At 58.3% G+C, this 51125-nt stretch carries 40 protein-coding genes and 4 tRNA genes; 6 read left to right on the top strand and 38 right to left on the bottom strand.

Annotated features, from left to right (window positions below; translation table 11 throughout):
• From JRJ26_08915 to JRJ26_08860, 12 genes are all read right to left on the bottom strand, one after another.
• A partial coding sequence (locus JRJ26_08915; GenBank protein MBW2057597.1) for a transposase occupies positions 1-183 on the bottom strand: 183 nt, incomplete at its 3' end.
• Between the two features lie 243 nt (positions 184-426).
• Positions 427-1413, bottom strand: a complete 987-nt coding sequence (locus tag JRJ26_08910) for a peptidylprolyl isomerase (protein MBW2057596.1) — start codon at positions 1411-1413, stop codon at positions 427-429.
• Positions 1414-1533: 120 nt separating this feature from the next.
• On the bottom strand, positions 1534-1959 hold the full coding sequence (locus tag JRJ26_08905) for a peptidylprolyl isomerase (protein MBW2057595.1): 426 nt from the start codon (positions 1957-1959) through the stop codon (positions 1534-1536).
• Between the two features lie 322 nt (positions 1960-2281).
• Entirely contained in the window at positions 2282-4732 is a 2451-nt protein-coding gene (lon, locus tag JRJ26_08900) for an endopeptidase La (GenBank protein MBW2057594.1), read from the bottom strand.
• A gap of 72 nt (positions 4733-4804) precedes the next feature.
• Positions 4805-6064, bottom strand: a complete 1260-nt coding sequence (gene clpX, locus JRJ26_08895) for an ATP-dependent Clp protease ATP-binding subunit ClpX (GenBank protein MBW2057593.1) — start codon at positions 6062-6064, stop codon at positions 4805-4807.
• An 18-nt stretch (positions 6065-6082) separates the two neighbouring features.
• Positions 6083-6685, bottom strand: a complete 603-nt coding sequence (gene clpP / locus JRJ26_08890; protein MBW2057592.1) for an ATP-dependent Clp endopeptidase proteolytic subunit ClpP — start codon at positions 6683-6685, stop codon at positions 6083-6085.
• On the bottom strand, positions 6685-7992 hold the full coding sequence (gene tig / locus JRJ26_08885; GenBank protein ID MBW2057591.1) for a trigger factor: 1308 nt from the start codon (positions 7990-7992) through the stop codon (positions 6685-6687). The genes clpP and tig overlap by 1 nt, the downstream gene beginning before the upstream one ends.
• A 54-nt stretch (positions 7993-8046) precedes the next feature.
• Positions 8047-8128: transfer RNA gene (locus JRJ26_08880), tRNA-Leu, on the bottom strand.
• A gap of 56 nt (positions 8129-8184) precedes the next feature.
• Positions 8185-8258 (bottom strand) — tRNA-Lys (locus JRJ26_08875).
• 136 nt (positions 8259-8394) lie between these two features.
• Positions 8395-8922 carry a hypothetical protein gene (locus tag JRJ26_08870; GenBank protein ID MBW2057590.1) on the bottom strand — a complete coding sequence of 176 codons (528 nt, stop codon included), beginning with the start codon at positions 8920-8922 and terminating at the stop codon, positions 8395-8397.
• A 421-nt stretch (positions 8923-9343) separates the two neighbouring features.
• A tRNA-Arg gene (locus JRJ26_08865) sits at positions 9344-9420 on the bottom strand.
• Positions 9421-9488: 68 nt separating this feature from the next.
• Positions 9489-9562, bottom strand: a tRNA-His gene (locus JRJ26_08860).
• 417 nt (positions 9563-9979) lie between these two features.
• Here JRJ26_08860 and JRJ26_08855 point away from each other — a divergent pair.
• From JRJ26_08855 to JRJ26_08845, 3 genes are all read left to right on the top strand, one after another.
• Positions 9980-10660 carry a hypothetical protein gene (locus JRJ26_08855; protein MBW2057589.1) on the top strand — a complete coding sequence of 227 codons (681 nt, stop codon included), beginning with the start codon at positions 9980-9982 and terminating at the stop codon, positions 10658-10660.
• Positions 10661-11033: 373 nt separating this feature from the next.
• Positions 11034-12134 (top strand): AI-2E family transporter, encoded by a 1101-nt coding sequence (locus tag JRJ26_08850; protein ID MBW2057588.1) that lies wholly within the window; start codon positions 11034-11036, stop codon positions 12132-12134.
• Entirely contained in the window at positions 12127-12561 is a 435-nt protein-coding gene (locus JRJ26_08845) for a hypothetical protein (protein ID MBW2057587.1), read from the top strand. The genes JRJ26_08850 and JRJ26_08845 overlap by 8 nt, the downstream gene beginning before the upstream one ends.
• A 117-nt stretch (positions 12562-12678) precedes the next feature.
• On the opposite strand, the gene gpmA is transcribed toward JRJ26_08845, so the two are convergent.
• From gpmA to JRJ26_08820, 5 genes are all read right to left on the bottom strand, one after another.
• Positions 12679-13428 (bottom strand): 2,3-diphosphoglycerate-dependent phosphoglycerate mutase, encoded by a 750-nt coding sequence (gene gpmA / locus JRJ26_08840; GenBank protein ID MBW2057586.1) that lies wholly within the window; start codon positions 13426-13428, stop codon positions 12679-12681.
• Positions 13429-13493: 65 nt separating this feature from the next.
• Complete coding sequence (eno, locus tag JRJ26_08835) at positions 13494-14801, bottom strand: phosphopyruvate hydratase (protein MBW2057585.1); 1308 nt, start codon at positions 14799-14801, stop codon at positions 13494-13496.
• Between the two features lie 18 nt (positions 14802-14819).
• A complete protein-coding gene (locus JRJ26_08830; protein MBW2057584.1) occupies positions 14820-15752 on the bottom strand; it encodes an L-lactate dehydrogenase in 933 nt (310 codons plus the stop codon).
• Between the two features lie 144 nt (positions 15753-15896).
• Entirely contained in the window at positions 15897-18278 is a 2382-nt protein-coding gene (locus JRJ26_08825; GenBank protein MBW2057583.1) for a glycoside hydrolase family 65 protein, read from the bottom strand.
• Positions 18279-18387: 109 nt separating this feature from the next.
• Complete coding sequence (locus tag JRJ26_08820; protein MBW2057582.1) at positions 18388-19149, bottom strand: beta-phosphoglucomutase family hydrolase; 762 nt, start codon at positions 19147-19149, stop codon at positions 18388-18390.
• Positions 19150-19599: 450 nt separating this feature from the next.
• Here JRJ26_08820 and JRJ26_08815 point away from each other — a divergent pair, with 450 nt between their 5' ends.
• On the top strand, positions 19600-21261 hold the full coding sequence (locus JRJ26_08815; GenBank protein ID MBW2057581.1) for an alpha-D-glucose phosphate-specific phosphoglucomutase: 1662 nt from the start codon (positions 19600-19602) through the stop codon (positions 21259-21261).
• Between the two features lie 125 nt (positions 21262-21386).
• Here the strand turns inward: JRJ26_08815 and JRJ26_08810 are convergent, their stop codons facing one another.
• From JRJ26_08810 to JRJ26_08720, 19 genes are all read right to left on the bottom strand, one after another.
• Positions 21387-23132, bottom strand: a complete 1746-nt coding sequence (locus JRJ26_08810) for an aldehyde ferredoxin oxidoreductase (GenBank protein ID MBW2057580.1) — start codon at positions 23130-23132, stop codon at positions 21387-21389.
• Between the two features lie 112 nt (positions 23133-23244).
• Positions 23245-23685, bottom strand: coding sequence for a 4Fe-4S binding protein (locus tag JRJ26_08805; GenBank protein ID MBW2057579.1), 441 nt, complete (start codon positions 23683-23685; stop codon positions 23245-23247).
• Between the two features lie 78 nt (positions 23686-23763).
• Complete coding sequence (gene pyk / locus JRJ26_08800; protein MBW2057578.1) at positions 23764-25194, bottom strand: pyruvate kinase; 1431 nt, start codon at positions 25192-25194, stop codon at positions 23764-23766.
• 32 nt (positions 25195-25226) lie between these two features.
• Complete coding sequence (locus JRJ26_08795) at positions 25227-26516, bottom strand: ATP-dependent 6-phosphofructokinase (protein ID MBW2057577.1); 1290 nt, start codon at positions 26514-26516, stop codon at positions 25227-25229.
• A 22-nt stretch (positions 26517-26538) separates the two neighbouring features.
• Complete coding sequence (locus JRJ26_08790; GenBank protein ID MBW2057576.1) at positions 26539-27516, bottom strand: class II fructose-1,6-bisphosphate aldolase; 978 nt, start codon at positions 27514-27516, stop codon at positions 26539-26541.
• Between the two features lie 81 nt (positions 27517-27597).
• Positions 27598-29430 carry a V-type ATP synthase subunit A gene (locus JRJ26_08785; GenBank protein MBW2057575.1) on the bottom strand — a complete coding sequence of 611 codons (1833 nt, stop codon included), beginning with the start codon at positions 29428-29430 and terminating at the stop codon, positions 27598-27600.
• Complete coding sequence (locus JRJ26_08780; protein ID MBW2057574.1) at positions 29405-30088, bottom strand: DUF2764 family protein; 684 nt, start codon at positions 30086-30088, stop codon at positions 29405-29407. Before JRJ26_08780 ends, JRJ26_08785 begins: the two co-directional genes overlap by 26 nt.
• Entirely contained in the window at positions 30085-30780 is a 696-nt protein-coding gene (locus JRJ26_08775) for a hypothetical protein (protein MBW2057573.1), read from the bottom strand. The genes JRJ26_08780 and JRJ26_08775 overlap by 4 nt, the downstream gene beginning before the upstream one ends.
• A 3-nt stretch (positions 30781-30783) precedes the next feature.
• Positions 30784-31242 carry an ATP synthase subunit C gene (locus JRJ26_08770; GenBank protein MBW2057572.1) on the bottom strand — a complete coding sequence of 153 codons (459 nt, stop codon included), beginning with the start codon at positions 31240-31242 and terminating at the stop codon, positions 30784-30786.
• On the bottom strand, positions 31224-32978 hold the full coding sequence (locus JRJ26_08765; GenBank protein ID MBW2057571.1) for a hypothetical protein: 1755 nt from the start codon (positions 32976-32978) through the stop codon (positions 31224-31226). The genes JRJ26_08770 and JRJ26_08765 overlap by 19 nt, the downstream gene beginning before the upstream one ends.
• 35 nt (positions 32979-33013) lie before the next feature.
• Positions 33014-33643 (bottom strand): V-type ATP synthase subunit D, encoded by a 630-nt coding sequence (locus JRJ26_08760; GenBank protein ID MBW2057570.1) that lies wholly within the window; start codon positions 33641-33643, stop codon positions 33014-33016.
• Positions 33644-33650: 7 nt separating this feature from the next.
• Positions 33651-35006 carry a V-type ATP synthase subunit B gene (locus JRJ26_08755; protein ID MBW2057569.1) on the bottom strand — a complete coding sequence of 452 codons (1356 nt, stop codon included), beginning with the start codon at positions 35004-35006 and terminating at the stop codon, positions 33651-33653.
• 567 nt (positions 35007-35573) lie between these two features.
• Entirely contained in the window at positions 35574-36344 is a 771-nt protein-coding gene (gene nadE, locus JRJ26_08750) for an NAD(+) synthase (protein MBW2057568.1), read from the bottom strand.
• 314 nt (positions 36345-36658) lie between these two features.
• Entirely contained in the window at positions 36659-37654 is a 996-nt protein-coding gene (gene glk, locus JRJ26_08745) for a glucokinase (GenBank protein MBW2057567.1), read from the bottom strand.
• 23 nt (positions 37655-37677) lie between these two features.
• On the bottom strand, positions 37678-39375 hold the full coding sequence (locus JRJ26_08740; GenBank protein MBW2057566.1) for an efflux transporter outer membrane subunit: 1698 nt from the start codon (positions 39373-39375) through the stop codon (positions 37678-37680).
• A gap of 44 nt (positions 39376-39419) precedes the next feature.
• Positions 39420-42578 carry an efflux RND transporter permease subunit gene (locus JRJ26_08735; GenBank protein MBW2057565.1) on the bottom strand — a complete coding sequence of 1053 codons (3159 nt, stop codon included), beginning with the start codon at positions 42576-42578 and terminating at the stop codon, positions 39420-39422.
• Positions 42579-42593: 15 nt separating this feature from the next.
• Positions 42594-43763, bottom strand: a complete 1170-nt coding sequence (locus JRJ26_08730) for an efflux RND transporter periplasmic adaptor subunit (protein ID MBW2057564.1) — start codon at positions 43761-43763, stop codon at positions 42594-42596.
• 514 nt (positions 43764-44277) lie between these two features.
• Positions 44278-45648 (bottom strand): sigma-54-dependent Fis family transcriptional regulator, encoded by a 1371-nt coding sequence (locus JRJ26_08725; protein MBW2057563.1) that lies wholly within the window; start codon positions 45646-45648, stop codon positions 44278-44280.
• Complete coding sequence (locus tag JRJ26_08720; protein ID MBW2057562.1) at positions 45645-47831, bottom strand: PAS domain S-box protein; 2187 nt, start codon at positions 47829-47831, stop codon at positions 45645-45647. The genes JRJ26_08725 and JRJ26_08720 overlap by 4 nt, the downstream gene beginning before the upstream one ends.
• A gap of 535 nt (positions 47832-48366) precedes the next feature.
• Here JRJ26_08720 and JRJ26_08715 point away from each other — a divergent pair.
• Both JRJ26_08715 and JRJ26_08710 read left to right on the top strand, forming a co-directional pair.
• Positions 48367-48789 (top strand): response regulator, encoded by a 423-nt coding sequence (locus JRJ26_08715; GenBank protein MBW2057561.1) that lies wholly within the window; start codon positions 48367-48369, stop codon positions 48787-48789.
• A gap of 119 nt (positions 48790-48908) precedes the next feature.
• A complete protein-coding gene (locus JRJ26_08710) occupies positions 48909-49487 on the top strand; it encodes an HdeD family acid-resistance protein (GenBank protein ID MBW2057560.1) in 579 nt (192 codons plus the stop codon).
• A 153-nt stretch (positions 49488-49640) separates the two neighbouring features.
• Here JRJ26_08710 and JRJ26_08705 read toward each other — a convergent pair whose 3' ends face one another.
• Positions 49641-50270 (bottom strand): membrane integrity-associated transporter subunit PqiC, encoded by a 630-nt coding sequence (locus JRJ26_08705; protein MBW2057559.1) that lies wholly within the window; start codon positions 50268-50270, stop codon positions 49641-49643.
• Between the two features lie 2 nt (positions 50271-50272).
• Positions 50273-51082, bottom strand: coding sequence for a hypothetical protein (locus JRJ26_08700; GenBank protein MBW2057558.1), 810 nt, complete (start codon positions 51080-51082; stop codon positions 50273-50275).
• Positions 51083-51125: the final 43 nt, after the last annotated feature.

Raw genomic sequence — 51125 nt, 5'->3', positions numbered from 1 at the left:
GGAGAACTTCGACAGACTCTCAATCAGCCCGTCCAGACGACCTCCTTCCAAAAGCCGGTCCATCCGGCCCAGGGTCGCAATGACACGCTGTTTGGGTTTTCCCTCTTCCCGGTAGCTTTCAACAATCTGAAGGTATTCGTGAACGGTCTTTTTGGTCTTGAGCTTCTTGAGTCTGGTAAACATGACATTTCATATCTACCAGAAAGAATCAATTATGTCAAGAAACAAATTACTATTATTGGCATTACACTTTTTTCATTCTCAAAAACCGCATCTAACGATTTCAATAGGTTATGGTAAAATATGCCCTATTTCGGGCTTCCAACTGTCGAAAAAAAGTCGAGCCGAAGACCAGCATCTACCCCACTTTCATGGCACAGGCACGCCAAGGTTCAATTTGCAGATCAGACCCCGCGTACGACGGCCTTAGTCGGAAAATCTTTCCACCTTTGCCTTCTGTCTGAGCTGCTCTATGTACCGCTTTGTCTCCTGCTGGGTCTTCTCGCTCCTGAGAAAGGCCTCGATCTTTTCCCTGACGTCATCATAGGCGATCGTCGTTTCGGGCTTCCTTCCCGTCACTTTTATGATGTGGTACCCGAACCTGGTCTCGACTATATCGCTCACTTCGCCCGGTTTTAGGGCGAAGGCCGCGTCTTCAAAAGGCTTTGCCATGTCTCCCCGCTTGAAGTAGTTGAGGTCTCCTCCTCTGGGAGCACTCGGGCCCTGGGAGAACTCCTTGGCAAGAGCCGCAAAGTCCCCGCCTTTGCGCAGCTTCTCTTGAATCGATTCTATCTTCCTCCGTGCCTCGGCCTTCTGCGCCTCGCCTGCCCGCGGATCGACCTTGACCAGGATATGGCTGGCCCGCACCTGCTCCGGCCGTCTGAAGAACCTGGGGTGGCTGTCGTAATACTCCCTGCATTCCTTCTCAGAGACAGTGATCTTGCCAGAAACCTGCCCGTCTATCAACTGCTGGATGGCCATCTCTCGCTCGATCTGAGACCGAAGGGTATCTTCGCCCAGATTCATCTGGCTCAGGGCACTCTTAAATTCGGCTTCGCTGGAAAACCCCTTTCTCAGATTGTCCATCTCCTTGTCGACCGCGGTTTGGTCGACCCTGATGGCTCTTCTCTGGCTCTCCCTGTAAAGTAACTCCCGATTTATCAGGCTTTCCAGGACCTGCTTCCTTATGGCCGAGAGCTGGGAATCGCTGAGAGGCCTCCCCCTGCTGGCGAACATCTGCCGTACACGGCTCATCTCCGTGTCAAGCTGCTCCTCGGTGATCGCGGAACCGTCCACCACGGCGACCTTCTTCTCTGATGGCAGTCTCTCATCTTCCGCTACAGAGAAACCGGCACCCACAAGGATCGAGACGACCGCAAGCCCACAAAAGAATCTCCTAACCTTTGGTTCCATTACATTGTCTCCCTTCGAATACGACGGATCTACAAAACCCCAGTCTCCAACGAACCCACCCCGGCCTCTGCGGGGCCCGCTCTGCTCCACATGAGTCCGGTGTCCGCCGCCAGGTCGGTCTTACTTCGATTCCAGCGCGACCAACTCTATGTCAAAAGTGAGGGTATGCCCTGCAAGGGGATGATTCAGGTCGAGAACTGCAAAATCCTCGCCGAGTTCCGTAATCCATACCACAAGGGTTTCGCCTTTGACCTCTGCATGGAGCGGGTCTCCAACCTGGGCGCCCTCGGGCACCATGTTGCGCGAAACACGCTGTTCGAGTTCGGGAAGGCGCTCTCCGTACCCGCTTTCAGGTTCCACGGTGACGGTTTTCGACTGACCGGGCCGCATGCCCAAGACGGCCTCGCTCACACCCAGGATCACCTCACTGCCCCCGGCACTGAACTTCAAGGGAGCCCGGCCGTGGGAGCTGTCAAAAATCGTGCCGTCCTCCAGTCGGCCGGTGTAATGGATCTGGACCTGATCTCCCGGTTTTGCAATCTCCATGAACTTCTCCTTTTCTTTTCCGAGTTTGATCTGCCGATAAACCCGGAAGGCTCGCAGACGGCCTTTCATGCGCGGCCGAACAACACGCCCCCGCCGGGAGTATCCCAGCCGATCATCACCGGAATTTCAAAAAGACAAAGAAAACCTCAGGATCCTAGAAAGTCCTGAGGTCTCTCGAACAAACAAACCTTTCGGGCTCCCCAAGAAGCCGATATTTTCATTATACCGTGAAGGTCCCTCAAGATCAAAGGGCTTTTCGAAAAGATTCCGGGGCTGCCACAACCCCGCCCTTCATGCGGATCGGCCCTGTCAACGGCCCGTCTCAATGCCTCACGAGGGAACTTTCCTCTGCCGTGGTCAGCGGCGGGGGAGCAAAGAGGGGTTCTGCCATGACCTCCCTCTCCTCCTTCAATACCCGCGGCTCATCGAGAGCAAGGGACCTTCTCAGGACCTCGTCCATGTGGGCCACAGGAACGAGCTCAACGGCCTTGCGGATCTTGGGTGAGATCTCCTCGGTGTTCTTCAGGTTCTCTCTGGGTATCAGAACAGTCTTGATTCCCATCCGATGGGCCGCCAGAATCTTCTCCTTGAGCCCACCCACGGGGATCACCCGGCCCCGCAGGGTGATCTCTCCGGTCATGGCCACACTGTTCCGAGCGGGAACCCGGGTAAGAGCAGAGACGATCGCCGTGGCAATGGTAATACCCGCCGACGGACCGTCCTTCGGGATCGACCCCTCGGGAATGTGCACGTGGAGGTCCACCTTCTGGTAGAAGTCCTTCTCCAGTCCCAGGTTCTTTGCCCGAGACCGGACATAGGTCATGGCAGCCTGGGCCGACTCCCTCATGACCTCACCCAACTTCCCGGTGATGATCAGGTTTCCCTTTCCGGGCACTACTGTCGCCTCGGTCACAAGCAGCTCGCCGCCCGCCTCGGTCCAGGCCAATCCGTTGACCATCCCGATCTGGTCCTCTTTCTCTCCCCTTGCGTCCCGGTAGATGGGGATGCCGAGGTATCTTTCGAGGCTTCGAGCTGTGATCCTGGCCCGGGCGCCCTGACCCTCCTTGATCACACGCTTGGCCACCTTGCGGCAGATAGAGGCGATCCGCCGTTCCAGATCTCTCACACCCGCTTCCCTTGTATAGAGTTGAACGATCCTCTGAATGGAACCCTCAGAAAACCGGAGATTTTCCGGTGAAAGTCCATGAGCCTCCCTCTGCTTGACGATCAGAAACCGTTTGGCGATGTTGAGCTTCTCCAGCTCGGTATACCCGGCGATCCTTATCACTTCCATCCTGTCCCTGAGGGCCGGAGGAACGGCCTGAAGAGTGTTGGCTGTCGTGATGAACATCACCCTCGACAGATCATAGTCCACACCGAGGTAATGGTCATTGAAGCTCTGGTTCTGCTCCGGGTCCAGAACCTCGAGCAGTGCCGCCGACGGGTCTCCCCGGAAGTCTGCGCTCATCTTGTCCACCTCATCCAGGAGAAAAACCGGGTTACTCGAACCGGCCTTCTTTATGGACTGGATGATCTTACCCGGCATCGACCCCACGTATGTCCGCCGGTGTCCCCTGATCTCCGCCTCGTCACGAACACCTCCCAAAGAGAGACGGACGAAATTCCTCCCCGTGGCCCGGGCGATCGACCTTGCAAGGGAAGTTTTGCCGACTCCGGGAGGTCCTACAAAGCAGAGAATGGGTCCCTTGATCCTGTCCACCAGCCTCTGAACGGCCAGGTATTCGAGTATCCTTTCTTTCACATCCTTAAGCCCGTAATGGTCCGCTTCCAGGATGCTCTCCGCCTCCTCGATGTCTGTCTTTTCCTCTGTGTAGCGGTTCCAAGGCAGGGAGAGGAGCCAGTCGATGTAGCTCCTTACAACCGCCGCCTCGGCAGAACTGGGAGACATCAACCTCAGCTTCTTGAATTCCTTTTCCACTTTTTGTGATGCCTCCTTGGACATCCGCCCTTTCCTGATTCTGTCTTCGAGCTCCTTCAATTCACGGCTGAACTCGTCCCTCTCCCCCAGTTCCTTTCTGATCGCTCTGATCCGCTCGTTGAGATAGTATTCCTTTTGGGTCTTCCCTATCTGTTTCTTGATCCTTGACTCTATCTTCTTTTCGACCCGAAGGATTTCGAGTTCCCCCTCAATCAAACCAAGCAGGCATTCCAACCGTCCTGCAGGGCTTGCTGTCTCGAGCAGCTTCTGTCGGTCCTCGATTTTCAAGTTGAAATAGGCTACCAGATAGTCGGCCAGTATGCCGGGGTCTCTGATCTGAGAGGCCGTTTCCAGAATCCCAGGCGGAACCTTCGGATTCAATCGTATGTAATTCCTGAAAGCCTCCTTGGCCGAGCGAAGAAGCGCTTCCACCTCGTGAGAAGATGGCTCGTCAGCCCTCAACGGACTGACCGCTGCCTGGAGAAAATCCCCGGCAGGAACAAACCTGTCGATCTCGACCCTCTCCTGCCCTTCCATCAGCACCTTTACGGTCCCGTCCGGGAGTTTGAGCAGCTGTACGATTGATCCAAGGACAGCCACCCTGTAGATGTCATCTGCTGCAGGATCGGACTGTCCGGCGTCCTTCTGTGTCGCGAGGATCACCCTCTTCTCGTTGTCCAGGGCGAACTGCAGGGCACGAATCGATTTCTCCCTTCCCACGAAGAGGGGAACGACCATTCGAGGGAAGACCACGATGTCCCGTAATGGAAGAAGGGGAAGGATCTGATGACGGCGGGAACTCGAAGATCGATCTTTAGCGCGAGGCTGACCCATAGCGTAATTGTCCTCCGGCCCGGTGATCTCACCTTACATATCGGATCTTGGGGCTGGAAGATTGAGGAGATTTTAGGCTACCTCAGCCTCGCTCTCGTAGAGAACAATCGGGCTTTCGTTCTTCTGGATTACCTCTTCGCTGATAATGCACTCCCTGATATTTTTCTCGGATGGGATGTCGTACATGATGTCGAGCATGACGTTCTCGAGAATGGCCCGGAGGCCCCGCGCCCCGGATTTTCTCCTCACAGCCTCCCTGGCCACGGCTTTCAGCGCGCCGTCGGTAAACTTCAGCGTGACGTTTTCGAGTTCGAAGAGCTTCTGATACTGCTTGACCAGCGCGTTACGAGGCCGAACGAGAATATCCACAAGGGCGTCGATACTCAGCTCTTCGAGAGTCGCAATGACCGGGAGGCGGCCGATGAACTCCGGAATGAGTCCGAATTTGAGCAGGTCCTCGGGTTGGACCTCCCTAAGGATGGATGAACCATCCTGCGCTCTCCTCTCGCTCACGTCGGCCCCGAATCCCATGGTCTTGCCGCCCACCCTCTGTTCCACGATCTTGTCCAGTCCGACAAAAGCACCCCCGCAGAGAAAGAGGATGTTGGTTGTATCGATTTGGAGAAACTCCTGCTGGGGATGTTTTCTACCGCCTTTGGGTGGAACGCTGGCCACGGTCCCCTCGATGATCTTCAAGAGGGCCTGCTGGACCCCTTCTCCGGAGACGTCCCTGGTGATCGAGGGGCTGTCGGATTTCTTGGATATCTTGTCGATTTCGTCGATGTAGATAATCCCGCGCTGGCAGCGCTCCACGTCGTAGTCCGCTGTCTGGAGAAGGCTCAGGATGATATTCTCTACGTCCTCTCCCACGTATCCCGCCTCGGTCAAAGAGGTGGCGTCGGCGATGGTAAAAGGAACGTCAAGAATCTTGGCCAGGGTCTGGGCCATCAGGGTCTTGCCCGACCCGGTGGGACCGATCAAGAGGATATTGCTCTTCTGGAGTTCCACGTCCCCCAGGCTCACCTTTGTATCGATCCGCCTGTAGTGGTTGTGGACGGCTACGGAGAGTATCTTCTTGGCCCTTTCCTGACCGATGACATACTCATCCAATCGTGCCTTGATCTCTGCAGGCTTCGGAACGGCCACCTTTGAAGAAATCAGCCTCTCTTCTTCGGTCTCTTCGGCGATGATCTCGTTGCACAGTTCGATGCACTCGTCACAGATGTACACGGTCGGACCCGCAATGAGCTTCCTTACCTCATCCTGGCTCTTCCCACAAAACGAGCAGTGGAGAATCGACCCCGGGTTACCGCTCTCTTTGTCCTTCGCCATCGTATCCCTCCAACGATGTCATGATTCTTTCGGGGAGACAGGCCTTCTCACGACGACCTCATCGATGATGCCGTAAGCTTTTGCCTGCTCGCCCGTCATGAAAAAATCCCTGTCCGTATCCTTCTCAATCTTCTCCAATGTCTGGTGGGTGTGCTTGGAAAGAATACGGTTTATCTCCTCCCTCATTCGGAGAATCTCCCTGGCCTGAATATCCACGTCCGAAGCCTGACCCTGGAACCCTCCCATGGGTTGGTGGATGAGGATACGCGCATGGGGAAGGGCATACCTTTTGCCCTCCTGGCCTGCCGACAGCAACAGTGCACCTATGCTGGCGGCCTGTCCCATACACAACGTCGAGACCTGTGGCTTGATATACTGCATCGTATCGTAAATGGCAAGTCCTGCCGTGACAACCCCTCCTGGGGAATTGATATAGAGATGAATGTCCTTATCCGGGTCCTCGGATTCCAGGAAGAGCATCTGGGCGATAACGAGATTCGCCACGTCATCGTCCACCGCCGTCCCGACAAAGATGATCCTTTCTTTCAGGAGCCTGGAATAGATATCGTAAGCCCTCTCTCCACGGCCGTCCCTCTCAACTACAATCGGTATGAGTGCCATCACTGCTCCCCGCCACGCACTTTTCCTTGAAGGTCGGTCACCCGAGCTTTCTCGCGGAGAAACCGGAGCGTCTTCTCCTCGAGAAGCCTGGCTCTAAGACCCTCTGCGCGGTTCTCTTTCGAATAGTACGCCTCCACCTGGCTCTTGGTCCGGTCCGCTCTCCCGGCAATCCCTTCAAACTCCCGGTCGAGCTCCCCCTGAGAGACCTCGATCCCCTCCATCTCGGCAATCCTGTTGAGAAGCAGGGTCGATTTGACCAGCCGGACCGCCCTTTCCCGGTAATCCTCCCTCAACCTCTCCTCATCCAGTGCGGCTGAGTTCAATTCAACCCCCTGGTATGCCAGCCCGAGCTTGAGTTCCCGAATCAAGGCGTCGATCTGCCTTTCCACCATGCTCTGGGGGACCTCGAACCGGTTTTTCTCGATCAGATGATCGAGAATCTGCTCGTTCATTTCCCTCTCGACCTCGAGTCGCTTCTCCTCTTCAATCTCCCCTCTGACTTTTTCCCGCAGTTCCTCCAGCGACTCGGAACCCAGATCCTTTGCAAACTCATCATCCAACGGGGGAATCACCTTCTCGCGGATCTCCCTGACTTTCACACGGAAAGAGGCTTTCTTGCCGGCCAACGCCCTGTCCCTATGGTCTTCCGGGAAAACTGCCTCTATCTCTCTCTCTTCATCACACCGGGCCCCGACCAGGCCGTTCTCTATCTCCCCTGCGAACCTGCCCGCTCCTATCTCGACGGAGACCCCCTGCCCTTGGCCGCCCTTGAAAGGCTTGCCGTCCATGGTTCCCCGAAAATCGATCAGGACGAAGTCTCCCTCCCGGACAGGCCTCTCCTCTTCGATTCTCCTCAACTGAGCGTGGAGTTGTTGCAGCCGGGCGAGTCTTTCGGCGACTTCCTTCTCTTCGACCCTTATCTCCCCTTTGGTCACAGGGATTCCGACATAGTCATCCACCTTGATCTCGGGTTCCACCTCCACGACAGCAGAATACCTGAAGGGTTTTCCCTCGGTCAAACCCTCGTTCTCCAGATTCGGGAGAGAAACGGGGAGAATCTTGCTTTCCGAGATAGCTCCCTTGTAGGTACTCTCGATGAGCCTTGAGATGACCTGTTCTGTCACGTAATCGTTATAGTAGCGCTTCAGGATCTCGCGGGGAATCTTGCCGGGTCTGAACCCCTTGACCTTTGCGGTCTTTCTCAACGCGACGTAGACGTCCTCGATCTCCTTCTTGACGGCTTCTTGAGGGACGACGACGTGGATTCTCTTCCGAGTAGGTCCAAGCTCCTCAACCCTGACATCCATGTCCGACTCTCTTTACCTCCCATCCCGGTCCATCTGAACATCCCGGCGAAACCATGCGAGAGGGGGGACTCGAACCCCCACGGCTTTCACCACTGGATCCTAAATCCAGCGCGTCTACCAGTTTCGCCACCCTCGCAAAAAGAGTTAAGAGAACGCTCTCCACGCCTCTTAACTCTTTTCCGAAAAACCCGATGACCCGTGGAGGAATCGAACCTCCAACCTACTGATTAAGAGTCAGTTGCTCTGCCTAATTGAGCTAACGGGTCCTAATCCCATTTATTATTGGGAAAGCATTGCAAAAGGACTTGCTCCGGGATCCCTCGAGGATTTCGAGATTCTGAGCGACCCAGCCACATGCGATCTCTCGTAGGCCAGGACTCGTAATATATTATCCACATTTGGCTAGTCCGTGTCAATACTCGAAAAATCGGAGCCCTCTTTGCCTCCGGCCAGGGTGAACCTCCATTTGCAAAACATGTCCTCAGGGTGAGGATCAGGTGGGGCAAAGACGCACTCAACCCGGATCCGCTCGTCGACCTCGCCGGCAAAACTCCTGAATTCACCCCAGTGCATCTCCTTGCACGAATACTCCCCCAACCCCCGTTTGAGCCTCGCCTCCTGGGCAGGACAGCGGGGCACGGAGACGATCACCTCCTCGTCTGTCTGGTCGATGTCGTAACCGGCCAACATCTGCCATGGAAAGTATTTCAGAGTTCTCACGAACCCGGCGAGCCCCTTTTCCTTGATCTCCAGCCGCCGTATCAAATCCCTCGCGGCCATTCCGGCCACTTTCTCCCAGACCCTGGCATTGATCTTTTCCGCCACCTGCCGGCCGAATTCCCTCTCCATGTAAATAAACCAGAAAGCATCCACCACCCGGTAATGCCACAGTAAGAACTCCACATACTCCCTTAGAGTGGAAGCATCCATTCTGTCCAAGGGTTCGAGATTCACCGTTCGGCCTCTTTACGAAACACAATCTCCCCATGTCCCGGGATTGTCGAGCGCCTGGTCAAATGGCCTGCAACACCCGTGGAAATCATGTGGATAAACAGAACCGTTGAATCCATAGACCACCGTGAGCAGAGAGCGACTGGAGGGCAGCCACGTTCCCCCTATGCAACAAAAAGACCTACTTTCGAGGAGTTAGACCTGATCCGAGAGGCACTCACAAGGGCCGAGAGAAAGCTGCCCGGTCTTGCCCGGCTCATACCTATAAATGTGGACAGGCGGTAGATCTCTTCACCCCCCAAGGCCTCTTTCACTGCACGGCCGACATGCTCTATGGTCAGATCCGGCCGCTGCCCCTGCCGTTCAACCCGAGGCTGGAAATCTTCCCAGAGAGCCCAAGTGGTACGCCCGGAGGGATTTGAACCCCCGACCTGCGGATTCGAAGTCCGACGCTCTATCCAGCTGAGCTACGGGCGCATATCCTCGCAGTGCAACACCATCAACCGCCCTATGGACAGTCAGACCACCAGCCCTTGCAAAACCAGGGTGAGTGATGGGACTCGAACCCACGACCTCTGGGGCCACAACCCAGTGCTCTAACCAACTGAGCTACACCCACCAAACAACCACCAAGGCAAATCCCCACGCGGCTTCTCTCACAGACTCCAGGAGGATAACCGTGCCGCAGACACCCCTTTCGCCATCTCCTCCGGTCGGCGCGGGTTGCAAAAAAAGCGAAACCTGTCGCAGACCCGCCGCCTCCTTTGTATGTGTCGATTCTACCAATCAAATCTCTGAAAGTCAATCTCTCCGGCCTCCCGAAGTTGCCCCGCGTCGGGGAAAGCCTTGTCCCGGAGCGGCACCGCCCAACGGGCCGAGCCCCCCTTCGACGAGGGCATAGCCCTTCTGCCGGGTACAACAGGCTTTGGCTCGTGGTACCGGGGATGCCGGGCCCGGCCCCGTACAAGCCGGTCCTCCAGGATTCCAGAGCATTGCCGCTCCATACCATGATTTCTTAGAGAAAGCAAAACAGGGTGTGACCGAGCCGATAACAGGTGCCAGGTCATACTGGGATGAGGGGCTCCGCATAGTCTCCCCCCGGAGGAATTTTGATCTCAAAATCGGCGTGAGAATCCTGTTCGATGCCGGGGATATCGACGCCGATCAAGAGTTGGAGACGGCCTTTCCAGGCCTGGACGGCCCTGAAACGGATCTCCGGCAAATGCGCGTCTATGTATTGGGAAGGGTATACGATGCCTTCGATTTCAAGCTCCACATCGATTTTGCCAATGTGGCCGAAATAAAGGACAACCTGTTTCGCATCACGAAGATTCCCTTTCTCAGGCCATTCGTATTCGGCAACCAGAAGGAGCCAATCTCACTGGAAAACATCGCCTCCCTGACAAACAGCACCTTCATGGAGAGGGCCTTGCCGACCAAGGCGTTTTCGCCGAGCCGGAACATAGGAATCACGTATAACAGGGCAGCCCTGGACGAGCGGATGACCTGGGCTGTGGGCGGGTTTTTGAACACGGATTCGGGCAGTGAGCTGGGAGAGGCCAGGGATCGAATAAGCGGGATCAACGGCCTTGACCTCACAGCCCGCATCACGGGGCTTCCATGGTACACAGACCAGGGCAGAAGCCTCCTCCACGTGGGCCTCTCATACGGCCACCAATTCACCGATGTCTTGGGCAGCGACGGTCATACGAGATAGAGGGCACGTCCCGAGTCATTCCTCACCGACGTCCGACTCATGGTCAACTATGTGCGGGCCCGCGCCAAGGACCGTGCCAATCCCCCCCTGGTTGACAAAGGGCGGGCAGATATCTTCCAGGGCCGTTTCCAGATCGATTTCTGAGCAACTTGCACCTGCGGCACCTCCGGCCTGGATATTGAGGACGGAAATGGGTTAAATTATCCCTGAACCGACAATTTGCGATTTTGAGAGGCGAAGCGGCGAAGAATCCCTCTGCTTGTAAATCTCAGATTCTTCGCTCGCCCGCTCAGGTGGAACCGCTCGGGCCTGTCCGTTCCCCCGGTTCAGGGCAGGCTCTTGAGCGAAGCGATGGCCTCGCAACCGGACACACATGCACCAAGACGATTCTAGGTCAAAGGGGTTCCGGATTCTCATCGCCGTGGCGGCGTTCGTGGTCGTTGTGGCGGGAATGCGGGCTGCCGAAACTCTGCTCGTACCCTTCCTCTTGTCCGCCTTTATTGCGATCATATGTGCCCCTCCCATGTTCTGGCTGCGGCGAAGGGGCCTTCCCACGGCCGTGGCTTTGCTGATCGTCATAGGTGCAATCATGGGAATCGGGCTTGTCATGGGCACCCTTATCGGAGCCTCGCTCAGCGACTTCTCCAGAAATCTGCCCCTTTATCAGACACGGCTGCAGGAGGAAGCAGCGGCTCTGATACCCTGGCTCAGGGATATGGGCGTCAAGGTTTCCGATCAGGTCCTCCTGAAGCATTTCAATCCTGGAGTGGTCATGCGGCTCGTGGCGAGCACTCTCGGCCGGTTGGGCGGGGTCCTCACCAACGCCTTCTTGATACTGCTGACAGTGATCTTCATTCTCCTTGAGGCCTCGAGCTTTCCAGCCAAACTCCGCGCCATCATGAACGACTCCGATCCATCGCTCGGCGCTTTCGACAGGGTCATAGATGATGTGAAACACTACATGGCAATGAAGACGTTGGTGAGCCTCGCAACGGGTATCTGCATCACTATCTGGCTTGCAGTCCTCGGTGTCGACTACCCTTTGTTGTGGGGCCTTTTGGCCTTTCTGCTCAACTTTGTGCCCAACATCGGCTCGATCATCGCCGCGGTTCCGGCAGTCCTTCTGGCCTTTGTCCAGCTTGGGGTAAGATCGGCTCTGCTGGCCGGGCTCGGATACTTGCTGGTAAACGTCGTGATAGGGAACGTGATCGAACCGCGCTTCATGGGGCGGGGACTGGGCCTGTCGACCCTGGTCGTTTTCGTTTCCCTGGTCTTTTGGGGTTGGGTTTTGGGCCCGGTGGGAATGCTGCTTTCTGTTCCCCTGACCATGACCGCGAAAATCGCTCTTCAGAGCAACGACGAGACCCGGTGGTTGGCCGTTCTCCTGGGATCAGGGGCACCGGCCGAATCCGTTTCGCCAAGGCCTCCGCAGGCTTCAAGGGTCGAGTCGTCCGGAGAGGAAGCCGATGAGTAGGAGGAGTATGTTGCCTGTTGCGATTGCGGCGGTCGGACTCGCTCTGGGAGGGTGCAGCAGCCACCTGACACGGACTCCCATCGATCCATCCGCGATTCCGGACCAGAAATACGACGTCACCGTGTACAGGAGGTTCATGTCCTCCTCTTACGCGGTCCTGTTTGATATCCCCGACGACGGTAGAAAGGTCTTCATGAAGAACCTCAAGTTCACCCAAAGGGTTGGAAGGGACTCTCCCAGTGTGTATGTGGAGGAATTCCAAGACCGCATCAAGTATTACAGAACCGTCGAAATCGGCGATAAAGACGGTCCGGTGAGAGGATACCTCATCCTGTCCAGCACCTTGAACTACTGGCTGAGTCCTGCGGGAGAAAGGATCATGGTCGGCATCGAGCCTGACCCAGCCTATTCCTATGGACTCCCATAGGGTCCTTTGCCTTTTGTGCAAGACAAATCCCGGGCTCCCTTTCCCACACCTGCCGTTCCGCAACGGGCCCCACCCGGGCTTGAGTTCTTCTCACGAGTTGCAAAACGGGGCGGCTCGCTACGGCTTCTGCTGCAGCTGGTTCGCAACGGCCTGGGTAGCCCGCCGGACCGCCTCGGGGTCCCCCAGGTAGTAGCTGCGTATCGGCGTCAGATCGTCCTCGAGTTCGTAGACCAGAGGAATCCCCGTAGGGATGTTGACACCGGCGATCTTGTCGTCAGGAATCCGGTCGATGTACTTGACGAGACCCCGCAGGCTGTTGCCGTGGGCGGCGATGAGTACGCGCTTGCCCGACTGCACCGCCGGAACTATCTCTTCCCTTGCATAGGGAAGAAGGCGGTCAATCGTATCTTTCAGGCACTCCGTGAGGGGAAGCTCCTCGACGGAGAGATCTGCATAGCGCGGGTCATTGCCCGGGTAGCGCGGATCGTCGCGGGTGAGGGCGGGTGGCCTGACATCGTAGCTGCGGCGCCACAGCTTGACCTGTTCCACCCCGTGCCGCTCAGCTGTCTCCGCCTTGTTCAATCCCTGGAGAGCTCCGTAGTGCCGTTCGTTGAGGCGCCAACTCCGGTAGACAGGGATCCACATGAGATCCATCTCTTCGAGCACAAGCCAGAGAGTCTTGATGGCCCTCTTGAGTACCGAGGTATAGGCGATGTCGAAGACGTACCCCTCCCTCTTCAGGATGCGGCCGGCCTCGACGGCTTCCTGGATTCCTTTCTCGTTCAGCGGGACGTCTGTCCAGCCGGTAAACCGGTTCTCCCTGTTCCACTCGCTCTCGCCGTGGCGGAGCAGTACAACCCTTTTCATAAGGAGTCACCTCTTTCAACCGGGATCGTTTTGATCCGTGCGGCCGACCATTCTCCCAATCTTTGTCAGAATCGTACCGGTCTCACAAAGGCTTCCTTGCCCGCATACCGTGCAGTGCTACCCAGATCCTCCTCGATACGGAGGAGCTGGTTGTACTTCTCAACACGCTCTCCCCGGGCAGGAGCGCCGGTTTTCAGATGCCCCGCATCCAGGGCCACGGTCATATCGGCGATGAAACTGTCCACCGTCTCGCCGCTGCGGTGGGAGACAAAGGCCCCCCATCCTGCCCGCTGGCACATCCTTACCGCTTCAATCGTCTCGGTCAGGGTACCGATCTGGTTGAGCTTGATAAGAGCGGCGTTGGCCGTCTTCTCGCGGATGCCCCTGGCGATATACTCCACGTTGGTGACAAAGAGGTCGTCCCCCACCAGTTCGATCACGCCGCCCAAACGCCCGTTGAGTATCTGCCAGCCTTCCCAGTCGTCCTCGGCCAGCCCGTCTTCCAGCAGGCAGATGGGATAGGTGCTGACGAGCTTCTCGTAGTAGTCCACCATCTCGCCAGCGGTACAGGTACGCTTCTCGGTGCGCAGCCTGTAAGTACCGTTCTCGAAAAACTCACTCGATGCAGGATCGAGGGCGATGCCCACGTCTTCACCGGGCCTGAGGCCGGCCTTCTCGATAGCCTTGACGATAAACTCCAAGGGCTCCTCGTTGGAAGATACCCTAGGGGCGAATCCTCCCTCATCACCTACCCCTACATGGTGGTCCGCTTCCATCAGCACCGACCGGAGGGCCTGATAGATCTCGCTGGCCCACCGCAGCGCCTCACGGAAGGTCCCTGCCCCATAAGGACCGATCATGAACTCCTGAAAGTCGGCACCCTGCCACCTGGCATGGACCCCACCGTTCATGACATTGAGCATGGGCACGGGAAGCCGGACAGCCCCCACCCCACCGAGGTACCGGTACAGGGGAAGACCGGCCGCCATCGCCGCAGCCCTGGCCACGGCCAGAGAGACGCCCAAAACGGCATTGGCTCCGAGTTTGGCCTTGTTGGCAGTTCCGTCCAGCTCGATAAGCGCCCTGTCGATTGCCGCCTGGTCCCTCACATCCCGGCCCTTCAAGGCGTCGTTGATGGGACGATTGACGTTGTCAACCGCTTTGAGCACCCCCTTGCCACCGAAGCGCTTGGGATCGCCGTCACGCAACTCCAATGCCTCACGGGAGCCGGTGGAGGCTCCAGAGGGTACGGCAGCCCTCGCGGTGATCTCGCAGGCCAGCCTCACCTCCACCTCCACGGTGGGATTGCCACGGCTGTCGAGAATTTCACGGGCCATGACATTCGTGATCTGTGTGCGATTTTGTCCAGACATCGGTCACCATCCTTTCTTTCAGTATCCGATCGCGCTTGCTGCCTCCTTGAGGATCTGCGCGCTCTTGCGAAGTTCCGAGTGCTCCTTTTCGGAAAGCGCGGGCGGAAGCGTTGCCACAACACCCATGGCGCTCACCACTCTCGGGATTGACACGGTCACCTCTTCGACCCCCTCGACCTCAGGGGTGAAGGCGGAGACCGTGAGAACCGCCCGCTCGTCATCACGAATGGCTCGGGCAATCCGGGCGATTCCGGCTCCGATCCCATAGTAGGTCGCCCCCTTTCCCTCGATTATGCGGTAAGCCGCACGCCTCACACCGTCGTCCACCCTCGACTTGATCTCTTCGGTCACCGGGCGGCCGCTCTGCTCGGCAAAGTCAAGCAGGGGGACACCCCCCACCTTGGCGCTCGACCAGACCAGCACCTCTGAATCCCCGTGCTCGCCCAGTACGTAGGCGTGAACCGACTGCGGTGCGACCCCGAGATATTCTCCCAACAAGGTGCGGAATCGAGCCGTGTCCAGGATGGTTCCAGACCCGATGACCCGCCCGGCAGAGAGGCCCGAGATCCGCGTAACGACCTGGGTCATTACGTCCACGGGGTTGGAAACAATTAGTAGCATGCTTTCCGGGGCATACTCAAGTACCCGGGGGATGACCTTCCCGAACACCTCTGCGTTGCGCTCCAGAAGCTGGAGTCTCGTCTCCCCGGGCCGTTGGCCCACTCCACAGGCAAGCACCACAAGGCCCGCTCCTTTGAGCTGGGGATAGTCCCCGGCAGAGATACGCACCGGCCCGCCGAAAGGGGTCGCATGGAGTATGTCCTCGGCCTGGGCTCGTGCCAGGTCTGCGTTGAGATCGAGAAGAACCACCTCGCTTGCGGCCCCGCTCAGGGCAATGGCGTAAGCCCCCGTGCTGCCGACAAACCCGCTTCCCACTACACCGACCTTCATGGATCAACCCCCGATCTATTCCGGTGATTTCAGGATCCGGATCCCAAACCAAATCCTGATGTCAAAATGCCGGAGCTTTTGCTCCCCCTCATGCCTCGGTCAGGCATAAAGCCCGCCAGTACCATCACGAAAATGTCCCGTCGTTCATCGCGCCTTCGCAGCCCCACGCCTTCGCGAAGAGCGCAGCGTTCTGGTAACAGGAATGCCCGGTGAGAGCCGGATCTCTTCGTCCTCGTGCCGGATAACCAGGCTCCCACCTTCCCGCAAGGAGTACGTGACAGACTCTCGGCCGACATCCACTTCCAGCACCTGGCCGCGAATCCTCAAAGGAAACCGAATCCGCTTCGCCTTCCCGGGCAGCGGCCTCGGGTTGAAGGAGATCCGCCCTTCATGATCCCTCATGCCCGCAAATCCATATACCAGGGAGATCCAGGTTCCGCCCACCGAGGCAATATGGATTCCGTCCTGGGTGTTACCTGCCACATCGGCGAGATCCATGAGCACCGCGTAAGTGAAATACTCCATGGCCTGTTCCGGATAGCCGATCTCCGAGGCCAAGACACTCTGGATGCAGACCGAAAGTGAGGAATCCCCCGTGGTCAATGGGTCGTAGTAGTCGAAGTTGCGTTTTTTCTGCTCCTGCGAGAAATCCTGTCCCAGAAGAAACATGGCCAGCACGATATCCGCCTGTTTGATCACCTGGTGCCGGTATATCACGAGAGGATGATAGTTGAGGAGAAGGGGGTACTTGTCTGCCGGGGTATCGGCAAAGTCCCAGACCTCCTTGTCGAGGAAGCTGTCGTCCTGCGGATGGATTCCCAGCTTCTCGTCAAAGGGAACATACATCCTGTCCGCGGCTTTTTCCCACTCCTCGACCTCGGAAAGATCCAGGCCCGTCCTGTCCACCAGGGCCGCAAAACGCTCCGGGTCCTCACTACGCAGCGATTCGACCGTCGCCGCCGCGTACCGCAGGTTCTCCCGCGCCATGAGATTGGTGTAGGTGTTGTTGTTCACGACCGTGTTGTATTCATCCGGCCCTGTCACACCGTGGATGCAAAACCTCCCGCCCCTTCTTTTCGAGAAGAACCCGAGATCCCGCCAGAGGCGGGCGGTCTCCACCAGCATCTCGGCACCCTCCCGGTAGAGGAACGCCTTGTCTCCTGTCGCCTCAACGTACTTTCTCAGGCCGAACATGATGTCGGCATCTATGTGATACTGTGCGGTTCCAGCGGCATAGTACGCCGAGGCCTCCTCACCGTTTATGGTGCGCCACGGAAAGAGAGCTCCTTTCTGGTTCACCTCCCGTGCCCGCTGCCTGGCCTTGCCCAACATGCTGTGGCGAAACTTCAGCAGGTTCCTGGCTATTCGCGGCGAACTGTAGATGAGGAACGGGAGCACATATATCTCACAATCCCAGAAATAGTGGCCGTCGTAACCCAGGCCCGTGAGCCCCTTGGCGGGAACACCCGCACCTTCCGCGCGACCGGAAGCCTGGAGGATCTGAAAAAGATTCCAGCGAATGAGCTGCTGGGCTTTGGGGTGGGCACCCTCAATCTCTATGTCGCTCCTCTGCCAGAAATCATCCAGGTATTCCTGCTGTCCTGCCAGCAGATCCCCGAATCCATGGCTCAGGGCTCGGTCCAGGGTCCGCTCCACCCTTTCGCAGAGTTCTTCCGGAGGGGCGCTTCTCGACGTGTGGTAGCTCATGTATTTGGTAATCCGTACGGGCATGCCGGGTTGTGCATCGACCGAAAAAACAACCTTGCCCCCGTCTTCGGAAGGCTCCGTCTTGCACGAACAGGAGGCGGACTCGGTCTCCATTACATGGTCGATACCGCAGGCCAGTGTCATCTTGCTGCTGCCGGTCGCATGACCCAACACGATGCGGTAATTCTTGGCGTAGTTCACCCTGGGCACAAGAACCCGGTCCTTCAACCCCCGGGCCCGGCGAGGATCGCTGTCCTCAGACAGATTGGTCCGGTCTGTGGCCATCTCCGATGAAATAACCACCGGGGCCCTGGCATTCACGACCGTCACCTCATAGGACACCGCTGCCAGGTGCCGGTGCTGGAAAGAGACGAGCCTCCGCGATTTGATGGAGACACGCTTCCCCGACGGCGTCTCCCAGAGCACCTCCCGATCGAGCGTGCCGGCCTTCATATCGAGCACGCGCTCGAAGCCGAGAAGATCCGCAGTGGGAAGGTAGAATGGCTCATCATCGACATAGAGCCTGATGATCTTGGTGTCCGTCACATTCACGATGCTCTGGCCGGTCTTGGCAAACCCGTAAGCCTCCTCTCCGTAGACGATGGGCCACGACTCGTAGAATCCGTTTACAAAGGTCCCGTTCTGAAAGGCAGGCTTTCCCTCCTCGAAGGTCCCCCGCATGCCGAGGTAACCGTTGGCCAGGGAGAAGAGGGTTTCGGTCTGGGCCAGGAGACGGGGATAGAATCTCCTCTCCACGAACCTCCAATCATCCGCCGGATAGACGTACTCAGGAGGTTCCCGAATCTCGCGTCTGATCATTGGTTCTCCTTCTCAAAAACAAAGACAGCCAAGGGCCAAAGGAGCCAGAAGACCGCTCCTCTGTGTCCACCGCGATTCCCGCCGCTTTCCGGATCCAGGCCCTGCCGGTTCAAGGGATCATTTCGCCGAGGTCGGAGACGACGATTTCGGCCCCGTTCTCTCTCAGGGCATCGGCATCGCCCTTCCGGTCAACGCCAACAACCAACCCGAAACCGCCGGCACGCCCCGCCTGCACGCCGGAGATCGCATCCTCAACGACTACCGCCCGCGCGGGCTCAACGTGGAGTTGGTCGGCCGCCTTGAGGAATGTATCCGGTGCCGGCTTGCCGGCGAGTTGCAGACGAGCGGCGACCTCGCCGTCGATCCTCACGTCAAAGAGTTCTGTGATCCTCGCGGCCTTGAGAATCGCCTCACAGTTGCTGCTCGCCGAAACGACCGCCGTCTTGAACCCCCGGCTGCGGAGGTGACGGACAAAGGCCACGGACCCCTCGTACGCCTCGACACCCTCTGAATCGAGGACCTCTTTTACCAGCCGGTCCTTGAGGTTGCCGAGGCCGCATATCGTTTCTCGGCCAGGCGGAGAATCCGGGTCGCCGTAGGGCAGCTCAATGCCCCGGGACTCAAGAAAACTCCGGACCCCCTCGCAACGGAGCTTCCCATCCACGTACCGTCTGTAATCGGTCGCGATGTCAAAGGGCCGAAAGGGTTCGTTCTTCTCCACGGCCCTCTCCTTGAGGTAATCGTCCAACATCTTCTTCCAGCAGGCCGCATGGACTTTGGCCGTATCGGTCAGGACACCGTCAAGATCGAAGAGTACGGCGTCGAACCTGTCCCGCGTGATGGTCCTGCCCAATTTTTCGGATTGACCCATTACGTGTTTCCCTCCCAAGCACCAGCCCGTGCCCGGCTGCAGACCTCGACCGGTGTTCCGTTACGGAAGGCCCTCACCGAGATGAAAACAGGCTTTCCCAAAGCCCTCCTCCCATACCACCAAATCCCGTCTGCCGCACACTACTCACTAGGAGAGTAGCAATCGGTATGCCGCCAGTAATCGACTCGTAAAATATACGATAACATCTTGAACTTTCGAGGATTTTTCTATACTACCCGACAATCCGAGCGAACTCTTTTGTGAACTAAAGGTCATCGAATCCGGAGGCTTTTGGGAAAGGTCCGGGACAGCGGCGGTGGAGAATCGGTTGGCACGGCCCATAAACACGGACACGACTTTTCTGTCGTAAGCAGATGACGAAAAAGACGGATTGGATTTTCCGGGAGATCTCTGTTATACAGTTCACAGAATCCATTTGCGGGGGAGAAAATGCCTTTGCATCCGCTTGCCGGAAAGCCTGCGCCGAGGTCACTGCTCGTCAGTATCCCCAGGCTTGTCTCAGCGTATTACACCTGCAAGCCAGACGTTTCGGACCCGTCCCAGAGGGTCGTGTTCGGTACTTCGGGCCACAGGGGCTCGTCACTGAAAAACAGCTTCAACGAGGACCATATCCTGGCCATCAGTCAGGCAATCTCCGAATACAGGCAGTCCAAGGACGTCACCGGCCCCCTCTTTCTGGGCATGGACACCCACGCCCTTTCCGAACCGGCCCTTAGAAGCGCACTCGAGGTCTTTGCCGCAAACGAGGTCACGGTCATGATCCAAAGGGGCTTCGGCTATACTCCGACCCCCGCGATCTCTCACGCCATCCTGACATATAACCGGAACAGGAAACACGGGCTCGCAGACGGCGTGGTCATCACCCCATCCCATAACCCCCCCCAGGACGGCGGATTCAAGTACAACCCCCCCGAGGGTGGGCCCGCGGACGCGGAAACAACTCGGGTTATCGAAAACAGGGCCAACAAAATCCTCGGGAACCGGCTTGGAGGGGTCAAGCGCATACCCTTCGAGAGGGCCCTCAAGGCAGGCTCCACCCACCAGTACGACTACGTCATCCCGTACGTGGAGGACCTCCAGAGCATCATCGACATGGAGGTCATAGCAAGGACAGGGCTGAGAATCGGGGCAGACCCGCTCGGTGGTTCCGGAATCGACTATTGGGACCCCATTGCCGACCGATACGGCCTCGCCATAGAGGTGGTGAACCGGGTCGTCGATCCGACCTTCTCCTTCATGACCGTGGACCGGGACGGCCAGATCCGCATGGACTGCTCCTCGCCTTACGCCATGGCTGGTTTGATCGGGTTGAAGGACAAGTTCGATATCGCATTCGGTAATGACACGGACTTTGACCGCCACGGTATTGTGACGAGGACCGGTGGGCTCCTCAATCCCAACCACTATCTCTCCGTTGCCGTCTGGTACCTCTTCCGGAACCGACCGGGCTGGCCAAGGGATGCCGCCGTGGGCAAGACGCTCGTGTCGAGCTCCATGATCGATCGGGTGGCGGCCCACCTGGGCAGAAGGCTCTACGAGGTTCCCGTGGGTTTCAAGTGGTTTGTGGAGGGTCTCATTTCCGGCTCTTACGGCTTTGCCGGAGAGGAGAGTGCCGGCGCTTCCTTCTTGCGAAAAGACGGCACGGTCTGGACTACGGACAAAGACGGGATCATTATGGATCTCTTGGCTGCCGAGATTACCGCCAAGACGGGCAAGAACCCGGCCCAGCTCTACAAGGAGCTCGAAGAAGAATTCGGCCTCACCGTTTACGAGCGCATCGACGCGGCCGCCACAACGGAGGAAAAGGCCGCCCTCAGAGGGCTCTCCCCTGAAATGGTTACGCCGGAAAAACTCGCCGGAGACCGGATCATCGCCAAACTCACCCGTGCGCCTGCCAATGGTGCCCCCATCGGAGGCATCAAAATCGTCACGGAAAACGGCTGGTTCGCCGCCCGTCCATCGGGCACGGAGGAGATCTACAAGATCTACGCGGAAAGCTTCAAAGGGAGAGAACATCTCAAGAGGATCGAGGAGGAAGCAGAAGCCATCGTCCGTGCCGCCCTGGCCAAGAAGGCCATGGGGAAGGTTTGATCCCGGGCGGTGACAGCAGTTCACGACTTTCAGGGTATTCTCCCGGCAGAGACGGAAACCTCCGTGCACTTCGTCGTCACCAAAAAACGCGGGTTTCGCTCTCCGGACGGGCTTTCTGACCCGTCTTAAGCCTCCTTCCCGGCCAGTGCCGCAATGCGTCCGGCGTACTCATGCATCAGGGCCGAGAGGAAGCCTTTGTCCACCGGCCCTTTCCAGGTGGTGACTTCGGTAAAGCGCTTGGGGATATTGACCGCCCGGGGGTCAAAGCCCGTGGCGAAGCGCGTCTGCCACCGCCGTCTCTGGATATGGAGCGAGACCTCGTCCATATTGTCGGCCAAGGCATCGTAGCCAACCGACCTCAGGCAATCGGCCAGAAGTTCCTCGCCATAGACGCCCCGGGCGAAGAGGCACGAAACCATTGAGGTCAGAAAAACCCGGCTCTGTTCGTCACGGACCAGAAAATCCACTGCCTCCTCCACGTTTTTGTCCGTGTGTTTCTGATCATAGGAATATCCGCCTGTGTCCAGGTGCGAATGCCGAAACCCCAGAGACTGGGCCGTGAAGAAGACCTCACCCGTGGCATAGCCGGCCATCTCCTGTCCGAGGACGCAGGCAAAGTCCCGGCCTCCGTATCGCTCCGCCGCCTTGATCGTTCCCTGCCCGAGCACGCGATAGAACTCGTTTTTCCCACTTCCCAGGTGGTGGATCGCCTGTTTGTACGCCTCGGCCTCTCCGAAATTCAAGGGGACGAGGGTCTCCTTCTCCGAGATGATGCCCTTGTCGAGGGCCTCGGTGGCCCACGCAAGGGCCACACCCGCCGACATGACGTCCAGGCCCATCTTCTCGGCCCCATCTATGATGCCCAGCACGTCGAAAGGGTTGGTCACCATGAGCATGGAACCGGTGGCAAAAATAGGCTCGTGGTCGTAAGAGACCTGGCGGTATAGGTACTGGTTTTCCTCCATGAACCTCTCACGCACGAAACCCATGTGGATGCAACCGACAGGACAGCCGGAACAGGCCATGTTCCGCAGGAGCGTCTCGTCGGCAAACCTCTCGCCGGTGATACCTTCGATCCGGGGATCACTGGTCTTCTGGAGGTTCCGGCAGGGGAGAGCCTTGAGCCCGTTCAGCACGGCCACGTTCACAGGGGTGCCCAGGTTGTGGTACTTACTCATCATATCGGTGTCTGTGAGTTGCCTGTGCACCTCCTTGAAGAGCCTGGCATACACCCTGCCTTCCGGCAGACCGAATGAACCGTCCCCCTGGATCACGATGCCCTTGAGATTCTTCGATCCCATGACCCCTCCCCCGCCGAGTCTGCCGAAGTGGCGGTAGGTATCGACGTTGATGCAGGCCATGGCCGAACCGGTTTCACCTGCCGGGCCGATCCGCAGAATGCTCCGGTGCCCGGATCCTCCGAACATGCGGCGGAGCAGCTTGCCCGACATCTGGACGTTCATCCCCCACATGTAGTGGACATCCCTGATCTCAAGGTGGCGCGAACCCACGGAAACGCAGCAGGGCCGTTCGGCCTTCCCGGTGATCACGAGCCCGTCCAGGTCGGCGAATCGCAGGGAAAGGGCCGAACGCCCCCCACCGTGGCTCTCGGCATACTGGTCGTGGTAGGGTGATTTGAAGGCGCACACGGTCTTGCTCATCAGGGGGAAGTAACCCGTGAGGGGCCCGATGGCAAAGATCAGTGGTTGATCCGGGTCGTCCCAGGGTTTGCCCGGATAGCCGTATTTGTTGAAAAGAACCGCCGCCAACCCGCTGCCGCCGGCCTCTTTGTTCCTGCCTTCGAGGCTGACCACACTACCCCGGCCTGTAGAGAGATCCACGGTCAGTATCCTGAAATGATCCCTTATCATGATGTCACCTATAGTCAGATAGATCTCTGAAAGATGTCACTCTTTATCGTGATTTTTAACGAAGACCAGCAACGAACCACGGACACGGTCGTCTCAGTAGCTCTCTTGCAGACTATCCAGGTGCCCCAGCATGGTCCCCCACCGAATATGTGGCCGGGGCCTCTGCCATTTCCAGACAATCATGAGGGCAGAAGGGTACGCACCGGCCGCAGTGGATGCAGACAAAGGGCTCGCCCGAAGGATCCAGATAGATGGCGTCCACCGGACAGGCCCTCGCACATTCGCCGCAACGGATGCACAGCTCCTTCTTGACCACCACGCCTCCGCCCTTGCGTTGAGAAAAGGCCCCGGTGGGACATGCAGCGGCACAGGGGGCCGGATTACAGGCCAGGCATGGTTTTGCTTCAAAACCGGTAGACAGGCCGCCCGAAGAGATTATACGAATGCCGGCCGCCTCCCAGGACAGGCGGTTGTGGAGCAGCCTCGCACAGGCGAGCGAGCAGGAATGACAGCCGATGCACCGGTCCATACGTGGGGTAGTGAGTATCTTCATAGGGCAACTCCTTGAGGAGCATTAGAATGATGGTTTTTTCCCAAGACTACAACTCCACATGCTCTTCCCTTTTCCGCCTTATCCCCGGCTCAGGTCGATGAGCTCCATGCGGTTGTTTGCTTCCGGATGCTTTGAGGACGGCCCTTCGGTCAGGATGACGAGGTCTCCCTCCACACCATGAGACTCCAGCCAGTTCCTCGCAAAGGCGTTCCAGTCCTCCGGGTGGTCGGGCTCGTACACGGGGTAGATCCCATAGGAGAACTGGAGCCCCTGGCAGGTAGCCTCCTGTGAGCTCACAGCCGTTATCCATACGGGAAGTCTGAACCGGGCGATGCTTCTCGCGGTCGCACCGCTGCGGGTGGGGACGATCACGGCCGCGGGGGAGATGTGCCCCACCGTGGTCTCCACACTCAGGGCGATCAGGTCCGTGAGGCCGAGATTGCCGTTGCGGCTGTAACTCCTCACGGTCTCCCGCACAGAGTAGCTTGCGCGGTGCGGTTCGATAGCCGCGGCGATCTTGGCCAGCATGGCCACGGCCTCCACCGGATACCTGCCCATGGCCGACTCGCCCGAAAGCATCACGCAGTCGGTGCCGTCGAGGATGGCATTGGCCACATCGGTGGCCTCCGCACGGGTGGGGCGCCGGTTGTCGGTCATGGACTCCAACATCTGTGTGGCCGTGATCACCGGCTTGCCCAGCAGGTTTGCCTGCACCATCAGGCGCTTCTGAACAACCGCAATCTGCTCGATAGGTATCTCCACCCCGAGGTCCCCCCGGGCGATCATGATGCCGTCGGCGGCCCCGAGGATCCCGTCCATGTGATCGAGCGCCCCGGCCCGTTCGATCTTGGCGATGATGAAGGGATGGTAACCCTGGGCGGAGGCGGCCTCGCGGACCGCGGTAATGTCCTCGGCGGTCTCGACAAAGGACTGGCTGACCGCGTCTACACCCTGTTCCATGGCGAATTTCAGGAACTCGCGGTCATCATCGGTGAACGCCCCGATGCCGAGGTCGATCCCGGGGAGGTTGAGACCCTTGCGCGAGCGCAGTTCGCCGCCGACAAGAACCCGGCACACGACGTCGTTCCCCTCCACCTTTACGGCTTCAAGCTGGATGAGGCCGTCATTGAGAAACAGGATATTCCCGGGCTTTACGGCCTGCGGCAGCCGGGCGAAACTCACCGACACCCGTCCCGTGTCGCCGACTATGTCCTCGGTTGTCAGGACAAAGGAGTCGCCGGGCCTCAACTCGATCGGTTCTTTGGCGAGCCGGCCGATCCTCATTTTCGGACCGGGCAGGTCCGCCATGATGGCCACACGCCGTCCCACCTTGCGGGCCGCAGCACGGAGGCTCTCGATCACCTTCTTGTGACTCGAAAAGTCACCGTGGGAGAAGTTGAGACGCGCCACGTTCATACCGGCCCGGATCATCTCTTCCATGATCTCCTGGGCCTCGGACGCCGGTCCTATGGTACATACGATCTTGGTCTTGTTGGCTGGAAGTGCCATCGCCTTCCCCCTGGAGGAAAACATAAAGGAAGTCAAACCATCTCCCTCGGCTGTCCTGTACAGGCCAGGACGTTGTCCCACAACCTTCCATTGGGATCGATCTGCTTCCGCCTGGATACGGCGACCCGGATCGGCACGTGGGTGAATTCGCTTTTCCAGTAACCCACAACCATGTCGGTTCGCCCCGCCATCCCCGCATGAACCGCATTGTGGCCGAGAAGCAGGCAGAAGGCCGAGTCGTGAGGGTTTGCAGGCACACTCCGGATCGTGTAGCTCGGGTCGATGTACTTAAGATTCAGCTCCGTCCCGACCTTCCTGAAATACTCCCTGATCCGGTCTCTCAGAAAGACGCCTACATCCCCGAAGCGGACGTTGCCGGATGCATCCCGCTCGCCTGTCTTCTCCATCAGGTCCTGTCCGGCTCCCTCTGCCACCACCACCACCGCATGGCTTCGCCTCTCGAGCCTCTGTCTCAGTGCCTCGAGAAAGGCTTCGAGAGTGAAACGAGCCTCCGGAATCAGACAGAAGTTGACGTCGTTGTATGCAAGGGCAGCATACGCCGCGATAAACCCCGACTCCCGGCCCATGAGCTTGACCAGGCCCACTCCGTTTCTCGCCCCCCGGGCCTCCGTGTGTGCCGAGTAGATGGCTGTCCTTGCCTCGGAGACGGCGGTCTCAAAACCAAAGGAGAGATCCACTGCCGAGATGTCGTTGTCTATTGTCTTTGGAATGCCGATCACCCCGATCTTCAGGTTGCGCCGTCCGATCTCCTCGGCGATGGCCCCGGCCCCCCGCAGGGTGCCATCCCCACCGATGGCGAACAGGAGTCCCACCTTCCTCCGCTCCAGGGTATCCACCATCTCCGAGATGTCCTGGGACCCGCGTGAGGAACCGAGAATCGTTCCACCCTTCTGGTGGATGTCGTCTACCACTTTTGGGTCGAGTTCCATAGGGACGTGGCCGTACCTGTCCGTGAGTCCCTCGTAGCCGTAGCGAAAGCCAAAAACCGTCCGCACCCCGTAGTGGTAGAAGAGCCCCATGACAATCGCACGGATCACATCGTTCAGGCCCGGGCACAGGCCACCGCATGTCACGATACCACAGTTGAGCCTTGAGGGATCGAAGAAGATCTTCTCCCTCGGCCCGGCCATCTCGAAGAACGGGGGGCTCTTACCCGTTTTCAGGATCGCCTCGATGTCTCTCAGGTTCGAGTGATAGAGCACGTGATTCCCGTCGCCTACAAACCGTGTCCTCGACATCGGTGACGGGACCTGACACTCGCCCAGCCTCGAGACCCCAAGATCAAGTTCGCTCACTTGCATAGGTGACCTCCCAAAAGACCGCTCATGCCTTCCCTGCGCTGCCCAGGACATTCTCGTTTTTGTGCTTCACCATGCGGATCAACTCCTCCCGGGCAGGACCGAGGTATTTGCGAGGATCAAACTCCTCTGGTTTCTCTACGAATACTCTCCTTATGACAGCGGTCATGGCAAGCCTCCCGTCGCTGTCAATATTGACTTTGCAGACCGCCGAACGAGCAGCCCTTCTCAGCTGCTCTTCCGATACACCCACGGCGTTGTCGAGCCTGCCGCCGAACCGATTGATCGTGTCGACGTATTCAGGGATGATCGTAGAAGCGCCGTGGAGCACGATGGCAAAACCGGGGATCCGCTTCTCTATCTCTTCGAGGATATCGAATCTAAGGGGAGGGATCTCCTCGCCTGGCTTCACCTTGAACTTGTACGCCCCGTGAGACGTGCCGATTGAAATGGCAAGGCTGTCGACACCGGTCTTCTCGACAAAGGCTTCCACCTCTTCGGGCCTGGTGTAGTTGGAGACCTGAGATACGACCTTGTCTTCGATTCCTGCAAGCACTCCCAGCTCTCCCTCAACGGTTACATCCCTGGGATGGGCATATTCCACGACCTGCTTTGTCAGCCTTACGTTGTCCTCAAAGTCGTGATGGGAGCCATCGAGCATAACCGACGAGAAGCCTCCGTCAATACAGGCCTTGGCGAGCTCGAAGCTGTCGCCGTGGTCGAGGTGAAGGGCGATGGGGATGTTCACGCCCATACCCTTCATCATCTCCACTGCTCCCATGGCCATATACTTCAAGAAGGTCTGATTCATATACTTGATCGCACTGCCTGAGGCCTGCACGATGACCGGCGACTTGGATTCCGCGCAGCCTGTCACGACGGCCTGAAGCTGTTCCATGTTGTTGAAATTGTATGCCGGAACAGCATACCTTCCCTCGATCGCCTTTCTGAACATCTCCCTGGTATTTACCAGTCCAAGATCCGTGTATTTTGTCGTAGCCATGATCGCCCTCTTTCATTCGGTTTTTTGATAGGTCCTGGAAAGCCAGGACCCGCCTGAGTTCGGCGGCTCTGCCTGAGCCTCTCAGGCGATCCCGGAGTACTCTGCCGCCAGTTTCTCGATCTCCTGCCGGTAACGCCGGTACTCGGGGGATTCGGGTGGGCTGTAGTTGAAATTCTTGTAAAGCCCGGTGAGCCGCATGAAGAAATCACGGGCCTCGTCCTTATCTGTAAACCGGTATTCCCTCTCGACCAACCCCTTGAGCAGCTCGAAGCTCTCCGTCTGCCTCTTGCGGGGCATGGAGACATCAACCTCGTCAAAGGCGTCTTGCTGGAGGTAGACCATGTCGAGGAGAGTCGCCTTTTGCCAGAGGATATAGTCCTCGATCGTGATCCCCTCTTCACCCGTTACCTGCATCATCTGGTAAACCGTGTCGCCTCGTTCCAGCAATTCCATCATGGCACGGACGTCGGCGGTCCATCGAGCGCCCAGATGCTCGCCGAACCAGTCCTTGAGCTGCTCGAGATAGCGGGACCAGGAGATAAGCGGATCGATCGCCGGATAGAAACGCCGGTAGGCGCGGTCCGACGAGAGCCCCAGGAAGGTCTTCACGGTTGCCAGGGTCGCCTGAGTAACCGGTTCATCAAAGTTGCCACCTGCAGGGGAGACGGTGCCGATCAGTGTCAGGCTTCCAACCGATCGGTCCGGGCCCCTGATCACCCCCGCGCGCTCGTAGATGCTCTTGATCGCCGAATCGAGGTAGGCCGGAAACGCCTCCTCCCCCGGAATCTCCTCCATGCGGCCCGATGTCTCCCGCATGGCCTGGGCCCAGCGCGAGGTCGAATCCGCGATGACCAGGACGTTGTGGCCCATCTGGCGGTAGTACTCGCCGAGGGTGATCCCGGTGTAGATCGAGGACTCCCGCGCGGCCACCGGCATGGATGAGGTGTTGCAGATGATGATCGCCCGGTCCATGAGCGAACCGCCGGTACGGGGGTCCTTGATGTTCGGGTACTCCGTAATCGTTTCCACCACTTCACCTGCACGCTCGCCGCAAGCAACGATGATCACCACGTCGGTCGTCGAGTACCGAGCGATCAGGCTCTGAAGCACGGTCTTGCCGGCACCGAAGGGGCCGGGGATGCAGGCTGTTCCGCCCCGCGCAATCGGGAAGAACGTGTCGATGATACGGGTCGTCGTGGTCAGCGGTTCGGACGGATACAGCCGTTCGGCAAGGCGGCGGCGGAGCATGGCTTCGGGTACGGGCCGCCGCACCGGCCACCGCTGCCTCATGGTCAGTTCACGCTCCACCCCGGCCGGGGTGCGAATCCGCGCAACCGGTGTTTCTATGTTGAAGCTCCCCTCCCGAATCCAGGTAACCTCGACCGCATCCCGCTCGCCGAAAGGCACCATGATCCTATGGGTCACCGGGCCCTCCGGCACTGTTCCGATGGTCTGCCCGGCCACGACCCTGTCACCCATCGACACGGTCGGTGTGAAAGGCCATCTCTTCTTTGGATCGATGGAGCTGATATCAACGCCCCGGGGAAGGAAGAAACCGTATCGGCTGGCCAGAACCGCCAGGGGGTTTGCCAGGCCGTCCAGCACCTGTCCGAGCAGGCCGGGAGCGAGTTCTACCGACAGCATCTCACCGACGAGTTCGACCGGATCTCCGACGCGAACGCCCTCTGTATCCTCAAAGACCTGCATGTCGGCCGTGCGTCCACGGACCCGGAGTACCTCCGCCTTGAGACGCTCGTCACCGACGCAGATGTAGCCTACCTCGTTCTTCATGATGGGCCCGTCCTCCACCTCGATGGTGACGAGGCTCTCGCGCACGCCGACAACAGCGGCCCTGCCGCGCCCCTGGTGGGAGCCGGGTTTGCCTCGCTCAGCCGAAGACCCTTTCTTTTTCATCTATTACCCCCGATACCAGTTCTTCAAAACGCGCTTTTGCAGCCTCGCCGTTATGGGACAACCACCGCTTGACCAGGTCCCACTTGAAGAGGTAGGCCAGTACAGCCTCGAACCCGAACTCGTCTCCCTCGGCGAGTCGGTCCGCCCTCTCCCAGTTAAGACTCATTAGCAGCCGCTCCAGGGCCAGCGCCTCCCCGGACTCAAGGAGGGCCCGTGCCCGGGGAATCCAGGGATAAAGGGCAGTGAGTCCGAAATCCACTTCGCCCCAATTGCGCTCGATGTGTCTTGCCAAGGGGCCGACTCCCCACGGCTCTCCGGCCTCGGGTACGGGGAGGCCGCGGTGGCGCCGCCTGAGCGCCGCCATGACGGTCCGCAGATTGACGGGAAACTCGAACACGCCCTTGAGCGCCGGGCGGTCCATCAACTCGGCGAGCCGTCCGTACTCGACCGCCATCTCCCCGCCGGTGCGCGCCATGGGCCGGCCCTGCCATGCGAGCAAGGCCACGGCACGATCCACCACTTCACCATCTTCGGGTTCGAGCATGCGAAGCCTCTCGCCAAGGCGCTGGGGGTTGATCGGGAGTCGCTCCGCCCGGTCGAATCGCACCAGCCGCGGAAGGCTTGCAACAAGCGTGTAGTACTGGTTTTGGCGTTTCACGGCTGCCTCTCCAAATAGTCCACACCGGAAACAATCGCCTGGAACCTCGGGATCAGATAGCTGAGCAGCAATTCCGACAGGGCCTTGTCGCTCAGATCGATCTCAAGGTCCTCACCCACCAACCGGATACGCATGCCCCCGTTGCTATCCCCGGAAGGCTTCAGCTCAACCCCCTCGCGCAACATCTCTCCGGAGATACCCAGAACAAAATGGCGGAGACGCTCCCTGCCTTGATCGGTCAGCACACGGGTACCCTTTTCTTCTGCAACAAACAGTTCGTCGGACAACAGGAGTTCCACCGGCCGATCTTCTGTCGTCTCTGGGATCGACCGGCCGAAGAAAAACAGGATCAACTGCCTCAGGAAATCCTTGTCTTCGAGCTCCACCGACACCAGCCGCCTGAGGTGAGCCGCAAAGGCCGCCTTGACCTCAGACTGGAGCTTGAGCCCGGTGTCACGGAAGGCCAGTTGGATCGCCTCCCTGGCAGCGGCACGGTCGGCCTCGATCTCGGTAAGGGCCCGATCCCGAAGTTCATCTGCCTCGGCCCTGGCCTGCACAAGGATCTGCTCGGCCTGTTTTCGAGCCTCCCCCAGAACCCTCTCGGCCTCCTGCCTGCCTGCTTTTACCCCCTCATCTCGGAGTCTGTCGATGAGCTTCTGTACTTCGGATGGAGCCTTTGGTGCATCCGTCATGGTTCATCCTCCTCCACCCCCGGACAGGGTACCCAGTAGAACCAATGCAAACACGAAGGCAAAGACGGCAAACCCCTCCACGACCGCTGCCGGGGCGAGGGAAATGCCGAAAACCTCGGGCTTGCTTTTCGAAACCCGGATCGATGATGCACAGGCGTATCCCTGATATATCGCACTCGCCATCAGGGCGAGCCCCGTGAGTACACCGACACCGAAAATTCCCGGAGCGGTGTCTGCCTTGATCGCACCGGAGAAGGTCAGCGTGACGACGATCCCGTAGATGACCTGTGAGGACGGCATGGCCGAAATGCCGATATACCGCCCGTACCCGCTCTCGGTTTCAAGCATGGCGCCGATTGCCGCCTGTCCGGCCCTCGAGCAGCCGATAATACTGCCCACCGCACCCAGGGCCAGGGGCGCGAAAACGCCCAGCCAGCCCAATGCTAAGACCAAGTTCTCCACGGCACTCTCTCCTTTCTCGAAAAAGCTTTGAAGGAATCGCCCTCTTCAGAGATGCTCCAGTTGAAGAATTCGATGAAATTGAGTCGCAGACCATGGATGAATCCGCTGCTAAGGGCGAGAAGGAAGTTCAGTCCGTGCCCGAGCAGGATAATGAGAAGCGCAAAGAGGAATCCGATACCCGGAACCGACGCCCTGACTTGCCCGGCCAGATCGTTGAAGGTGCTCGCAAGAGACGCGCTGGCCAGGCCGAGGGCAAAGAGCCGCAGGTAGCTCAGTGAATCTCCGAAGGCGTTGGAAAGACGGGTGAACCCTTGAATCCCCCGCAACAGCCGCTGCCAGAGGGGACCCTCCACACTGGTGAAAAACAACACGGCTCCAAGTCCCACCCCCATGGCCGCCACTCCCACGGTCTTCAGAAAACCCGCTGCCTGCCCACCCGAGTATCCCAGCCAGACAGAGGCAGCACCCAGAAAGATGAAGACCCAGGCCGCAGGCACCACCGCCCGGGCGGAACGACGCCAGTGCCATGCCGTAACCGCATTGGCCAGTACCAGGTGAAAGACACCGGTCATGATCGAAAGGAGCATCATGGTATCGAAATCCATAATATCCAAGACCTTGAGTCCGGCGGGCAGAGATCCCTCAGCAGGGGCGACCCCGAAGTAGCTTCCCACCATAACCCCGTACGCCACACCGGCCCCGACAAGGGTGGCAAGCAGAGCCCGGAATCGCCTGCGGGAATCCGTTCGCCCCATCCATTTCCAGAGAGCCGCCAGAATGAGCCCCAGAGCCGCAGAATACCCCGCATCGGCGAAAATCATCGCAAAAAAGACGGCAAAGGAGAAAAACACGATTACCGAGGGGTCCCAGAGCCAGTACTGGGGCGTGGTATAGAAGGAGACCAGATCCTGACCACCCGCGAGAAGCCGGGGGTTGTGCATCAGCGTCGGAGGAATCTCTCCGGGATCCGGATCCGCCACCTCGAGAACCACCATCTTGCCCGCGGCATACTCTCGCAGTTCGGCAACGTTTTCACGGGGTGCCCAGGCCTGCAGGGCAAAAACAGGGCTTGCATCGTAGGTCTGCCGCGCGGCCTGCTCCACGGCGGCCTGGTCTTCCAACCGATGGATACCGCGGGCGAACAGATAGCACCAGCGGGTCAGGCCGGCACGCTCGGCCTGCAGATCCTCGAGCACGAGTTCGACCTCCTCCAACCGGTCCTCCAATTCCGGAAGAGAAATACTCCCTGTGCGCACACGCGGGACCGGCATCCCCTCCGGCTCACCTTCCGAAAGGACCACGACATAGGAGAAGCGGTTGTCGCGCAGTACCACTTCCCAGATAAGACCCGCGGCCTCGACTTTCTCCATCTGGTTGCGGGGAACCAGGTAGAACCAAAGCCTCACATTGCCGAGCTCTTCCAGCGACGGAAATACGAACTCCCCCCAGGGTCTCAGATTCGCAATCCGCTCTTTTAGGAAATCCCTCTCGTCCTCGAGCGTCTGGATGCTCTCCCTCAGATCAAGCGCCCGGTGCTCGACCTTGAGAGGATCGAATTTGGAGGGATCGCGCACCTGCCGCCGCCGCCGGGGACAATTCAACAGGAAATTCAACGCATCCCGCGAACGCGACGACGGGCCACCCTCGGCGATAGGGTCTCCGGAGGGTTTCAGCGGTATCAGATGGAGGCAGCCGATCTCCTGGAGGTCGGCGAGAATCTGCGCTTTGTCCTCCATGAGGCCGTAAGCCGTCACCTTTGCCAGTGGGACGATCACCGCACGCCTCCTTCATCCCCCACAGCGTCCCATTCGTGTCCGTACCTGGCCTTGGCGATCTTGGAGCGGACCACCGCCGCCCTTTCAGCATCGCCGAGGAAGATCCGGATGTACTTTATGTTCTTCTTGGCCGTCGGGATAAGGATCTTCTCGAAAAGGTTGACCCGCTGGGTAGTGCGCCGTACGGCGCGATCGAGCCTCCGGACACGTTCGGCCGCCACTTCCACCCTTACCCGAAGTTCCGCCATCTGTTTGAGCTGATCGACCAGCACATCGACCCAGTGCGGCATGACGATCATGGAGTACCGACGCGCGGTACAGATCACTTCTTTAAGGAGAGGCAGCCTGACACCAACAACGTTTTCGTCGACGATCCGGACTGATTCCATATGCACGAGCCCGGACAGGTCGATCTCCGGGTTGGCGAGCATGGGCAACTGCTCGCCCGTCAATGTCCCCAGACGCTCAACCTCGACCCGGTCTCTTGCGAGCTGACCCTGGGCTCGATCGAGTTCCACGGTAAGCTGCCTGCGCTTCAGATCCAGAGACGGAAGGAGGCGCTGGTAGAGACGCAACTGATCGCGCTCCCTCTGGAGCGCGCCCTTGTTCAAGGCGATTTTTGCCATGTGCGGCTCACTCCCGGTCCGTCGACCGGCTTTCTCCTGTCCCGGCCTCGCGGCTCGGAAAGTACTTCTCAACCAAAGCCTGCTTCATCAACAGCTCTCCCGGCTCAAAGCACTCGGCCAGGGTCTCCCAGCACCGATCCAGTCCTTCGATAACCGGCATGGAGACCCGGATGTCCATGAACCGCTCGCGAAAGAGCCGGCCGAACTTGAGTAGCTTCTCGTCAAAGGCAGAGAGTTCAAAGGCCATGGCCTGCTTCTTTTCCGCTTCCAATGCCTGAGCATAGAAACGGATCATAGTATTCATGATCTGGGAATGGTCCTCCCGGGTGGCCTTGCCGACCACGTGCTGCTTCAGCCTCGACAGCGACCCGAACGGGTCGATCACGCCGTCATGGAGATAGAACTGGCCTTCGGTGATGTACCCCGTGTTGTCGGGAACCGGGTGGGTCACGTCATTGCCGGGCATGGTCGTAACCGTGAGAATCGTCACCGAGCCGGCCCCCTTGAAGTCACAGGCCTTCTCATAGCGTCTTGCAAGCTGTGTATAGAGATCGCCCAGGTAGCCGCGGGTGGCTGGGATCCGCTCCAGGGCAATGCCGATCTCCTTCATGGCGTCCGCATAAGCGGTCATATCCGTCAGGAGCACGAGAACGCGCTTGTTTTCCTCTACCGCGAACCGTTCGGCGACGGCGAGCGCCATGTCCGGAACCAACATCCGTTCAACAATCGGGTCAGAGGCCTGATTGACAAACATCACCGTTCGGTGGAACACGCCGTGCTCTTCGAATGCCGACCGGAAGAAGTGGAAATCGTCAAAGATGAGCCCCAAGCCTCCGAACACCACGATGTCTGCATCGGCCTGGAAGCCGATGCGGGCAAGCAGCTCATTGTAGGGCTCACCGGCGACCGAGAAGATGGGAATCTTCTGGCTTTCAACAAGACAGTTGAAAAGATCGATCATGGGCACGTTGGTTTGGATCATCCTGGTCGGCACCACCCGCATCATGGGGTTTACCGTCGGCCCACCGGCTTTGATCTTCGGGTCGGACGACAGATCGGGCCCGCCGTCGACGGGCTCCCCAGACCCACGGAAAATGCGGCCCAAGATATTCTCCGAGTATGTGACTTCCAGGGGATGGCCGAGGAATCGGACCCCTGCCTCTGTCGAGAGTCCCTTGCCGCCGGCAAAGACCTGAAGCCCGACGATCTCGCGGTCGAGCTCGACCACTCTGGCAATCGAGGTCTCACCATCGACGTTCTCGACCACCGCGGTGTCGCCAAAGGCAACACCCTTTGCCCTGACCCGAATCGTATCGCCCACGATCTCGAGCAGCCGTGTATGACGAATGAGTTCTTCGATCATTGCTCGAATTCACCTCGTCCGTTTCGGATTTCGGATTATCCCTACAACGACACTTCGGTTGAGAAGTCACTCCTTCACTTTGCTTGAGAGCCGCCCTGAACCGAGTGAAGGGGCAAATCCGAGCGATCCCGCCTGATGGGGAGAGCGAAGGATCTGTGATTTGCCGGGAGAGACCAGATTCTTCGTCGCTTCGCTCCTCAGAATGGCAAGGTGTCGTTGCAGGGCTAAGGGTTCTTCAGATAGACGACAAAGGCAATTGATGTGCCAGAGTGTCGAGACCGGCAACTGGATTTTAACAAAGCGAAATCACAGAGATTTCCAGATAGGCCCGGAACAATAAGGTGAGACCTCGGGCGACCTGACGGTCATGGGTTCTGGAGCAGTCAACGGAGGAATCCTGCGGGCGGCTGGACATAATTTATGCTTCTGGCCGAGAAATTGGGAATGACCTTTTTGTCACACGTCCACGACGCATATGACATCGGCGATCGCAGAAACTCACCCGTACTCATCTGGGCCCCATTTCCCCCTGCCGACGACATAAAACCACTCAATCCAGCCCGGCGATCAGCAATCATCGAGGCCGATCCTGTAGTTAAGTCCGGGAGGCGGAGGAGGAATCGAAGGGGGATGTCTTTTGTGCTCGCTGATTCTCGAGAGGTGTTCGATTCTCTCCCTCACAGCCGGATCTGCTTCCCCTGTCACAAGGTAGTGATCCAGCACGGCATAGGTAAGGCCCAGTTCACCTTCGTCGGTCTGGTTTTTCCACAGACCTGCCGACGGCGGTTTGATGATTATCTCATCCGGTACACCCAGATACCTTCCCAGGTCGCGCACCTGCCCTTTTGTCAGGTGTATGATAGGCTCGACATCCACCCCTCCGTCGCCGTACTTCGTGAAATAGCCGACCTTCATCTCCGATCGGTTCGTGGTCCCGGCCACCAGGTAGGTGAACCTGTTCGCATAGTAGTAGAGAGTCGTCATCCTGAGCCGCGGCTTGATGTTTGCCAGGGCCAATGCAGGGTCCCCGCCCGGTGTGGCCCGTACCGCCTCGATGAAGGCACCATAGACTCTATCCAGAAAAACCTCCTCACAGGGAAGCTTGCCTCTGTCGGCAAGACGCCTGGCATCGGCCGCGTCCTTGGGATCGGTCTGGCAGTGCATTATGAGGCCCAGGGTGTTTTCCGGAAACGCCTTCCTGCACAGCAGAGCGACAACCGACGAATCGATCCCCCCGCTCAAACCCACGACATATCCCTTTGTCTGCGACTCGGCTGCTGTTTCTCTCAGCCAACGGACGATAAAGTCAGCCACCTGAGCTGCCTGGTTCGTGTCCATCTCCGTTTCCTCCTTGTCGTTAAGCATGGGACGGAAAGAGAGGAATGAAACTCTCCGACCAAACGTCAGAGCTTCTAAAGCAGGAACGCAATAGAGCTCTAGACCATCCGTGTCTTCATCCATCCGGCAACCCGGCCTCAGGACCAAGAATCCCCTGTTACATTGATCTCCTGCCGAGATTCTTCGCTACGCTCAGAGTGACAGTTGCCTGGTTGCAGACGGACGGTGGTCATTTGGACGCCATGCCGTCGCGTCGATCCCCGACTGAAACTCCGTGACATTCTGCAATATGCCCGTACAAAATGCCCGACCACTCACGGCTGAATCTCGAGACCACGGCAGGCTGCACCCAGGAGAGCAGCCTTGGAGTTGAGGATGACCCGGACCGGAATGTTCGTCAAGAGGCTCGACATACGCCCCTTGCGTACAAAGGCGTCCATGAACCGGCCGTTCTTCAGGATCGGAAGGATGCGCGGCGGGATGCCGCCGCCCAAATATACGCCGCCTGTGGCCAGGACCTTGAGGGCCAGGTTCCCAGCCTCTGCCCCCAGGATGGAGACAAAAGTGTCGAGGGTTGCGACGCAGAGTTCGCAGGTCCCCCACTTTCCAAGGGCAGCGTTGACAATGACCGGCGTGCGGTCTTCGGCCGCAGCCAGCCGCTCGGCCAGCCAGGCCGGTTCCTCGGCCTGGCCGCGATCCTTGAGAAAGGCGTAGATCGTCGGCAGCCCCAGGCCGGAGCAGACCCGTTCGTAACTTACGTGCTCGAACTGGTACCGGTCCCGCAGATACCGGAGCAGGTCGATTTCCAGGCGGTTGGTGGGTGCGAATCCGACGTGACCGCCCTCCGAGGGGTGGGCCAGGTAACGAGATCCGTCCCAGGTGAGAAACGCCTCCCCCAGTCCCGTTCCCGGGGCAATAAGGGCGATGGCCCCGCCCTCGACCGGCTTTCCCCTGTTAAGGATGCGCAGGTCGCGTCCCTTGAGCAAGGGAACGGACTGGGCGATGGCCTCGAGGTCGTTCAGCAGGCAGATAGAGGAGAGGTTCAGCACCTCCCGCAGGTGCTCTTGATCGATTTCCCAGGGCAGGTTGGTTGTCCTGACCCGGCCCCTCAAGACCGGGCCCGCGACTCCAAAGGCGGCCCTGTCCACCTTCAGGTCCACCTGGGACAGGAATTCCTTCACGAGGGATTCCAGGTTGGGATAGCGAGCGCTCGGGAAGGTCTTCTCCACGAGCGGCTCTCCTGGTGGAAACCCGGGAGGGTAAACGGCCAGGTTGGTCTTGGTTCCTCCGATGTCACCGGCAAGCAGCATAACCAACTCCCCGGTCGATGGTCCTACCACGCCAGACGCCTCCACTCCTTCGGCTTTTCTTCAGGAGCCGGCAGTTTGGCCTTCTCCGGTGCCAGCAGGCGGCCCCAGTTGGTCCGCTCGCGCATCTCCTCCCTGACTCGCTCCGGTACGAAATCCCTGCCCACACGGATCTCCCACCCACCGCCGAGGGCCTTGTACATGCTTACCAGGTTCACGGCCACAGACCCTGTGGTTGCGGCAAGTCGATCCTGAGCCACCCTGAGGGAACGCTGCGCTTCCAGAACCCGCTGGTAATCGGCCAGACCTTCCCGGTACTGAAGCATGGAAAGATCGACCGAACGCTTGGATGCTTCGACACTTCCAAGCAGGTACCCAGCCTCCTGCTGGGCTCTCAAGAACGCAACCATGGCATCCTCCACCTCTTGAGCGGCACGAAGCACCGTATTCTGGTAATTGACGGCCAACCGCTGGAAGCGGGCATCCTGGAGGCGGACCCTGTTCTTGATCCGCCCGTAGTTGAAGATGCTCCATGAAAACGCCGGGCCTGTAAACCATTCGATGCTGTTCGAATTGAAAAAGTCACCGAAGCTGCTTCCGCCTGGAAACCCGGCTGCCGTCACTGCCGCATCGCTCGCGCGCAAACCGATAGAACCGAAAAGCACGAAGTGGGGGTAAAGATCCGCCTTGGCAACCCCGATGAGGGCGCACTGGGATGCGACCCGGCGCTCCGCAAGGCGGATGTCCGGGCGCCGGCGCAGCAAATCCGCCGGGATCCCCACTGCCACTTCGACGGGCGGCGTAGGAATCGGCATTGGACCTCCGACAATCTCCTCGATCTGGTCGGGCAGTATGCCGAGCAGAATGGCCAACCCGTTCTTGGCCTGGCGCAGGTTGATGTCCAGCCCGGGGATCAAAGCCTGGGTCTCCCTCAAGAGGGCCTTGGCCTGCTGCACATCGAGTTCGCTCACCTCTCCCCCCTCGAAACGCGCCTCGGCGATCTGGAGGGACCGCTTCTGGATCTTCACATTTTCCCGCGCCACTGCGAGACGTGCTTCAAACGTCCGAACCAGCACATAGGTACGGGCAACCTCGGCGGTTAGAGAGACCAGGACGTCGTCGTAGTTTGCGATCGATGCTTCCAGGTTCCCGATGCTCGACTCGACGGCACGGCGGTATCTGCCCCAAACGTCGATTTCCCAGGCAGCGTCAAAACCCAGATTGATTTCACCGAAGTCGAAATCCATCCCGGGCAGCGTGCCCGCCGTGTTCTCGCTCCGGCTTCTGTATGCATATCCGCCTTCTGCCCGCTGCCATTGCGGGAACTGCCTGCCCACGGCAATGCCCAACTGCGCCCTGGCCTCCAGGATCCGAATCCCCGCCATGCGAAGGGGCAGATTCTGCTTGTAGGCCTTTTCGATCAGGGTATCCAGCACAGGGTCCTCAAACACCTTCCACCACGTGCTGAAGTCCGCCGGCTCGCTCTTGATCTTCGGATCCTCCTTTTCGATCCATTCCCGCGGCTCCGGAGCCGTGGGTTTCACATAGTCCGGACCGACCATGGCACATCCGGCAAGGGCAATAGCAAGGGCAAGCAGCCCCGCCAGCGGCCGGTGGAGAATCTCTCGGGCGCTCTGCCCAGGCGACGGGCCGCTCCGGGGTCCGCCCGTATTGCTCTGTTGGGCGTCCTCTGGCAGGCTCGGCTCAAACCCGCACGTTATCATGATGCCTCCCCCCTTTCACCGCAAAGGTCCGGTGGTTTCTTCTGCTACGCTGTATTCTTTTCGTACGGCACCCTGAAAAAAGTGGCGTAGAGGACCGGTACGAAAATCAAGGTCAGCACGGTGGCAAAGCCCAGCCCGAACATGATGGTTACCGCCATGGCGATGAAGAACCCATCCTGGAGCAGCGGGAGCATGCCCATGATGGTAGTCAGGGCCGCCATGGATACGGGGCGCATACGGCTGACCCCGGAATCGACGATCGCCTGAAAGCGTCCCTTTCCTTCCCGGATCTCCAGATCGATCTGGTCGATCAGCACGATGGCGTTCTTGATCAGCATCCCGGCCAGGCTCATCACACCCAGCAGCGCCATGAACCCGAAGGGCTGCTTGAATATCAACAACCCCGCAGTGACCCCGATGATGGCAAGGGGTACGGTCAACCATATGATCAAGGGCTGCCGGAAGGCGTTGAAAAGAAAGATGACGACCAGGATCATCATTCCGAAGTAGATGGGAATCGACTTGGCCAGCTCGCTCGTCGCATAGGCAGAGTCCTCGGCTTCTCCCGACCAGGCGATAAAATAGCCGGGCTTGTCTTTCAGGGGGATGATGTCGTCGTATTTGACCGGGATGGTGCCGGCGTCCCACTTGTCCTCGGGAATGTTCTTGCCGAGATACTGCTCCACATCGACCCCGAGGGCCTTCTCTATCTTGGGCTTGACCCGCTCCATCACCTCCGACGGCAGGCCCCTTCGGGCATCCGCATGGATCTTTATCATAGACCGCCGGTTGTATCTCGAAATACGGCTGTCCTCGTTTCCGGTCTGCAACCCGTTTATCACCTGGAGCATCGGAACCTTTTCATGGGTAATCGGACTGATGAGCGAGATGTCGAGCATGTCCTCAACGGTCTGGCGATCCTTTGCGGGTGCCCGCGCATAAATCGGGATCAGCTCGATCCCTTCACGAAAGACCCCGGCCAGGGTCCCCGAGTAGTTTGCCTGAAGCACCAGAGAGGCCATTCGGCGGTCGATTCCCAGTCTTCGGGCCCGGTCCTCTGCAAGTATGGGACGAACCGTTTTGACCTTGTTACCCCACTCGTCGCGAACGGCCTTTGTGTCCGGATCAGCGGAGATGATCGCTTTGGCGATCTCGGCCATCCGGCGTAGCTCCGCCGGATCAGGCCCGTTGATGCGGAGCTGGATCTTGCCGCCGCTCCCAGGGCCAAGATTGAATTTCTTGACGTTGATGACGGCATCCGGAAACATGATTTCCAGGTCGGACTGGACCTTCTGGTAGATTCGGTCTATGGTTCTATGATCATCCACTGTGACGAGGACCAGGGCGTAGTGGCTCCCAGCATCTATCGGTACACTATAGGTCAAAAGAAAACGGGGATGCCCCGACCCGATGGCAGATGCGGTGGCGGTTACACCCTCGATCTTTCTCAGGTAGACCTCGATCTCTTTGACCTGTTTTTCCGTGTCCCTGATGTAGGTGCCCTCCCGGAACTGGATTTCAACCATGAACTGCGGCCGTGTGGACGGCGGGAAAAACAGGTTGTCGAGAAATCCGAACCCGAACAGAGCTACCGCAAACAGGCCGACGACCACACCGATCGTGACCCACCGGAATCGGATGGCCGTCATTACACCCTTACGGTAAAGCCGGTAGAATTTCCCCCCATATGGATCGGCCGCCTTGTCGTCTCGCCCGCCCGCCTGCCTTGTTTTGAGAAAGGTCTTGACGAGTAGCGGCGTTGAAGTCACCGCGGTAAGCCAGCTCAGGGACAGGGAGATCAGAATAACGTAGTAGAGGGACCTGGTGTACTCACCGGTGTTGTTGGTCATGCCCCCGATTGAGGCAAACGCCAGCACGGCAACTGCGGTTGCGCCCAAGAGCGGGACGGCGTTCTGGGCCACCACCCTTTTGGCCGCTTCCAGGCCATCCATGCCCTGCTCCATTCGGACCTTCATCCCGTCCACCACCACGATGGCGTTGTCGACCAGCATTCCCAGCGCGATGATAAGGGCTCCCAGAGATATCCTTTCCAGGGTGATCTGGTAGTAGCCCATCACAACAAAAGTGGCGGCAATGGTCAGGGCGAGTATGAATCCTATGATAAAACCGCTGCGCAACCCCATGAAAAACAGAAGGACGATGACTACAATGGCCACGGCCTCGATCAGGTTGACCACAAAACCGTTGACCGACTTGACGACGCTCTCGGCCTGATTGGAGATGACTTCCAGATCCATCCCCAGAGGAATCTGACCCAGCAGTTCGTGAATCCGTTTTTCGATTGCCTGGCCCATGGTGACCACGTTGCCGCCCTCGACCGTGGAGATCGCGATGCCGATAGCGGGTTGGCCGTCGACCAGCAGGATGCTTTTCGGCGGGTCGACATAGTCCCTCCGAATTTCGGCCACGTCTTTGAGGTAGATCAGTCTGCCCCCCTTGCTGCCGATGAGGAGGCCACCGAAGTCCTTTTCCGATTTATAGATACCGCTCGGATATATGGGCACGTATTCACTGCCGATCTTGATGCGACCCGCATCGGCCGGTATGTTCTTGGCTTGAAGAGCGCTGAAGATCTCATCAGGGGTGATCCCGAGACTGGACATCTTCGTCTTGGACAGCTCTACGTAAATGGCCTCCTGCTGGACACCGAAAAAGACGATCTTCTTGACGTCTTGCACGGTGATAAGCTCCCGTTTGAGCAGCTCGGCCACTTTTTTCAGCTCTGCATAGGTAAACCCCTGGCCGGTCAAGGCGAAGTAGACTCCGTAAACGTCGCCGAAGTCGTCATTGACGATGGAGGGTCCGGCACCGGGGGGCAGCTCCCTCTGATAGTCGTTGACCTTGCGCCGGAGCTCATCCCAGACCTGGGGCAGGGCGGATTTGCTGTACTTGTCCTTGATGACGACCTTGACCGTTGAAAGCCCCCTCTCGGAATAGGACTCGACCCGTTTGAGCTGGCCCAGTTCCTGGGCCGCCTTTTCTATTTTCTCGGTGACTTCTTTTTCCACCTCTTGGGCCGAAGCGCCGGGATAGGGTGTCAGAACCACCGCCTCTTTGATCGCAAATTCCGGGTCCTCCAGCCGGGGCAGTCTTTCGTAGGAATAAAAACCCACGACCAGAAGGAGGATGGTCAGCGTCCAGGTGATTACGCTCTTCTTGATTGAGAGTTCCGCGAGATTCATGAGTCCGGTTTCCCCTTATTGCTGGTCCCACAACCTGACTTTCATGCCTTCCTGCAGTTTCAGGACCCCGGCGACGACGATCTTTTCGCCGCCCTTGAGACCCTCCTGGATGACTATGTTCTCAGAACCGGTCAGGCTGCCCACCTTGACGCTCTGTTTGTGTACCGTCATGTTTTCCGGGTCGACTACCCACACATAGTTCTTACCGTCCGGTTCAGCGAGAACCGCGCCGGCGGGTATGAGGATCTGTGTCTCCTGTGTCTCTTCCCCTCGGGGTGAAAGCACCACGGTGGCGGTCATTCCCGGGAAGACATTGATACTTTCGGGCTGCGGCAACTCGAACACCACCTGATAGGTCTGAGTGGCGGGGTCCGCCTTGGTTGCATATTCCTTGAGCTTCAAGGGGTACTGCTTGCCCGGGGCGGTCGGGAACTCGGCCACGGCGGTGACCGTCCCCTTTTGTTGTTCTTTTGCCATGGCCATCACGTTTTCCGGCACATCGACCAGGATCTCCACTCGGTATATATCCTCGAGGCTTACGATGGGCTGCTTGGGTTGGACTTCCTGGAAGTTGTCCACGTACCGTTTGGCAATCACTCCGGAGAAAGGGGCCCTCAGATAGGTGTAGCCCAACCTGTTTTTTGCGTCTTCCACTACGGCTTTCAGCGACTTGATCCTGGCCTGGGCACGGCTTACCGCTTCCCGCCTCTTGTCGACCAGCGCCCCGCTCACCGCACCCGGGTCTTTCTTCTTGATCCTCAGGACACGCTCGTACTCGCTTTTGGCAAGTTTCAAAGCAGCCCTGGCTTCTCCGAGTTTACCCTGGACATTTCGAATTTCAACCTGAAAATCCTTTGGATCGACACGTGCCAGGAGGTCGCCTTTTTTCACAAACTTCCCCTCTTTCCCTTCGACCGGGAGTTCTATGAGCCTCCCTCCCACCACCTTGAATGCCAGCTCCACACGCCTGGACGCCCGTACCTTGCCCGGAAGCGTCAGGCCTGAAATAGCGCCGCTCGATGGGACGGTCATGATCTTGACCGGCCTGATAACCTCTCTTGCAACTTCCTCTTCCCCTTTTCCGCAGGAAGTGATAAGAAGCCCCACCGATGCGATCAGGCAGACCAATGCCGGGAAGAGGCGGCTCGATGCGTGGCGGGTTCGGGTTCTGTTGTCTGGTTTCATTTTTTCTACCTCTGGGTGCTTAGTATTGGAACAAACCTCTACTCCTTCGAGTTGCCATACACAAGGGCTGCCAGGCGACGGCGCGACCTGCTCCCTGCAGGACAACGGCCAGCGGTCTTGCTGCCCCGACACAGGGACTCAGGCGGGTTCGGCCGGCCTTTCCGTCCCCACCGGGAAAGCCTGTCCAACCTGATGGGGCGGTCATCACGGCCTGCACACCGTCACTCGAAACAATCCCCGCCAAAGATCAATGAGAAAGATACCACAGACAAGAAAGCAATTGGAATGCCCCAAAGGCCTGAAGCACAAGGGAACTATAACCCTTTGGAAAACGGAGGCTTTCCAAATGCGGGCAAAACCACGCAGCGGCACTCCAGGCGACCTAAAGGTCATTGGTGCCGCCGCATCCAAGAGGCCCCTTTGACGATGATCAATCACTGTTCATTGAAACGGCTGATGCAGCATGACCGCGACCTTTTTGTCATGTTGGCAGGACACAAAGGACGCCTGGCAATCATAAACCTCCGAGCTCTCCTTTCCACCTCGGGTCCTTCTTCATCCGGGCGAGCTTGCGTTGAACCTGCCTTACGGTAACGCCGAGGATCCGGGCCGCCTCCCTGCGATTGCCCCGAGTCTGGTTGAGCACGTAAGCCACGTGAATCTCGTCGTTCTCCTTCAGGGTGCAGAGTGTTCGTCCAAAGGAAACAACAGAGGATTCACCTCCCTCCAGGTGCCGGGGCAGGATGAGGGTCGAATCGGCGAGGAGCACGCACCGTTCGACTACCTGTGCGAGTTCGCGGATATTGCCCGGGAAACGCATCTTGGTCAACAGATCCATGGCTTCGGGGCTGAAACCCCGTACCTCCTTTTTGTGGCGCGAACAGGCCGCTCTCAGAAAATGATCGGCCAAGAGAGGAATGTCTTGGGCCCTCTCCCGCAGAGGCGGGAGGTGCACGTGGGCTGAATTGAGCCGATAGAAGAGATCCAGCCTGAATCTGCCTTCCTGTACGGCCCTGTCCAGGTCCGTGTTGGTTGACGATGCGATCCGAACATCCACCTGCCTGACTTTCTTCTCGCCGAGTCTGATGATCGCTTTTTCCTCCAGTGTCCGGAGGAACTTGACCTGGAGGTTGGGAGCCAATTCCCCGATCTCATCCAAGAATAGTGTTCCGCCGTGAGCCTGCTCGAAATATCCGGCATGATCCACTGTGGCGCCCGTATAGGCGCCCTTCACGTATCCGAAAAACTGGCCTTCGAACAGGGATTCCGGCACAGAGCCGACATTTACCGCTATGAAGGGCCCGTCAGGGGATGGACCCACCCGGTGGATTCCCCGGGCAAGCAACTCCTTGCCGGTTCCAGACTCCCCTGTGATGAGAAAGGGATTGCCGCTTCGAGCCATCGTATCGGCATAGTGAAGCAGTTCGATCATACGAGGGTCCCGAGTAATCGTGTCCGCAAAGGCAGGGGGTATTTGCCGTTTCTTTCTGGCAGAGCCCGCGCCTGCCAGACCCGTTCGCAGGCCTTTACGTTCATAGGCCCGTTCGATTGAAAGGAGAAGCCGATCGTTGTCCACCGGCTTGACCAGATAGTCGTAGGCACCGAGGTGGACGGCCTTTACCGAGAGAGATACATCATCCACCGCGGTCAACATGATAAACTCCGTCGCAGGTCTGTACGGCTTTGTGGCCTCCAGCACCTCCAGCCCGTCCACCTCCGGCATGATGATATCGAGCAGGACGATATCGAAGTCTTTCTCCTTGATCAGACGGACGGCGTCCCGGCCGTTGTCGCATACCTCCACGTCCCTGAAGTTTCGATGCCTCAGGATGCGCTTCACCGAGGTGAGAGCCATTTGTTCGTCGTCGACAATGAGAATTCTCATAGCCTTTGCCTCCCGAGGGCACCAACCACCTGGAGCAACCGGTCGGTCTCCACCGGCTCCTGTACCAGGTGTCCGGATTGGAATATACCATCGGGTCCGCGTTTGAGCGCGTCGGGAGACCTCGTATGGAGGACGACGGCCACCAGAGGGAAGCGGGATTCCACCTCTACTGCGAGCTCCCAGCCGGTCATCCCCGGAGGCACGATCTCGAACAAAACCGTATCCACCTCGGGGTGCCCCTCCAGGTATTCCATCACGCGTTCCGATTCGAGGGGGATCTCAACCCAGCCCGCCCCAACTACTGCCCGGAGCGATCCATGCTTCCCCTGCACCTTTCCATTGTCTCTTACAGAGAGGATGGTCGGCTCGAGGTGCAGTTGGGAGTCCCTCTCGACGGGAAGAAACACGGTAAAACGGCTTCCCCGACCGGGTCGTGAAAGCACCCCGATCACCCCTCTGTGCTCCTCGACCAGGCCGTGGGAGACGGAAAGTCCCAGTCCGGTGCCCCTTTCTTCCCTCCGGGTAGTAAAGAAAGGATCGAAGATCCGGTCAACCACCTTGGCCTCCATGCCTCTGCCGTTGTCCTCGACTTCTATCAGCACGGCCCGGAGTCTCTCGAGATACCGGGTCCTAATGGAAACCTTCCCCCGGGCCTTGTCGGGGACGGCCTGGGAGGCATTCACGAGCAGGTTCGCCACCACCTGCTCGAGTTTCTGAAGGTGGCCGTCGATTTCCGGCAAACCCTCACCGAGGCGGATCTCTATCTCCCCGACCGATTTTCTCAGTTGGGCACCCACTATCCTGAGCGTCTTTTCGACAACTTCGTTCACCTGGACCGGCCTGGTGTGAACGCTTTCGTCCATCCGGGCAAAATCCTTAAGGTCTGAGACTACCCTGTTGATTCGTTCAGAACCTATGCGGATCGCTCTGATGATCTCCCGCATGTCCTCGAGCAGTTCCTCGAAACCCAGGCCGTCCTTCTGCCACCCTGGGTGGGTGTCCGAATATTCCCTGAGAATCGGCTCGAAGATCCTCCAGGTCTCTTCCAGGAGGGGGGTATTATAGGTGATAAAACTGTTGGGGTTGTTGATTTCATGGGCCACACCCGCCACTACCTGTCCCAGCGAGGAAAGTCTGTCGGCCTGGATGATCTGTTGCTGGCGGCGCTCCGATTCCTGTCGAAGCCGTTTCTCCTCTGTGACATCCGAGGCGATGCCCGCGATACGATAGACTTTGCCTGACTCGTCACGAATCGGGAACGAACGAATTCGCACCCACCGCGCGGAACCGTCCGGTCGTACGATCCGATGTTCAAAACCGGATTCCTCCACTCTCACTCTCATGAGGGCGTTCTTTACGTGCTCCCGGTCATCCGGATGAACACCCTCGAACCAGATCATGTGCCGATCGTACAGGCTCCGGCAGGTGCGCCCCCAAACCTTCTCGTATGCCGGGCTTACGTAGAATACCTCGGTCAGGTCCGCACTGCGCAACCAGAAGACATCCTCGATGTTCTCGGCGAGCTGCCGGAACCGTGCTTCGCTCTCCCGGAGCGCATCCTCGGCCCGCTTACGCTCCTCCACCTCACGCCTCAGTTGCTCATTTGCTCTGACCAGCTCTTCAGTACGCTCCTTCACATATTGTTCAAGCTCTTCGTGGGCCCTCCTCAGTGCCTCCTCCGCCCCCTTGCGATCGGTTATGTCTTCCTTGACTCCGACGAAATGGGTAATCGTACCACGGTCATTCTTGATGGGAGAGATCGAGGCGGCTTCCCAGTAAAGATCCCCGTTTTTCTTCTTGTTGAGGAACTCCCCGCGCCACTCGTTTCCATGAGTGATCGTCTCCCACAACTCCTGGTAGAATCCCGGAGACTGTCTGCCGGACTTCAGGATTGATGGATTCTGTCCAATTGCTTCGCCAGCCGTGTACCCTGTGAGCCGTGCAAATTTCTTGTTGACGTACTCTATGGTCCCCATTGTGTCCGTAATGACCACGCTTGCCGGGCTCTCCTCCACGGCCCGCGAGAGCTTGCGCAACTCAGCCTCGGTCTTCTTTCGCCGGTCGATCTCCCTTTGGAGTTCCGCCGTACGCTCTTTCACCAACTCTTCGAGACGACGGGGCCGTTTGCTCACCTCATCCCCGGCCCTCTGCTCCGACTCTTCATAGCCGAATCTTGCAGCCATCGGCCCGCTCCTCTCGTCATACACAGGCGCGAAGGTTCTCGCTCCCGCCTTCCACGCAGCCTGTCCGGATCTCGTTTGTTCGATGAGCTTTCAAGGCACAACACAGGAGAGAACATGGATTCAGAGCTTAAACACGCACCTCAAGAGCCTTCGGCCCCCCATATAGAGACTCTACTCAGCCCGGGTGTTCGTTGTCAAGGAACCTCCCACCCGAGATTGCCGATTTTGGATTCGACCGGTCCTTTGCGTCACATGGATATGACAAAAAAGTCGCTTTTGGTGCTGCCTCAGCCGGTTCAATCAATTCAACGCTGTCAAAACCGCACCCCTCTTCCGGTCAACACGTGTCTCCCTGACCTTTGGGTCACCTCCCGACTCCCGCGCAGTTCGTCCTCTCAACTCAAGAACTCACGCCATGTCAGTAGGTTAGCGCCTCTTTCTCCCCATTGAAGCTCTAGGCATAACCGTTGCAGTGGCCCAAGTATTCCCGTTCCCCGGTTGCGGACTTCGGGAGAACCCGGCACGGATGACCTAAATGCCGAGGGAGTGGACCTGGGTGCTTGAAACCATAAGACGGATTCTATTGACCGGAGATGAAGCAGAGTTTGTGAGAACCCTGGGCCGACACTTGAAAAGAGAGCGGTTTTTGCTGGAGGAGAAGTGCGACTATGGGGCAGCTCGTAGAAGAATCGAAGACTCCCGCAGGAGTCCCTTCGACCTGATCGTCATGGTTGGGACCGTACCGACCCCGGGAATGTACGAGTTCTTAGATTGGGTCAAGAAGGTCCATCCTCAAACTTCGGTTCTGCTCTTATCGGGCATCGGTTTCGACCAACGAGCAGCGGAGACCATGAGACCGGACATGGACGGCCATGGCCAGCAGCCTATCACCCCGAAAGAGATGATAGCGCTGATCCGCAGGATCGACCGCAACCGAAGACGAATCTCGAGGAGATAACGGTGTCTCTCCGTCCGCCTCACTGGGGACTTGTTGAAAGATAGATGTCCGGCTGCCCACCGAAACGGAAGCCGGGCTCCTGCGTGGTAGACTCTCAAATCAGAAAGGAGGAACATCTCATGGCACAAAACAACACGGAAATTATGGCGGCAGAACAGAATGAGGTCTTCGGAGAGGTCAGGAAGCATTGGGGCTGGCTGCTCGGGCTCGGCATCGTATTTGTCATCCTCGGCATCATCGGGCTCGGTATGACTTTCGGTCTGACCATGGCCAGCGTGCTCTTCGTTGGCGTACTCATACTGATCGGCGGCGGTCTTCAACTCTTTGATTCGTTCAAGTGCAAAGGGTGGAAGAGCATACTCTGGCATGTTATCATCGCGTTTCTCTATATCTTTGCCGGCATCGTCATCATCACTCATCCGCTCCTCGCCTCGACCCTTTTCACGGCGATGCTTGCCATAGGGATCCTCGCCGTGGGTATCCTGCGCATCATCATGGCGATCGAGCTGCGGAGTTCCAAGGGATGGGGGTGGGTGCTCTTCAGCGGCATCATCTCCGTGCTGCTGGGTCTTGTGATCCTTTCCCACTGGCCGGTTTCAGGCCTTTGGGTCATCGGCTTACTGATAGCAATAGAAATGATCGTTCACGGCTGGTCGTATATCATCATGGCCTTGACCGTCAGGAGCATCGCCCGGTAGGAAAACCAGGTCCCTTTCCGAAGCCACTGCCAGTGCCGTCCGGCAAGGGCAGTGGCTTTTTTCTGCACCAGCCCTGTATGCGGACCCCTTTCTCCTTGAGCGGATCCCGGTCGTATGGGGTCTGCCTTTTCTGCTCGTGCTGACCTGTCGGAGCTAGGACTTATGGGAGAGAGTCTCTCTCAGATCGCTCTCAAACTGTCTGAGGATGTGCTGGAGGGCTTTGTTCCAGCCTTCCACCAGAGCCTCCGGGGAGTCTCCTTTGAGGGGGATTTCTCTACGATAACGCTTCTGAAGAAGGATCCTGGAACGTCCCGCAACGTCCTCTATGAAGAAGAGCTCCACTGCCATGACGCCCTTGGCTTGAGTCCCCCTGCTGTAGTCCCCATAAAGATCGGTGATCGTCCCCTCGACGACGTAGGTGGACTCCATCTGGTCGGTGTAGTCCACAACGTGCTGGAAGAGCCCTGATTTTGCCAGCCATGCGAGGACTTCCTCGGTTATCATCGAGTCCGGTGAAGTGAAAAATTCGTTGTAGAAGTCCGACTGGTAACTCAAATCGCCCGTTCGATAGACAAACCCCGTGCCTTCGTACTGGGGAGAGATGCGGAGCTTCCGGACCCTCAGTACGATGCCGTTTTCAGGGGGTGCGACCTCTCCGTCCCGTGAAACGTCCAGCATATAGGTATGCTTTTCTACGTAACTCCTGCTGAGGCAACCCGGCAGGACCGAAAGGAATACAAGAAGCCCGGCGAGAAACACCGAGAGGGTACTCTTTTTCGTCATTATCACTTCCTCCTTTTTGAGCGGGGTGGAGGCTTTCCGAACAGGATCTGGGAGGGGTCTTTTTTCACCCTCTCGCTCAACTCCTTGAAGTTTTGGGAGATGGCCCGGATGTTCTCCAGGGTCCTTTCGATGTTCGGCCTCTGATTGGCCATCAAATCGTCGAGCTGGCGAGAGACCCTCTTCAGCCGGGCGACGATTTCAGGAAGATCCCTAGAAGAAGAATCGAGATTCTTTGCCAGGTTTTCTACGCTTCCGGAAACCCTGGGCAGTCTGGCAAGAGCCCTTGCCACGGGCTTCTCCGAGCGCTCCACGATTCGCCGGATCTCATTCATCGTGGCCGAGGCATCGGCGAGTATCGATCTTATCTCACCCTTCTCTATGAGCCGGTCGATATTCTCGTTGGTCCGCCTCGCCCCTGCGAGCAAGGCTTGGATCTGTTCACCTATCCCCTCGGCGTTCAGCGCCTCTATCGCTTCCGTCGCGGCACCCAGAGTCTCCTTCAGAGTGGCCGAGATCCCCTCAGTGTCCACCTTCTCCAATCTCCTCAGTATCTTTTTCACGGACGCGGTAAGGCGGGTAATGGTACTCGGAGCGGAAGGTATATAGATGGATTTGGGTGTCCAGTAGATTTCCATGGGAGGATTGCGCTCCGGGTTGAGGTAGTCTACCTCGAGATAGGCAGTCCCGGTCACACCTTGGGCGGCCATGCGAACCCTGAGTCCCTTCTCGATCTCATTCTGCAGGATGGAATGGGTCTTTCCGCGGCTGCCGAACAGGATCTTGGGACTAATTTCCATTTTGACAAGCACCAACCGGCTTGACTCCAGAGCCTTTTCGCTGGTCGGAGCCGTGGAT

The sequence above is a fragment of the Deltaproteobacteria bacterium genome (genome assembly GCA_019308905.1).
Taxonomy (GTDB): Bacteria; Desulfobacterota; BSN033; order WVXP01; family WVXP01; genus JAFDHF01.
This window is presented reverse-complemented; position numbering and strand designations above follow the sequence as displayed.

Bases quoted from the DNA above. Each gene is read 5' to 3' on its own strand.
- JRJ26_08705 (MBW2057559.1), bottom strand. From the start codon at position 50,270: ATGACGAAAAAGAGTACCCTCTCGGTGTTTCTCGCCGGGCTTCTTGTA.
- JRJ26_08730 (MBW2057564.1), bottom strand. From the start codon at position 43,763: ATGAAACCAGACAACAGAACCCGAACCCGCCACGCATCGAGCCGCCTC.
- JRJ26_08795 (MBW2057577.1), bottom strand. From the start codon at position 26,516: ATGCAAGTGAGCGAACTTGATCTTGGGGTCTCGAGGCTGGGCGAGTGT.
- clpP (MBW2057592.1), bottom strand. From the start codon at position 6,685: ATGGCACTCATACCGATTGTAGTTGAGAGGGACGGCCGTGGAGAGAGG.
- lon (MBW2057594.1), bottom strand. From the start codon at position 4,732: ATGGGTCAGCCTCGCGCTAAAGATCGATCTTCGAGTTCCCGCCGTCAT.
- JRJ26_08845 (MBW2057587.1), top strand. From the start codon at position 12,127: ATGAGTAGGAGGAGTATGTTGCCTGTTGCGATTGCGGCGGTCGGACTC.
- JRJ26_08720 (MBW2057562.1), bottom strand. From the start codon at position 47,831: ATGGCTGCAAGATTCGGCTATGAAGAGTCGGAGCAGAGGGCCGGGGAT.
- JRJ26_08850 (MBW2057588.1), top strand. From the start codon at position 11,034: ATGCACCAAGACGATTCTAGGTCAAAGGGGTTCCGGATTCTCATCGCC.
- JRJ26_08805 (MBW2057579.1), bottom strand. From the start codon at position 23,685: ATGAAGATACTCACTACCCCACGTATGGACCGGTGCATCGGCTGTCAT.
- JRJ26_08815 (MBW2057581.1), top strand. From the start codon at position 19,600: ATGCCTTTGCATCCGCTTGCCGGAAAGCCTGCGCCGAGGTCACTGCTC.
- JRJ26_08830 (MBW2057584.1), bottom strand. From the start codon at position 15,752: ATGAAGGTCGGTGTAGTGGGAAGCGGGTTTGTCGGCAGCACGGGGGCT.
- JRJ26_08725 (MBW2057563.1), bottom strand. From the start codon at position 45,648: ATGAGAATTCTCATTGTCGACGACGAACAAATGGCTCTCACCTCGGTG.
- tig (MBW2057591.1), bottom strand. From the start codon at position 7,992: ATGGATGTCAGGGTTGAGGAGCTTGGACCTACTCGGAAGAGAATCCAC.
- JRJ26_08765 (MBW2057571.1), bottom strand. From the start codon at position 32,978: ATGGAGGACAAAGCGCAGATTCTCGCCGACCTCCAGGAGATCGGCTGC.
- JRJ26_08740 (MBW2057566.1), bottom strand. From the start codon at position 39,375: ATGATAACGTGCGGGTTTGAGCCGAGCCTGCCAGAGGACGCCCAACAG.
- JRJ26_08735 (MBW2057565.1), bottom strand. From the start codon at position 42,578: ATGAATCTCGCGGAACTCTCAATCAAGAAGAGCGTAATCACCTGGACG.
- JRJ26_08710 (MBW2057560.1), top strand. From the start codon at position 48,909: ATGGCACAAAACAACACGGAAATTATGGCGGCAGAACAGAATGAGGTC.
- JRJ26_08790 (MBW2057576.1), bottom strand. From the start codon at position 27,516: ATGGCTACGACAAAATACACGGATCTTGGACTGGTAAATACCAGGGAG.
- JRJ26_08775 (MBW2057573.1), bottom strand. From the start codon at position 30,780: ATGACGGATGCACCAAAGGCTCCATCCGAAGTACAGAAGCTCATCGAC.
- JRJ26_08760 (MBW2057570.1), bottom strand. From the start codon at position 33,643: ATGGCAAAAATCGCCTTGAACAAGGGCGCGCTCCAGAGGGAGCGCGAT.
- JRJ26_08785 (MBW2057575.1), bottom strand. From the start codon at position 29,430: ATGAAAAAGAAAGGGTCTTCGGCTGAGCGAGGCAAACCCGGCTCCCAC.
- pyk (MBW2057578.1), bottom strand. From the start codon at position 25,194: ATGGCACTTCCAGCCAACAAGACCAAGATCGTATGTACCATAGGACCG.
- glk (MBW2057567.1), bottom strand. From the start codon at position 37,654: ATGCTGCTTGCCGGTGACATCGGAGGAACCAAGACCAACCTGGCCGTT.
- JRJ26_08905 (MBW2057595.1), bottom strand. From the start codon at position 1,959: ATGGAGATTGCAAAACCGGGAGATCAGGTCCAGATCCATTACACCGGC.
- JRJ26_08715 (MBW2057561.1), top strand. From the start codon at position 48,367: ATGCCGAGGGAGTGGACCTGGGTGCTTGAAACCATAAGACGGATTCTA.
- JRJ26_08910 (MBW2057596.1), bottom strand. From the start codon at position 1,413: ATGGAACCAAAGGTTAGGAGATTCTTTTGTGGGCTTGCGGTCGTCTCG.
- JRJ26_08870 (MBW2057590.1), bottom strand. From the start codon at position 8,922: ATGGATGCTTCCACTCTAAGGGAGTATGTGGAGTTCTTACTGTGGCAT.
- JRJ26_08755 (MBW2057569.1), bottom strand. From the start codon at position 35,006: ATGATCGAAGAACTCATTCGTCATACACGGCTGCTCGAGATCGTGGGC.
- clpX (MBW2057593.1), bottom strand. From the start codon at position 6,064: ATGGCGAAGGACAAAGAGAGCGGTAACCCGGGGTCGATTCTCCACTGC.
- JRJ26_08810 (MBW2057580.1), bottom strand. From the start codon at position 23,132: ATGATAAGGGATCATTTCAGGATACTGACCGTGGATCTCTCTACAGGC.
- JRJ26_08820 (MBW2057582.1), bottom strand. From the start codon at position 19,149: ATGGGTCAATCCGAAAAATTGGGCAGGACCATCACGCGGGACAGGTTC.
- eno (MBW2057585.1), bottom strand. From the start codon at position 14,801: ATGTCTGGACAAAATCGCACACAGATCACGAATGTCATGGCCCGTGAA.
- gpmA (MBW2057586.1), bottom strand. From the start codon at position 13,428: ATGAAAAGGGTTGTACTGCTCCGCCACGGCGAGAGCGAGTGGAACAGG.
- nadE (MBW2057568.1), bottom strand. From the start codon at position 36,344: ATGGACACGAACCAGGCAGCTCAGGTGGCTGACTTTATCGTCCGTTGG.
- JRJ26_08825 (MBW2057583.1), bottom strand. From the start codon at position 18,278: ATGATCAGACGCGAGATTCGGGAACCTCCTGAGTACGTCTATCCGGCG.